The following is a 55,201-nucleotide window of genomic DNA, read 5'->3' on the forward strand; positions in this document are numbered from 1 at the left end:
GGGAGTGAACCTTGTGTTCCAGTGGCAGGTCGGGGCGTGCCAACAGGTTTTGGTGGACGCGGATTGCGCGCTCGATTTCACCCCTGCGACGAAACAGGTTACCGAGCGCAAAATGAAGATCAATGGTTTCCGGATCCAGTTTGACGATCTCGATGAATGCATCAATGGCTTTGTCCGGCTGCTCGTTCAACAGAAAGTTGAGCCCCTTGAAATAGCCGCGTGGAAGGCTGCGTGATTCCGAGACGAGCTGCTTGATATCGACACGTGCAGCGATCCAGCCAAGCGCGAAAAAGAAGGGAATGGCCAGGAGCCACCAGGTTTCAAATTCCATGTGGTTTTGTTGTTGTACGCGTTACTTGTTCACGACGCCATCCGGCTGCGGCGGCTGGACACGGGCCAGCTGTTGTTCTGCATGCTCATGCTCCATCGTCGCGATCGTTTTCTTGTGCTTGGTGAGATCCCGCCGATGCCGAAAGACGGTAGGAATCATCGCCAGAACACCCAGGGCCGCACCGGCAGAAAAAAACGCGAGCAGGAGCAGGACCAGCGGCCCGCGAACTTCATAATTAAAAAAGAAGCGTAGTGAAACTTCCTGGGTATTCTTTAGCGCAAAACCAAAGAAGATAACGAAAAGAATCGCAGCAACGATTCTAAAAATTATTTTCATGTCGCGACTTCTTTCTTTTGGACGTTTTTCCGTCTTGTCATATCGGCGGTGACAGTCCGAAATTGTACGTGAAAAAAAACGGCACCCGAGGATGCCGTTTTAATTTCCCACAAATAACTTTTAGTCTTCCTTGATCGGCTGCCCAACCATGGCGTCAACTCGCTCGCGCAATTCCTTGCCGGGTTTGAAGTGAGGCACCCTCTTTTCGGGCACCATCACCTTGTCACCGGACTTTGGATTGCGACCGATACGCGGCGGACGGCTGTTCAATGCAAAGCTGCCGAAACCGCGGATCTCGATGCGCTGGCCATTGGACAATGCGTCCGCCATCGCATCAAGGATGGTTTTGACCGCGAAATCCGCATCCTTTGCTACCAGTTGCGGATAACGCTCGGCCAAGCGGGCAATCAGCTCCGACTTCGTCATTTACAGGCTCAACCTTATTGCTTGTTGTCGAGTTTGGCCTTCAACAGTGCGCCGAGGCTGGTGGTCCCGGAGGCTGCTGCAGCGTCAGCGGACATCTTCTGCATGGCTTCCTGCGTTTCGACATTGTCTTTTGCCTTGATCGACAACTGGATGCTGCGCGCCTTGCGGTCGATGTTGATGATCATGGCTTCGATCTTGTCGCCCACCTTCAGGTGCGTGCCGGCATCTTCCACGCGATCGCGGGAGATTTCGGAAGCACGCAGGTACCCTTCGACATCGTCGGACAACTGGATTACAGCGCCCTTCGGCTCGACGGACTTGACGGTACCGGAAACCACTGCACCCTTATCATTGAGAGCGCTGTAGTTGTTGAACGGATCACCTTCCAGTTGCTTGACGCCCAGCGAAACACGCTCGCGCTCGACGTCGATTGCCAGAACAACGGCTTCCAGCTCGTCGCCCTTCTTAAACTTGCGGACGGCTTCTTCGCCAGCCTCAGTCCACGACAGGTCGGACAGGTGCACCAGGCCGTCGATGTTGCCCGGCAGACCAATGAACACGCCGAAGTCGGTGATCGACTTGATCGCGCCCTTCACCTTGTCGCCCTTCTTGTGGTTCACGGCGAAATCGTCCCAAGGATTCGGCTTGCACTGCTTCATGCCGAGGGAGATACGGCGACGATCTTCGTCGATTTCCAGAACCATGACTTCGACTTCGTCGCCAAGCTGGACAACCTTGTTCGGAGCGACGTTCTTGTTGGTCCAGTCCATTTCGGACACGTGCACCAGGCCTTCGATGCCTTGTTCGACTTCAACGAACGCGCCGTAGTCGGTCAGGTTGGTGACCTTGCCGAACAGGCGGGTGCCTTGCGGATAACGACGGGACAAACCGGTCCACGGATCATCGCCCAGTTGCTTGACGCCCAAGGAAACGCGGTTCTTCTCTTGATCGTACTTGAGGACCTTCGCGGTGATTTCCTGGCCGACGGACAGCACTTCCGACGGGTGGCGAACACGACGCCATGCGAGGTCGGTAATGTGCAGCAGGCCGTCGATGCCGCCGAGGTCAACGAACGCACCGTAGTCGGTGATGTTCTTGACGATACCGGTGACGACGGTGCCTTCCTTCAGGGTTTCCATCAGCTTCGCGCGCTCTTCGCCCATCGACGCTTCGATGACGGCGCGGCGCGACAGCACGACGTTGTTGCGCTTGCGATCCAGCTTGATGACCTTGAATTCCAGGGTCTTGCCTTCGTACGGCGTGGTGTCCTTGACCGGACGGGTGTCGACCAGCGAACCCGGGAGGAATGCACGAATGCCGTTGGTCAGAACGGTCAGGCCGCCCTTGACCTTGCCGTTGACGGTACCGGTCACGAGTTCGCCGGACTCCATCGCCTTTTCCAGCGAGAGCCACGAGGCGAGGCGCTTGGCCTTGTCGCGCGACAGGATGGTGTCACCAAAGCCGTTCTCGAGCGATTCGATTGCGACGGTAACAAAATCACCTACATTGACTTCGAGTTCGCCATTGTCGTTCTTGAACTCTTCGATAGGAATGAAGGCTTCGGACTTCAGGCCGGCGTTGACGATCACGAAGTTATGATCGAGACGAACGACTTCAGCCGAAATCACTTCACCAGAACGCATGTCTTGACGCGACAGCGACTCCTCGAAGAGAGCGGCAAAACTTTCCATACCAGAAGCAGGGGATGTAGAAACTGTAGACATAGATTTAATGAGTTGGCCACATCAGTCGCGATCCGGGATCCGACGAATATGGGTTAGGTTTATCAACACCCGACTTGGCCTTGCGCCAGACCGGGCACCAATCGCACTACAACAAGACGGCGCAAAATTACGCCAGCTTTTTTACCGCCGCATACCACTGAAGCACCTGCGCTATCGCCTCGTCGGCAGTCATATTTGAGGTATCCAGCAGATATGCATCTTCTGCAGGTTTCAGGGGCGCCACTGCACGATTTGAATCACGCGCGTCCCGCTCCCTCAAATCCTTCAGAAGGTCGTTCATACTAGCAGAAAAACCCTTGCCAATCAATTGCTTATAGCGTCTTTCTGCGCGCACCTCGACACTTGCTGTAAGAAACACTTTTAGCGTTGCGTGAGGGAAAATCACCGTTCCCATATCGCGTCCGTCAGCGACCAAGCCCGGTGTCGTCCGAAATCCAAGCTGCAGGCCAAACAATGCGTGGCGTACCATCGGCAGTGCCGCAATGCGGGATGCCGTGTTCCCCACCTCTTCCGAACGGATTGCCAAAGTCACGTTTTCGTTTGCCAGCCAGATCTGATCGCCAACGAATTTGGCGGGCAGTTTTTCCGCGGTCTTCGACAGGGCGTGCTCATCCGTCAGCGGCACTTCATGCCGAAGTGCAGACAACGCCGTCAGCCGGTACAGGGCACCTGAATCCAGATAATGAAACCCAAGATGCTCAGCAACGCGCTGGGCGACAGTGCCCTTGCCGGAGGCAGTGGGACCATCGATAGTGATAACGGGAATGGCGTGTGGTTGCATTGTTTATGCTGAAATAAGGCGGCCCCAAGGATATGCCGGAGGATCCACCGGACAGATGAAAGTCAGAACAAATTGTTTTGTGCGATTCTTACGAACGCGTCGAAATAGTCCGGAAAAGTCTTGGCAACGCACTTGGGATCATTGATGCGTATCGCATTCCCGCGCCGCGCCGCGCCATCAAGGGATGCAAGCGAGAAACACATTGCCATTCGATGATCGTCATAGGTGTCAATCGTTGCCGATCGGATCTGCTCTGGCGGCGTGACCCGAAGAAAGTCGGCGCCCTCCTCCACATCGGCACCCAGTTTGCGCAGCTCGGTCGCCATGGCCGCAATACGGTCCGTCTCTTTTACGCGCCAACTACCGATATTGCGCAGGGTGCTGGGACCGTTCGCATACAACGCCGCCACGGCAATGGTCATCGCTGCATCTGGAATATGGTTGAAGTCCATATCGACCGCACTGAGTACGCCGTTCGATTTGGCCTCGATCCAGTTATCGCCCATCGTAATGCTGGCGCCCATTTGCTCCAGCGCTTCAACAAATCGCACATCCCCCTGGATACTGTCGCGGCCAACACCCTCGACACGAACAGGCCCGCCGGCGATCGCCCCGGCAGCGAGGAAATACGATGCAGAAGATGCGTCTCCTTCTACGTGGATTGAACCGGGAGAGACATACTTTTGACCTGCAGGGACTGTAAAAGACTGCCAGCCGTTACGCTCCACATGCACGCCAAAGCGGCGCATCAGGTTCAGCGTAATCTCGATATATGGCTTGGAAATAAGCTCGCCGATGACATCAATCGTCACTGCGTATTCGTTTGCCATCAGGGGTGCAGCCATCAGCAGCGATGTCAGAAACTGGCTCGAGACGTTCCCTTTGACTTGCAGGCGCTGCGCATGAATGTGCCCTCGCCGGATATGCAACGGCGGATAACCGGCCACGCCGGTGTACTCGATTTGCGTGCCAATCGCGTTCAGCGCATCGACCAGGTCACCGATCGGTCGCTCATGCATGCGCGACACGCCATGCAAGGTGTAATCGCCGCCAATCACTGCAAGCGCAGCGGTAAGCGGACGAATCGCCGTGCCTGCATTACCCATGAACAGATCCGCCTGATGCACCGGCAAGTCGCCATTCACACCATGAACGATGTACTCCTGAGTCTCGCCGATCTGCTCCCACTTGCCCCCCAGTTTCTGGAGGGCCATCAACATCACATGCGTATCGTCGGATGCAAGCAGGTCAAAAATCCGGGTGGCGCCCTGTGCCAATGCTGCTAGCAGCAACGTTCTGTTCGAGATGCTCTTGGAGCCCGGCAAACGCACTGTTCCTTGTGCATGCAGTGCCGGACGCAAGTCAATATGGTGAGGATAGTGCTTCATTAATCACCGCCTTGTTTGTTCTGTTGTTCCGCAGCTTCGATGGTACGGATCCAGTTTTGCCGCGCGCGCTGCGCATTGCTGTAGACCGCCTCGAGGCCGCGTCCGTTTCCGGCAGCGAGCAGGCTACGCAACTCTGCAAGACGCTCCATATATCCATCCAGCTCGCCAAGCAAGGCTTTCTGGTTCGCGAGGGAAATATCGCGCCACATTTCGGGCGATGAGCCGGCAATACGTGTGAAATCCCGGAAGCCACTTGCGGCATATTGGAATAACAGATCGGCGTGCGGCTTCCTTGCAACGTCATCCACCAGCGCATAGGCAAGCAAGTGCGGCAGGTGGCTGACAGCGGCGAATACGCGGTCATGATCTTCCGCCGTCAAGCGATGAATGATCGCACCACACTGTTCCCATGCGTGTGCCACAGTCGCCACATCACTTTCTGCGTTTTCCCTTAAAGGAGTCAGCACGACTTTCTTGCCGATATAAAGATCGACGAGTGCAGCCTCCGGCCCGTTCTGCTCACGCCCCGCGATGGGATGCCCCGGTACGAACTGCGCAACCTTTCCGCCCAGCGCCTGGCGCGCCGCAGCGACCACATCACTCTTGGTGCTGCCGGCATCGGTAACGATTGTGCCCGGCTTCAGATATGGCTCTATGGAAGCGAGTATTGGTCCCGTCTGCGCAACCGGTGCCGCGACCAAGATCATGTCGGCTCCGGCGACTGCGTCTTCCATCGATGCGGGGATTGCATCAATGATTCCCAATTCCCGGGCACGCGCAAGCGACGTGGCACTCCGTCCTACTCCAAGCACCTGATGCACGGCGCCCGCTTTCTTCAGCCCCAAGGCGAAGGATCCGCCAATCAAGCCAACACCGAAGATTGTGACTTTCTTCATCACGAATAGGCGCCCAGAAAGAGAATTGGTCAGGGAAGCACGGCTTTCAATGCCGCGATGAATACAGCATTCTCCTCTGGCAGCCCAATGGAGATGCGCAACCATTGCGGCAGACCGTAATTGCCAACCGGGCGGACGATCACGCCGCGTTTCAGCAGCGCCAGATTGATACGCGAACCGGCGGCATCCTCATCGCCGACTTTGACGAGAACAAAATTGCCGTACGAGGGCACGTACTCCAGCCCCATTTCCTCGAACGCACCAGTCAATTGTCGATATCCTTCGGCATTCAACGTCGCACTTTTTTCCAAAAATTTTGTGTCATTTAACGCAGCAACTGCAGCCGCTTGCGCCATGGAATTGACGTTGAAGGGTTGGCGAATCCGATTCAGCAAATCTGTAATCGCCGGCTGGGCAATACCGAAACCGATGCGCAACCCGGCCAATCCGTACGCTTTCGACAAGGTGCGCGACACCAGCAGATTCGGATATTGCCGGACCCAGGCGATGGAATCGTACTGGAGCTCTGGCGCCAAGTACTCGTTGTAAGCCTCATCCAGGACAACCACAACATGCTCTGGCACCGCCTTCAGGAAAGCTTCGATCTCGGCGGCGGGAATAAATGTACCGGTCGGATTATTGGGGTTGGCAATGAAAATGAGCTTGGTATCTGTATCAATCGCCTTCGCCATTGCGGGCAGGTCGTGGCCGTAATCTTTCGATGCCACCACAATCGCGCGTCCGCCCACTGCCTGCGTGGCAAGTGCGTAGACCGCGAAAGAGAACTGTGAATAGACGACCGATTGTCCTGGTTGCACGAACGCATGAGCGGCAAGTTCCAGAATGTCATTGCTGCCATTGCCCAACGTAATCCAGTCCTGCGGCACGTCATACTTCGCCGTAATCGTTTGCTTCAATTCGAAGCCATTCGAATCCGGATAACGTCCCAAATCGGAAAGCGCCTTCAGCATGGCTTCACGCGCGGATGCCGGCATGCCCAAAGGGTTCTCGTTTGAGGCCAGCTTGACGATCCTGGCTTCATCCAGACCAAACTCCCTTGCAACCTCTGCAATCGGTTTTCCTCCTTGATAAGGAGCTATTGCGCGAACGTAATCGGGTCCGAATTGAATTGGCATATTAAATTCCAAAATTGTCTTGTCAGATCAGTGCTACGGATTTTCACCACTTTTATTCAAGGAGCGACATACACAGATGCGCCGACTTCGCGCATCGGGCGCTGTGTGATTACAGGGTAAAAGGATACGAGCCGAGCAACTTGAAGAATGGGGCATCGTGCTTCAACTCCGCCAATGCCTTGGCCACTTTCTCTTCCTGAGCGTGCCCCTCGACATCGACGTAGAAATAGTACTCCCACGTGCCGATGCGTGCCGGTCGCGATTCGAAGCGCGTCATGGATACACCATGCTTTGCAAGTGGCGCGAGCATGTTGTAGACCGCACCCGCCTTGTTCGGCACGGCGAGCACCAGCGAAGTCTGGTCCTTGCCACTTGGTGCCGGCTGCATACGCCCAATGATGGCAAAGCGCGTGCGGTTATGCGGATCATCCTGTATGTGTGCCTTCACCACACCGAGGTTGTATCGCTGCCCGGCAATCTCGCCCGCAATGGCGGCTGCGGTCGGATCATCGCTTGCAATCCGCGCCGCCTCGCCATTCGACGCCACCGCTTGGCGCTCGATGTTCGGATAATTCTGGTTGAGCCATACCTGGCATTGCGCAAGTGCCTGGGAGTGCGCGCAGATACGCGTCACTCCGTCCATGGTGCCGAATTTCGTCATCAGGCTATGATGGACAGGAATCGACAACTCACCGCTAATGGAGAGCGTGGTTTGAAGGAGCAGGTCCAGCGTCCGGTTGATCGCCCCCTCCGAGGAGTTTTCGATGGGCACGACGCCGAAGTCGGCCGTACCTGCCTCTGCTGCACGGAACACTTCATCAATCGAAGCACAGGGTACGCCTTCGACAGCATGTCCGAATTGCTGGTATACCGCCTGTTCGCTGAAGGTGCCGGCCGGGCCAAGATACGCCACATTGACGCGCCGCTCCAGGGCACGGCAGGAAGACATGATCTCGCGGAAAATCGTCTGCACATCACCACTGTCGAGGGGCCCGGGATTGCGCTGCCCGACGCCGCGCAAGACTTGCGCTTCCCGTTCCGGACGAAACACCGGCGCATTCGTTTCGGCCTTGATATGACCTACCTCCTGCGCGAGGCGGGCACGCCGATTCAGCAATTCGAGGATCTGCGCATCGATCGCGTCGATCTGCTCACGCAGCGGTTTAAGTTTGTCGTCCGTCGTCATGTCTACGTTGTCGTTTCCGGCTTCCCCGGTTCCACTGGGCCCTGAATGGAAGCCGGCTGCCCGAATATGTCAATGGCGACGATAAGGTTTCGCCGCCAGAGCCGGCAATGATTAGCCGTGCTTTTTCTCGAAATCTTTCATGTAACCAACCAGCGCCTGCACACCTTCAATCGGCATGGCGTTGTAGATGGAAGCACGCATGCCGCCTACGGACTTGTGGCCTTTAAGCTGCAGCAGGCCGTGCTCTTTCGCGCCGGCCAGGAAAGCATCGTTCAATTCTTCGTCACGCAAGAAGAAGGGAATATTCATCCGGGAGCGGCAATCCTTGGCAACCTTGTTCAAATAGAATTCGGTCGAATCCAGGCAATCGTACAGAAGCGCTGCTTTTGCGATATTGCGCTGCTCCATTGCGGCAACGCCGCCTTGCCTCTTCAACCACTGGAATACGAGGCCGGCGATGTAGATTGCGTAAGTCGGTGGCGTGTTGTACATCGAATGGTTCTCGGCGACCAGCTTCCAGTCAAATGCCGACGGACAGATCGACAATGCGTGGCCGATCAAGTCGTCGCGCACAATGACCAAGGTCAAGCCCGCCGGGCCGATGTTCTTTTGTGCGCCGCCAAAAATCACGCCGTACTTCGATACATCGATGACGCGCGAAAGGATGTTCGACGACATGTCTGCGACCAGCGGCACATCACCAACGTCCGGCGTAAAGTTGAATTCGACACCATCGATGGTCTCATTCGTACAAACGTGCACGTAGGCCGCGTCATTCGACAGTTTCCAGCTGTCGCGTGCCGGAATAGAGGTGAATTTCTGCGCTTCCGACGACGCAGCAACATTCACGTTGCAATACTTCTTCGCTTCCTTGATCGACTTGCTTGACCACGAACCGGTATTGATGAAATCCACCACCGCAGGCTGTGGCTTCATGCCGACCAAATTCAGAGGAACAATCGCGTTTTCGCCGATTCCGCCGCCTTGCAGGAACAGGATGCGGTAGTTCGACGGAACACCAAGAAGCTCGCGCAGGTCGCGCTCGGCAGCTTCATAGATCGAGATGAATTCCTTCCCGCGATGGCTCATCTCCATCACCGACATGCCGCTTCCATGCCAGTCGAGCATCTCGTCAGCGGCTTGCCGCAGCACTTCCTGCGGCAACACCGCGGGTCCCGCGGAAAAGTTATACACTCGCGTCATGCCTCCTCCGTGCCGCCGTTATTTTCCGCCGCAACGTCGTCCTCTACGTCGGACTCGACGATGCGCTGCAAGCCGCTCAACTTGGTGCCGTCTTCCACTGCGATCAAGGTCACGCCCTGTGTTGCGCGGCCCATTTCACGAATCTCTGCCACTCGGGTACGGATCAGGACGCCGCCCGTTGTGATCAGCATGATTTCGTCGGTCGGCTCGACCAGCGTCGCCGCGACAACCTTGCCGTTACGTTCACTGGTCTGGATCGCAATCATTCCCTTGGTGCCGCGGCCGTGGCGCGTGTACTCGGTAATCGGCGTGCGTTTGCCAAAACCGTTCTCGGTGGCCGTCAGAACCGACTGCTGCTCGTTCTCGGCAACCAGCAGCGCGATCACTTGCTGTCCCTCTTCCAGATTCATGCCGCGTACGCCGCGCGCAGTACGACCCATCGGCCGCACATCGTTCTCGTCAAAGCGCACCGCCTTGCCGCCATCAGAGAACAACATGACGTCATGTTTGCCGTCGGTAAGCGCCGCGCCGATCAGGAAATCACCATCGTCCAGGTCGACCGCGATAATGCCGGCCTTACGCGGATTGCTGAATTCAGTCAGCGGCGTCTTCTTCACCGTCCCCAGGCTGGTCGCCATAAACACATAGTGATCTTCAGGGAAGCTGCGGTTCTCACCCGAGAGCGGCAATACCACGGTGATCTTCTCGCCGTCCTGCAGCGGGAACATGTTGACGATCGGCTTGCCGCGCGAATTGCGCGAGCCCTGCGGCACTTCCCACACCTTCAGCCAGTACAGGCGTCCACGGTTGGAGAAGCAAAGGATGTAGTCATGTGTATTGGCGATGAACAGCTGATCGATCCAGTCATCTTCCTTGGTCGCCATCGCCTGCTTGCCGCGTCCACCGCGCTTCTGGGCGCGATATTCGGAAACCGGTTGGGACTTCATGTAGCCGGAGTGGGACAGGGTCACTACCATGTCCTGCGGCGCTATGAGGTCTTCGGTTTCGAGATCCGTTGCATTCAACTCGATGGTCGAGCGACGCGTATCTTTTGCGCCATCGCCATATTCGTTCTTCGCAGCAGTCAGCTCGTCGCTGATGATCGAAGTCACACGCTCCGGCTTGGCCAGAATGTCGAGCAGATCGGCGATCTGCGCCATGACTTCCTTGTACTCATTGACGATCTTGTCCTGCTCCAGGCCGGTCAGTCGTTGCAGGCGCATCTGCAGGATTTCCTGCGCCTGGTCGTCGGAAAGCTTGTACAGGCCGTCCGACTGGATGCCGTAATGCTTGGGCAGGTTCTCGGGACGGAACGCGTCGGCGCCACCGGAGTTTTCGCCCGCGGCGCGCACGAGCATTTCGCGAACAAGGGAGGAATCCCATGCACGCGCCATCAACTCGGACTTCGCGATCGGTGGTGTCGGCGCCGCCTTGATAATTGCGATGAAGTCGTCGATATTGGCCAGAGCGACCGCGAGGCCTTCCAGCACATGGCCGCGTTCGCGCGCCTTGCGCAGTTCGTAGACTGTACGACGTGTGACAACTTCACGGCGGTGCGACAGGAAGCATTCCAGCATCTGCTTCAGGTTCAGCAGCTTCGGCTGGCCGTCGACCAGCGCGACCATGTTCATGCCGAACGTATCCTGCAACTGCGTCTGCTTGTACAGGTTATTGAGCACCACTTCCGGCACTTCACCGCGCTTGAGCTCGATGACGACGCGCATGCCCGACTTGTCGGACTCGTCGCGGATATCGGAAATGCCTTCCAGTTTCTTGTCTCGCACCAGTTCGGCGATACGCTCAAGCAGCGATTTCTTGTTGACCTGGTACGGCAGCTCGTCGACGATGATGGCAGTACGGTTGTCCTTGCCGAACTCTTCGAAGTGCGTCTTTGCGCGCATGACCACACGTCCGCGGCCAGTGCGATAGCCGTCGCGCACACCGGACACGCCGTAGATGATGCCGGCGGTCGGAAAGTCGGGCGCAGGAATGATCTCGATCAGTTCATCAACCGAGCACTCAGGGGTGCGAAGGACATGCAGCGCGCCATTGATGACTTCGGAGATGTTATGCGGCGGGATGTTGGTCGCCATGCCGACGGCAATGCCCGAAGAGCCGTTGATCAGCAGGTTCGGGATACGCGTCGGCAGGACGGACGGCTCTTTCTCCTTACCGTCGTAGTTCGGAACGAAGTCGACCGTTTCCTTTTCAATGTCGGCCAGCAGTTCACTCGAAATCTTGTCCAGACGGCACTCGGTGTAACGCATCGCCGCCGCGTTGTCACCGTCCACGGAACCAAAGTTGCCCTGCCCGTCGACCAAGGTATAGCGGAGCGAGAAATCCTGCGCCATCCGCACCAGGGTGTCGTAAATAGCCTGGTCGCCGTGCGGGTGGTATTTACCCATGACCTCACCGACCACGCGAGCGCATTTCACGTAGGGCCGATTCCAGACGTTGTTCGTCTCATGCATCGCAAAAAGAACACGGCGATGCACCGGCTTAAGACCATCGCGCACATCAGGAAGCGCGCGTCCGACGATCACGCTCATGGCGTAATCGAGGTAACTCTTGCGCATCTCCTCCTCGAGGGAAATCGGTATAGTCTCTTTGGCGAATTGATCCATTGGGATGTGGGCTTGATTAGACAAATTGGGCTGAATATCGACGCTCTACCTGCATGTCATCTCAGGCGGCGAAACGTTGGATTTTAGCATGGCGCCAATGAGTTCCGACCGCAGCCGGCCTTCACGCCCGCGTGAGAGCAGCCGGGAGCGCGAGTTTCGTGAAAATGTGTTTAAATGAGATGCTCTTTGCACAACACCTGCCCGTCCCCAATCTCCGTAAGTGAAAATAACTATGCTTAAAAACTTCGCCTTCGGTTGCGCCCTTGGCATCGTTGCTTCAAGCGCCTTGGCACAAACGCTCACGGATATCCAAGCAAACACCACGAAAAGTGCCTACTTGCAGGATGGGCGAGGGGTCATTTCCCGCACCCCATTCGGGTTGTGCTGGCGAACTGGTTACTGGACACCCGCTGATGCCATTCCTGGTTGCGACGGCGATCTTGCCCCTCCGGTGGCGAAAGCCACCGCTCCAGCGATTGTTCCCCCGACGACGCAACCTGAGCCCGCCCCGGCTCCAGTTGCAATACCCCCCAAGCGCTGCGACTTTACAGTCACTCTAAGCAGCGATCAGACGTTCAGCTTCAATCGCGCCGTATTGAACAATGCTGCAAAGAACCGCATCGACGATGAGGTGTTGAGCAAACTGGGCAATTGCGGAAAAATTGAACTGGTACTTGTGACCGGGCATACCGATCGCCTCGGCTCGCAGCAGTACAACCAGAAACTATCCGAAAAACGAGCCGATGCTGTAGCCGCATACCTCAAGAACAAGGGAGTTTCTGCCGAGGTCGATACTTTGGGTGCGGGAAAAACCCAGTCGATCAAGGCATGCAGCGAGACGCTTCCGCGCAAGCAGCTTATCGAATGCCTATCTCCAAACCGTCGCGTCGTCATTGAAGTACGCGGACTTGCCAAGTAAGTAGAAAAAAGTAAAACAAAGCGAGGAATGTCAAAAAGTTGATATTCCTCAAACCGATCTACTTTTTTGCATAAAACGTTGCAATAAAAACATCGGAAAAACTGCCGTTTCCTTGATATAACAACAGTTGCAGCATATGCATGCTATGGCAAAATCAAATGAACTTAAAGATCATTGCAGGTGAACAACCACGCAAAATGATGATCTAATAAGACGCAGTGTTGTAATAATTGAAACAGTTTCATTTGTTGCGCAGTTAATCTGCGGATATTTCAATCAAGAGGAAAAATATGAATAACTTAGCAAAACTCGTCTTCGCTGCGTCCGCAGTTGTTTCCGTCTCTGCGTCCGCACAACAGGACATCCAGGCAAAAACTCCTAATAGCGCATACGTGCAAGACAGTCGAGGCGTGATCGTCCGCGACCCGTTCGGCCTGTGCTGGAGAACCGGCTACTGGACCCCGGCTGATGCGGTCCCCGGCTGCGACGGTGAAATCGTGAAGCCAGCTGCGGCTGCGGCCCCAGCACCCGCTCCCGCTCCCGCCCCCGCTCCTGCCCCCGCGCCTGCGCCGGCACCCGCGCCTGCACCAGTTTCGGAAAAAGTGACCTTCTCCGCCGATACCTTCTTCGATTTCGACAAAGCAGTTCTGAAACCTGACGGCAAAGCAAAGCTGGATGATCTGACTTCCAAGCTTCAAGGCATGAACCTGGAAGTGGTTATTGCAGTCGGCCATGCCGATGCAGTCGGCTCCGACACGTACAACCAGAAGCTCTCCGTTCGCCGGGCCGAAGCTGTGAAAGCTTACCTTGTCTCGAAGGGCGTCGAAGCGAATCGCGTCTACACTGAAGGCAAGGGCGAAAAGCAACCTGTCGCAGACAACAAGACTTCTTCCGGTCGCGCCAAGAACCGCCGTGTGGAAATTGAAGTCGTCGGTACTCGTACCCGATAATCAGTCTCTCGAGGAAACCCCGCTACGGCGGGGTTTTTTTATGTCCGCGATATTCATTGCAGCGGGTATTATTCGCCCAAACAAGCCGCATTCCCGCTATTATTCGCACTATGAACGCCGATCCTTTAGAACTTCAAAAATTCAGCGAACTGGCTCACCGTTGGTGGGACCCAACCTCCGAGTTTCGCCCTCTACATGAAATAAACCCGCTGCGGCTCGAATGGATTAACGCCCGCGCCCCACTGACAGGCAAGACTGTGGTGGACATTGGATGCGGTGGCGGCATCCTTGCCGAATCCATGGCCAAGAAAGGTGCGAAGGTTACTGGCATCGACCTGTCGGAGAAGGCGCTGAAGGTGGCCGATCTGCACAGTCTCGAATCCGGTGTGCAAGTACGCTATGAACTGATTTCAGCGGAACAGCTCGCAGCGCGTGAACCGGCAAGTTACGATGTGGTCACTTGCATGGAGATGCTTGAGCATGTTCCCGATCCGGCGGCTATCGTGCAGGCTTGCGCGACGCTGGTGAAACCGGGTGGCCACGTATTTTTTTCGACCATTAATCGCAACCCGAAGGCTTATCTTTTTGCAGTGATCGGCGCGGAGTACATGCTGCGCATGCTTCCAAAGGGAACGCATGACTACGCAAAGTTCATCACTCCGGCGGAGCTTGCGCAGTCCATCCGAAATGCGGGATTGACACTCGATACGCTGAAAGGCATGAGCTACAACCCGCTGATCAAGGTGTACTCGCTTAACCAGGATACGGACGTCAACTACTTGGTCGCGTGCACCAAGCCAGTATAAATGCGTCATGATCGAGTAACGGCCGACACCGCAATGTCCAGCCCTCGACGACATTCAACCAAGCAGCGAATATGGCTTTGACTCCCCCGCATGCCGTTCTTTTTGACCTCGACGGCACACTCGCCGATACTGCACCGGACCTTGCAGCAGCGATCAACAGTATTCGCGTTGCGCGAGGCCTGGCACCAACCCCGTACGAACTGCTTCGGCCGGTCGCCTCTGCCGGAGCACGCGGCCTGATCGGCGCTGCATTTGGCCTGAAACCCGAAGATGCCGGTTATGATGAACTGCGGATAACGTTCCTGGACAATTATGAAGCCGCGATCGCTGTCGGGACGGTGCTCTTCGAAGGCATTGAGTCCATGCTCACCTCGCTGGAGGAGCGCGAGATCCGGTGGGGCATCGTGACGAACAAGCCGGCGCGCTTTACCGACCAGCTCGTTCCCCGGATCGGCCTCGGAAAAGCGCAGTGCGTCATCTCCGGCGATACGACCGCACATGCGAAACCACACCCCGCGCCACTGCTTGAAGCTGCCAGCCGCCTTTCTCTGCGTCCTCAGGACTGTTGGTATGTGGGTGACGACCTGCGAGATATCCAGGCCGGACATGCTGCCGAAATGGCGACTATCGCCGCTGCCTGGGGATACTGCGGCCACGTGGAACCGTCCGGCTGGGGCGCACACGCCTTGATCGCAGCGCCACTTGACCTGCTCAAATTAATCGACGAGAGCGACTTGAACCCGTCCGCAGCCCCCCCATCTAATGCAGTACAATAGACACTCTTCTGTTTTGGGGACGACCTGGTTTCGACAGGGGTTGCGAAGCAGAGCAGGGCATACCGAGGGCTGGTCACCTCGTTAATCCAACCGGAAATGCTTAAATGCAAACGATGAAACTTACGCTCTCGCAGCGTAATCCACTAGGAACTTAATAACTTCTTAGCTCCACACCGTCTCTTCCCTGGGGCGGGCTGGCAACAGCAGTGGAGTCATGCACAGGGAATCGCGTTGTGCCGGGTCACTTGGCATGGCGTTAAACAATAGGTGACTCGCCTTGGCGAAGCGCGTGCGTCCGCGTCGGCAGGGTTAAATCAATCGGCTGCACTAAGTATGTAGAACTGCCTGTAGAGGATTCCTGGACGCGGGTTCGATTCCCGCCGTCTCCACCAATATTCCGGCCGAATGCAATTGAATGGCCGGCGAAAGCGCGGCATCTGCTCTCGCCCACCATTCCCTCGACGGGCCTATCCCGGTTTTATCCCGCTTGCGAATGCTTGCAAGTGCGCGGAACGAGGAAACACTTCGCATTGCGTCTCACTGGGCATCGTGTTTTTTTGCCCTGATTGATTCCAGCGTCGCCTTGGCTTCGTCATGCCATGGACCGCCTAATGCAACGGCGCGCTCCGCAGCTTGTATCGCAGGCTCCACCTGCCCCAGTTCAGCCAATACGGTCGCAAGATTATTGAATGCCGGAGCACTATTCGGATCCAACGCCGTCGCCCGGCGAAATGCGACGACGGCCGCATCACGGTCACCTTGGGCGTATGCTGCATTCCCGTAGCCAAGCAGCAAGGGCAGGCTATCAGGCCAGCGCCGCAGAGCGGTGCGGTAGGCGGTACGCGCATGCACGGGCTTGGCGGATTTCTCGAATGCGACCAATGCTTTGGTTGCAGTGGCCTGGTCGACTGTGACCGGCAAGCGACCTACCGGGACAGTGACCATCGCCCAATAACCGCCGCGCGACCACGTATGCTCGAACGTCGAAAGTGCCATCACTTCCCGTTCCGTGGTGCCTGAACGCAAAACAATCTCCGCCCGGTCGAGGTCGTATCCAACCGCCACGGCGTAGTGCCAGAGGGGGGCCAACGGAATACTGAGGTTCTGTAGCACGATTACCGGTGTCCCGTCGGCTATCTCCGCCAATAATGCGTCCAGACGCGGCGCGATCGTCATGCTCAGCGCACCATTGCGTCGGCCAGATGCGAGCATCTCCGGTTGCAAACTGCCTTCGCGGGCGGGGACATATACCTGCGGCACCAGTACGTCAGGCTGAATGGGGATGCCTGCAGCCGTGAGTGACATTGCCAATGCCGCTGGGCCGCATTGATAGCGCTCCTGCGGGAAAAACGGTACCGACGTCAGCTCAACGTGCCTAGGCAGTGTGTCTGGCGCTGAAATCAACAGCGAACGCGTCTGCGTCGCGCACCCACCCAGCAGGACAAGCAACAGGATGGCGATTCCGCGGGCGAGCTGGCTCGCACCCGGAAAACGCCACGTACCTCTCTGCATTTACCTGATCGACCGCGTGAACGGGAAGACTTTCGTCAGGCCGAGGATGTCGGTCACGAGCAGCACAAAGAACACAAGTAGCAGTGCGCCAAGAACATCGCCACCGGCCGGGAGGGTGTCGATCTGTTCTGCCAGCATTGCCGCTTCTTCGTCGGTCATTACAGCGACACGGGCCTGTGCATCCGCCTTGCTCACTCCAAACTGCTCCAGTTGAGCGACGACATCAGGCCGCTCAAGTGCCGCTGCAATTCGTGCCTGGTTCTGCTTTACGTTTTCTGCAGCAACGATTTGCTCCGTGCCGATCATCGCCGCCTGCACCGTCTGGGTGAAACCGGCGAAAGAAAACGCGGCAACCAAGGTGCAAACGAATAAGCGTTTTATTGTATTCATCATGAATGCTCTCCAGAAGATTGTGCGTTTTGACTGAGAGGTGGAAGAGTTGCCTTACTGAATAGTGGCTTGGCTGCGTTATGGCCAAGGCATCGGATTCATATCGATATACTGCTTCGGTTCATCGTTACCAGGAGAAGCCGGGCCCCCGTCACCGCCCTCACCGAGTTTTGGTCCCAGAATCAGCCCGATCTCCTTGCGTGATTCACTGAAGTCCGATTGCAGCAGGGGAAATTCCGGCTTCGGCCAATTCTCTATCGCCCATTTCGTCAGTTCCTCGAACTTCCGGACCAATTCGTCCGCGTATTTATCGTATTCAGCTTTGGTAGCCATGAGTGTTCTCCGTTCGCTTCACGCCTGGGATCAGGCGATACTAATCAGGCGATATTAACGTCCCGCTCTTTCCGGGTCGGGCCTGACGTCTTCCGGCTTGCGAACCTCATCGGGTTGAGGCTCGGCCGGCAAGCCGATGTCGTCCGTCCCCAAGGGATTGTCTCTCGTGCGTACCGCCGTTGGATCTGCCTTCTCTGTTCCTTTAGGTGGTTCTTGCTTGGTACCCATGGTCGCCTCCAATCAAAAAAATTAGACGGATCGACAATTCTTTGGTTCGAATGAAGCTGCTTAGCATACCTGTACGACAGAAATAAAATGTACGAAGTGACAACATGTTACATCCTGGTTCCAGTGGGAATTGCAGCCACATGCCGTGCGTGCCAGAAGCGCCAGAACTATCCGCAGGCCACGCCATCATATGAAAATTCCACCCTTCTACACGGCACACTGTTTGTCCCGCTGATGCGGCAGAGGAGACCCATATGGCACAGCAACCCAAGCACTGGATGAGTGAATCCGATATTGGCAGCGGCGAGAAAACGCCCGGCCAGGAAGATGTCGAGCAAGACGAGCTTGCGCTCGGCGCTTCAGAGCGCAACGCACATGCTCAGAACGCGCAGAACGCCCTCCATGACAACGGATCGTCTTCGGCTGGGCGCCTGCTGCAAAATGGCGATCACCTCGCGCGCATCCATACGCGCAAGATGCCCGACGATACGTACGAGGCGCAGGTATATGTTCGCCTTGCACGCGAGCCAGAAACCGCTGAGACATACATTCCGGCAGGAACATTTCCATCCGAAGAACAGGCTTGGGCGGCTGCCGAGGAAAGGGCAAAGAGAGCCTTCCGGGAAAACGAGTTTTAACCGCTCGCCCGGAACGAGTCGTTGATGATGCGTAAGCCGGAACGTGTGCTACCGGCACTCGATGACGCGCCACCTTTCAGACATCGAGGATGAACGCGCGTCCGGTGCAATGCACGGCAATACACTAGAATTACCCTCTCCCAACTTTCCGTCTCCAGGCTTCTTCAGGCATGCCGGCTTGTTCCTTGTCCCGTGCCGAAAAGCTGCTCGCCCTTGAGGGTATCAATGGCCGTTTCCATCAAGTTGTTCTTTAGACGCCGCCACATGGCAATCGTCGCCATGTGTGCATCAATGATTGCCCTTGGCATCCTCACTGCCTGTCAGGCCGACAAAAGCGTTCGTGAAGCAACGGCCAAGGCGATTCTCTTGCCTGGTCAAGGCATTACTGTCTTTGCGGCGGGCGATATCGCAAATTGCCGCAAGCTGCGGCCGGAGGACAGCAATGCAGCAAAAACCGCCACATTGGTGGCAAACGGATTGGCGAAGGATCCGGAGGCGGTAGTACTCACCTTGGGCGACCATACGTATCCGGTCGGACTGCTGAGCGAATTCACCGATTGCTACGATCCGACATGGGGACAATTCAAGGCGCGCACTTACCCGTCGCCCGGGAACCATGAGTACTACACGCCGCATGCAATTGGGTATTTCAGGTATTTCGGCAATGCCGCCAGTACAGAGCGCCCCGGATACTACAGCTTCAACCTAGGCAAATGGCATATCGTTTCCCTGAACAGCTACTTAAAACCGGAGCAGCACGCGGCTCAACTGGAATGGCTGAAGGCCGATCTCGCCCGGAACCAGACGCGCTGCGCGCTCGCGTTCTGGCACCACCCACGCTACAGCTCCGGCGGGCACGGCAACAACCCGCAGATCGACGATGCATGGCAAATACTTTATGCGGCGGGTGTGGAACTGCTGCTCAGTGCGCATGACCATAACTATGAGCGGTTCGCACCGCAGGACGGAAGTGGTCAACATGACGAGAAACGCGGCATCCGGCAATTTGTCGTCGGCACCGGCGGCGCGTCGCTGACACCATTGCGGTTCAGGAAACCACATAGCGAGGTCAGCGATAACTCGACTTATGGCGTACTGAAGCTCGTCCTGAAGGACATTGGCTATGAATGGGAATTCCTGCCGGTCAAAAAGGATGGCTTCAGGGACAGCGGTGCCGCGCTTTGCCATTGATCGGCTCGTGGCAATCATCGCTTGTCTAACGCTGGCCCAACGCTTGCTGAAGGCATGATTCATCGCATACGGGTGATACGATCGGTATGCCATCGTGGCATCGTGTTTTGCCGCTGTTGCGCATACTGTCGCATTTCGAGGAGATCAGAAGCACATGAATGCCAAGACAACAGATACGCTGCGCCTTTTCTTCGCCTTGTGGCCCGACGATACAACCCGGACCGCAATCCAGCAGCTGCAAGCACCGCTGCAAGGGCGGGTCATCCCTTACAGCAACCTCCATCTCACTCTTGCATTCCTCGGCCAGCAGCCGGCAGCATTGGTCGGCATGGCCAAAGACATCCTGACTCATCTCTCATCAACATCAATCTCGTTGACACTGGACCGGATGGGCTACTTTTCTCGCAACCGGATTGCGTGGGTTGGCACGCACCAGGCACCGGAGGAACTTATTGCGCTTCACAAGGAACTGGCCGATACAATGCGCGAGCGGGAGATCGCCTTCGATAGCCAGCCGTCCTTCAAGCCGCATATCACGCTTGCGCGGGACGCCGCTCCGCCGCCAGACTTGAGCTTCGAACCCATCGTCTGGCGCGCCACTCATGTTGCGCTAGTGCACTCGGTAACAAACGCAGAGGGCGCACGCTACGATGTGATCGCCTCACGTTCGCTTGATGAGGCATGCTGGACGCCGGATGAACGCGGAAATGAAGGGGAAGCTGCACAGTAAGCTGCTATGCAGGCAAGGTTGAGAGTTATTGCGGGAAGCGATTAGCCGCGGCGGCCAGCTTTTGCAGGACGCGTGCAGCCGCAACCAATCCGAAATTCGCTGTCACCACCATTGACGAGCCAAAGCCTGCGCAATTCAAACCCGTCATGCCAGCGGCATCTGTATCGACTGCACAAGCCTCACCGACCTCCGGGAAGCGCAAAGGCTCCGTCGAGAATACGGCTTCGATGCCGAACTTGTTTTTCGTGCCACGAGGAAAACCATGGTGCGCGCGCAGCCGCTTGCGGACCTTTGCAAGCAATGGTTCTTGTTCCGTGCGAGACAGGTCACGGATTTCGATTTTCGTCGGGTCGATCTGTCCACCGGCACCGCCAATCGTAACCAGTGGAATTTCCTTTTCACGGCAATAGGCGATCAACGCAGTCTTGGCCTTGACGTTGTCGATGGCGTCGATAATGTAATCGAAACGACCGCCACCAATCATCTCCTCAAGATTGTCAGGCGTGATGAAATCCTCAACTTCGGTGACACGGCAATATGGATTGATCTGTGCAATACGCTCTGCCAGCGCGGTGACCTTGGCTTTGCCGAGTGTGTTGCTTAATGCCTGGATCTGGCGATTGATATTCGACTCTGCAACATTATCAAGATCGATCATCGTGATGTTGCCAATCGCGCTTCTTGCCAATGCTTCCACTACCCACGAACCCACGCCACCAACACCGATGACGCAGACCTGTGCTGTACGAAACCGCTCAAGTGCTGCCGGGCCATACAAGCGTGCGATGCCGCCGAAACGACGGTCAAAGTCGATATCGTTATCAGAAATTTCAGGGAGCGAAGCGAGAGAAATAATTGCGTTCATCCCGCTATTTTAACGGAGGGCAATACGCTATATTTCCCGTTGGAATGTTTTTTCTTGATGAGCGGCCACTGTGCCGACCGTAGTCTTTCGTGTTCCCCTCCACACTGCTGTTGCAGCTGATCCTGGTGTCGCTGACCGCGCATATCGCACTTGCGGGATCGCGTGTTACCACTTCGCTATATGCGATTTCGCTGCATGCGTCAGAATTGACTATCGGGATCCTGATTTCCTTGTTTGCACTGTTTCCCATGCTGTTTGCCGTTACAGCAGGAAAGGTGATTGACCGCATCGGTATCGCGCGCCCCATGCTTGCAGGTGGTGTGGCAATGGCCATCGGCTGTGCATTGCCGGGGTACGTAAGCGGCCTGCCAATTCTCTATTTCGCCACGCTGCTGATCGGGACGGGATTCATGGTGATCCAGGTAGCAGCGCAGCATAGCGTAGGCGCGATGAGCAGCACGGAAAGACGGGCGGCAAACTTCAACTGGCTCGCCTTGGGCTTTTCGATCTCGGGTTTCTGCGGCCCGGTACTTGCCGGCCTGATCATCGATCGTGCACAGCACAGTAACGCTTATCTGGCCTTTGGCGGTTTTGCGCTGGCAGCATTGCTGCTGATCGGCTTTGGGCGATTGCGGCACATCCATCCCGGCACGCATGAAGAAAACCTGCATGCGAAAAGCGCGCTTGATCTGCTGCGACACGCGGACATGCGGCGCATCTACGTCGTCGGCACTCTGCTCTCCTCGGCATGGGATCTGTTCACCTTTGTGTTGCCGATCCAGGGTGCTCACCTCGGCTTCTCGGCATCCACCATTGGTTTTATCCTTGGATGCTTTTCTGCCGCGACATTCGGTGTACGCCTGATCATGCCATGGATCTCTCGGCGCATGACGGAATGGCAGATCCTTACTGCCGCGCTGATGCTGGCTGCCGTCTGCTATCTGTTGTTCCCGCTGATGCAGCGCCCAAGTTCCATCGTCGTCATCGCCGCAATGCTCGGTGTTGCCGTTGGATCAAGCCAGCCCAACGTGCTCGCACTGCTGCACCATACAGCTCCCGCAGGTCGTGCAGGCGAGGCGGTCGGCGTGCGCGTCACCATTGGGAATGCATGCCAGGTTTTTCTGCCCTTGGCATTCGGCGGCGCCGGCATGGCTCTCGGACTGCCGGCCGTGTTCTGGGGAATGGCGGTGATGATCGGAGCAGGCGTGCCCTTCGTCCGGCGGAAACCCGGTGATCGGTAAGTATCACCGCCAGCTCTACTGCTACACGCGAAACGTGCTGCGAAAATTGATATAAAACAAGGCATCGCCGCTGTCGCGTCTTATTTTTAAATAATATCGGACATGTTTGCGTGTAAATTTGTGTCGCCGCTTGTTTAGCGTAAAAATGATGCTTGCCATGCATTGCCGATCAAGGAACGCACATCTGGCAACACCACCACACAATACACAGGGAAGAATATGTCGATAGCGGATTTACGAACAGAATACAGCCGTGCCAGCCTGTCGGAAGAGGATGTCCATCCGGATCCGATCGAGCAGTTTTCGAAATGGTTCGGTGAAGCCATTTCGGCCCAGGTGCCGGAAGCAAATGCCATGACCGTTGCCACCGTCAACGCACAAGGGCGTCCGTCGTCGCGCATTCTCCTGATCAAGGAATTCGACCAGCGTGGTTTTACATTCTTCACCAACTACCAGAGCCGCAAGGGGCAGGAATTGCTCGACAATCCCCATGCTGCGTTGCTGTTCTTCTGGATCGAACTGGAGCGCCAGGTCCGTATTGAAGGCCGCGTCGAACGCATCTCCGCGGCCGAAAACGACAGCTACTTCCAGAGCCGCCCCTTGATGAGCCGCCTGGGTGCCATCGCTTCTGCGCAAAGCCAACCGGTGGCAAGCCGCGAAGCGCTCGAGACAAAGTTTGCGCAAGTCGAAAAGCAGTATGGCGACCATCCGACACGCCCGGACCACTGGGGCGGTTTCAGGCTGGTGCCGGATTACCTGGAATTCTGGCAAGGCCGCCCATCGCGTCTGCACGACCGCATCGCCTATACGCAGCAGCCCGACGGTAGCTGGCAGCGGCAACGACTGCAGCCGTAACGCGCGTTTCTTTTGCAGTCACCAGCTCTGCTTTCGGAACGCTTCCCGCGTGTCCGAAAGCCAGCTCATGCCTCGCTCGATGGTTCCGTTAAATCTTTTTTCGGAGGTGCATCGTGTTTTGGGAAAAGAAGCTCGTTAGCTGGGTTGATAGCATTCGCGACCAGACTGCACTGCCACTGCGGCTTGAGTTATGGAATGGTCAACAGGTCGATTTCGACCGCCATGCACCGAAGGTAACGATAAGGGTGCCCAAAGCAACAGCACTCGGTTACCTGCTGCGACCGTCTCTGTTCAACCTAGGCAAAGCGTATGTGGAAGGCGAAATCGAGGTCGAGGGACGCGCGCATGAAATCATCTCTGTCGGCAATGCACTCGCAAGACATTCGCTCAAACCCGAAGGCAAATTTGCCCGCATTGTACGCAACACGCATCACTCCAAGAAGAAAGACGAAGAAGCCATTCGCTACCACTACGATGTCTCCAACGACTTCTATCGCCTGTGGCTGGACGAGAACATGGTCTACTCCTGCGCCTACTTCGAACAGGGTACGGAAAGCCTGGACGAGGCGCAGCTCAAAAAGATCGATCACATCCTGACCAAGATCCGGCTGCGCCCGGGACAGACGCTGCTGGATATCGGGTGCGGCTGGGGCGCGCTGGTGTTGCGGGCGGCGCAGAAGTTTGGCGCACAATGCGTCGGCACCACCTTGTCGCAAAATCAGCTTGAGCTGGCGAGGGAGCGTATCGCGCGCGCGGGCCTGACTGAACGTGTCGAGATACGGCTGGAAGATTACCGTGATACCAAAGGCCGATTCGATCGGATCACCAGCGTAGGCATGTTCGAGCACGTAGGCGCCAGGCATCTGCCGGATTATTTTGCCAGAATCCGTTCCCTGCTCGCAGACGACGGCATGGTAATGAACCACGGCATCACAACGACAGATTTCAATAACGGTGAAACTGCCTACGGTGGCGGCGAATTCATCGACCAGTATGTCTTTCCGCATGGTGAGCTGCAGCATGTCGGCAGCGTGCTGCGCGCCATGCAGGAAGGCGGACTGGAAGTCTTCGACGTCGAGAACCTGCGCCGTCATTACGCAAGGACGTGCAGCATCTGGGCGGAAAATTTCGAGGAACATGCCGAACAGATCAGGGCACTGGTGGATGACCGCCGCTTCCGTATCTGGCGGGTATACCTCGCCGGTTGCGCCTACGCCTTCGCACAGGACTGGATCTCCCTGTATCAGGTAGTGTGCACAAAGGCAGGCTGCGCTCCATCGGAGCTGCCATGGTCACGCCGCTATATGTACCTGCACTGACAGAAAGTCAGTCAAAAATTCAGTCACTTGATCGCAGGCAAAAGCGCCGGACGTAGACGAAGCAGGCATGCCGGGGAGGCAATCAGTCCAGCACGATCCTTGCCGCATATTCCCGCAGCTTGTTCATGCCGGGCTCCTTGCGCGGCCATGTAAGGCCGACGCCATCGTTTTCGTATCGAGGTAACACGTGCAAATGCAAGTGCGGCACCGTTTGCCAACCGGCCGGCCGGTTCGCTTGCAGGATCGTCATGCCATCCGGATTGAAGGCCTTCTGCACCGCTTTCGCGATCTTCGCCGCGGCACGCATCATGGCAGCAGCCGATTCTTCATCCGCATCCATCAGCGTTTCATATGGCTGCTTCGTCGCGACAAGAACGTGTCCCGGATTGACCTGGCCGGCATCCATGAAGGCAAACACCAGCTCGTCCTCATACACTTTGACACTCGGGATCTCGCCTCGCAGGATCCTGGAAAAAACGGAGGTCATGCAGCTCCCTCGCTTTCCGGCTTGACCTTGTCCGAAAAGACTTTCCGGAATTTCGCCAGCTTCGGCGCGACGACGAAGGCGCAGTAGCCCTGCAGCGGATGCTGGCGGAAATAGTTCTGGTGATAGTCCTCTGCCTTGTAAAACGTTTGCGCCGGGCTGAGTTCGGTCACGATGGGCGCATCCCAGACATTGGCCATGCATGCGATGACATGCCGTGCCGTCTCCTGCTGCTCGGGCGACTGAAAGTAGATGGCGGAACGGTACTGCGTGCCGACGTCATTGCCTTGCCGGTTCAGCGTCGTCGGGTCGTGGATGGTGAAAAAGATTTCAAGGATTTCGCGATAGCTGACGACGTCCGGGTCAAACTCGATACGGACCACTTCTGCGTGACCGGTTGTACCGTCACACACCTGCTCATAAGTCGGGTGTGGCACATGCCCGCCGGTATAGCCGGACTCCACCTGCTGCACGCCCTTCAGTTCCTGATAGACCGCTTCCAGACACCAGAAGCATCCTCCGCCGAGTGTTGCTGTTTCGGTAGCCATGACTCGCTCCATTCCGTTATGACATGACTTTAACGCAAACAAATAGGGCTGCCTATGCGATTTACTTAAAGTGACTCAACTTTCACACATTGTTTTTGCATCAACTTTTATCCTCCAATCAAGGCCATCAAATGCCTGCGATAAGCGGATCGCTGCATTCCCGTACGGGACGCCCACTGCCCTGCCCGGCCGTCATGCAAACCTCTTTTTCGGCATAATGACAAAAATTCTCTGGATCTTCGATGTCTACACCGTCTTCTAGCGCGGACCCGCCGCAGTTCGATACGCGCCATTTTCGCAACGCGTTGTCCCAATTTGCCACCGGCGTGACTGTCATTACCACACGCCTGCCTGATGGCAGCTTTCTTGGCCTGACTGCCAGCTCCTTCAATTCCGTCTCGCTCGACCCGCCACTGGTGTTGTGGAGCCTGTCACAGAGTGCGAGCAGCCTGCCGGTATTTACCGGCAATTCCCACTATGTGATCAATGTCCTGGCCGGCGACCAGGCCGCGCTCGCCGAGCGCTTTGCCATGCGCATCGAAAACCGGTTCGAGGGCGTCGATTTCGATCTGTCGTACACCGGCCTGCCCATACTGAAGGGCGCGGCTGCATGGTTCGAATGCCATAATCGCAGTCGCTATCCCGAAGGAGACCATGTCATCTTTGTCGGCGAGGTGGAGCGCTGCGATGTGGCGCCGCAGCCGGCACTGGTTTTTCATGGCGGGAGATTCGTCTCGACGGCGCCGCGTTAAACATTGCCTGCCGAAAGGGACCTTCGCACCAACCGGGGCTTCCTGCCCCAGCATAACGACAAAGGGATTCAGGATGACCACGAAAAAACCGACCGCGCAATTCCAATGGGACGACCCGCTGCTGCTGGACCAGCAACTGACCAATGAAGAACGCATGGTGCGCGATGCCGCCAAGGCGTATTGCCAGGACAAGCTGGACCCGCGCGTGCTGGAAGCCTTCCGCCACGAAAAAACCGACCCCGCGATCTTCCGTGAAATGGGCGAACTCGGCCTGTTGGGCCCGACCATCCCCGAACAGTACGGCGGCCCCGGCCTGAACTACGTCAGCTACGGCCTGATCGCGCGCGAAGTCGAACGGGTCGACTCCGGCTACCGCTCGATGATGAGCGTGCAAAGCTCGCTGGTGATGGTGCCGATCTATGAATTCGGCAATGAACAGACGAAACAGAAATACCTGCCGAAGCTCGCTACCGGCGAATGGATCGGCTGCTTCGGCCTGACTGAGCCGAACCATGGTTCCGATCCGGGCTCGATGGTCACCCGCGCCAAGAAAGTGCCCGGCGGCTACAGTCTGACCGGCAGCAAGATGTGGATCTCCAATTCCCCGATTGCCGACGTGTTCGTCGTGTGGGCCAAGGATGACGAAGGGGCGATCCGCGGCTTCGTGCTGGAGAGAGGCTGGAAAGGACTCTCCGCACCGGCGATCCACGGCAAGGTCGGCCTGCGCGCATCGATTACCGGCGAGATCGTGATGGATGACGTGTTTTGCCCGGAAGAAAACGCGTTCCCGGGAGTGCGTGGCTTGAAAGGCCCGTTCACCTGCCTGAATTCCGCGCGGTACGGCATTGCATGGGGCGCCTTGGGTGCGGCGGAAGACTGCTGGTTCCGTGCGCGCCAGTATGTGCTCGACCGCAAGCAGTTCGGCAAGCCGCTGGCGGCGAACCAGCTGATCCAGAAGAAGCTGGCCGATATGCAAACCGAAATCACGCTCGGCCTGCAGGGCTGTTTACGGCTGGGACGAATGAAAGATGAGGGAACTGCCGCAGTCGAAATCACGTCAATGCTGAAGCGCAACTCCTGTGGCAAGGCGCTCGAAGTCGCACGCCTCGCCCGTGACATGCTGGGCGGGAACGGCATCTCCGATGAATTTGGCGTGATCCGTCACATGGTGAACCTGGAAGTGGTGAATACCTACGAAGGCACGCATGACATCCATGCACTGATCCTCGGGCGTGCCCAGACCGGCATCCAAGCCTTTCAATAGCGATACCGTTGCGTCTTGTATGAACCCTGCGGCGAGGCTCGGCCGCGGGGCGATCAAGCCTGATTCAATGTACTGACAAGAATGCTTCTTAACGATATCAGCCATCTGGCCAATCTGATTGGTGCAGTGGCCGCCACCCTCACCACCATTGCCTTCATCCCCCAGGCTTTGCTTACCTGGAAAACACGCCGCGCTGAGGGCGTCTCACTCGGCATGTACAGCCTGTTTACTACTGGCGTCGCCTTGTGGCTGCTGTATGGGCTGCTGATCGGTGCATGGCCGGTCATCATTGCCAACGTATTCACACTGGCGCTGGCGTTGTTCATCATTACGATGAAACTGCGCTTCGGATAGCACACACTCTTCGCGCAATCCTCGGCGCAGCTTCCCGCGGTCAGAGCCACCCTCGTTTGCCCATTTCAGTCGCCACCAGATCTGCGAGCAACTTATAGCCGTACGGTGTCGGATGCACGCCATCGGCATACTGGAAGTTGTCGTTCGCTCCCGCAACCGGCGTTGACTTGGTGCACACCAGTGACGAGCCGAGCGGGTTTTTCGCGGGCGTCAAGTCGCATGCCGGAGCTGTAACATTGCTCAGCCCATAGCGAGATGGATTGGCATTCTGGTCGCGGCTTACCGTATACGCATCGACAAGCAGTACATCCTCCGCACCGTCAAGACCCTGCTGCAGCTGCGTGTTAAACGTTGTCACCATACTGGTAATCAAGGCCTGCGATCCGGTGTCGCTCGCAAATGCAGGTGTCTTGGCGATATCCGGCAGGTTGACCACAGCGACGTATCGCGCGCCTTTCCCGACGATCTGATTCTTCACATAGCCCGCCAGCTCAGCTCCGGCCGTCGCCATCGCCGTCACCGCCGCTGTCGCCGCCGCTGCCTCGTCGCCGCCCGCAGCGACGGTCGCACTCACCGTATTTGCCTGAATGAAGACATCGTTACCACCCGCCATGACAAACACAATTTCATTACCACTGAATCGGCCGCCTTTTGATGTCAGATGATTTTGGATCTGAGTCGCAACAGGTACTGTCAATTGACCAAGTACCGCATTGGCACCGCCAAGCGCCTTGTTACCCGGGCCCACCGGGTTCGTGACGCGGGCGCCACCCTGCGCATACGCTGTGCAGTTCGTGTGATTCGTGATCGGGACGAAAAATCCTTGCGCCGGGTCACCCTCGAGACCGGTTTGCGCCGCACAAGGGGCACTCAGGTTCAATCGCGTCGCCATGAGCTCGATCCATATCCTGGCGTCCGGTGCATTGATCGTATATTTGCCGCCGCCAAGCGCCTTGACCGTACCGGCTGCGTAAGTGCCGACATCGCTCAGGCTGTCCCCAAAGGACACGAGTGCGTTGAATTGCGGCGGGTTGTTGAATTGCGGGACATTGTTACTACTGCCTCCTCCGCATGCAACCAATACTGCGCTCGTAGTCAGTATTGCAGCCAGATGAAATCGGCGCATGTTCTCTCCTCTCATTGGTTTTTATATGTGCTTCGAACAGACGACCTGGAAGCGCTTGTTCGACTCGCCGTCGTCATTGGACAACATACTTGCATGCATGACGACGGCTTGAATGAGGATCAAACGATGAGAAGATTTTCTGAAGGCAATGCAGTGCACTATGACTTGGACAGGCGGTATGCGCACCCAAGGAAGCCGCTGAAGCCGAGAGTGTTACTGCAGATAGTGATAGTGATCAGCGCGCACGCAAAGGGCTCGTGAACGATACTCGACCAGGACAACGATAGCTGGCCGGTCTCAGGCCAGAAGCCGGTCCAGCACACCCCGGGAATCGTGCGCTGCGCGTCGCAGACGGTCGTTCACGCCCTGCCACTGTGCATTATCGGCCGGTGGCGCCTCGACGACGATAATGTCCGCCTTGGCGGCATCCATGGCGCGTAGCGCTGCATACAACTCATGTGCATAGCCAGTCGGGTCTGGCGGCAAACCAAGCTGTGTAATGGCCGAAGGCGATCCACCGCTGACCCGGCTGATCAGGGCAAACCGTCTGCCTCGGGATGAGAGGCGCGCAAGCGTGCTGCCCAGTTCCGCCGCACTGACCAGGGCGACCGGCGTGCTCGGCGCATAGTGGGCGTCAAGCGTGCCGGAAGCGCGGGGTGCGGCCGCATCCGGCATGCGCGGCTCAATGCCGATCACATCGGCAATACGCGCGGCGCTGATATGCCCGGGCCGCAGCAATACCGGACCGTGAGTCGTCATGCGCGACAGATCCAGGATTGTCGATTCGATGCCGACTTCGCTTTGGCCGCCATCGAGTATGCAACTGACCATGCTTCCGGGACCCGTCCCGAACTCGTCTCGCACATGCTGGGCCGTCGTCGGGCTGACATGACCGAATTTGTTGGCCGACGGAGCAGCGACGCCGCCTTTTCCTGCCTTGAATGCGTGCAGCAGTGCCTGTGCCACCGGATGTGACGGGCAGCGCAAGCCGATGGAATCCTGGCCGCCCGATACCGCGTCGGGAACGTGGGCAGCACGTTTGAGAATAAGTGTCAGCGGCCCCGGCCAGAACGCATTGATCAGCATGCGTGCCTGTTCCGGAATGTCTTCTGCCCAGCAGGAGATGTCCGCACCGGGCGCGAGATGCACGATGACCGGATGGTTTGACGGACGGCCCTTGGCGGCGTAGATCTTTGCCACCGCCTGCGGGTTTTCTGCATCGGCGCCGAGCCCGTAGACCGTCTCGGTCGGAAAAGCGACCAACTCCCCCTGTTCCAGTTTTTGTGCGGCAGCCTGAATGGCATGCAAATCCAATGTCAAATCAGGCATGACGCGGCATCCGTCAAAGGGTAATTAAGGATCAATTAAAGGGCGATTCGGGGCGATCAAGTGGCGATGCCAAGAATGCCGCAAGCGGCACGCAAGCTGGCCTGCGCCTGCTCGAGGGACGGTGCGACAAATGTCACATGGCCCATCTTGCGGCCGGGACGTGCATCGTCTTTGCCGTACAGGTGCAGATTCGCTCCCGGCAGCGCAAGGACTCTGTCCCAGGCGGGTTCACGCGGCTGGTCGCTGCCATTCTCAAACCATACATCGCCCAGGATGTTGAGCATGACAGCCGGTGAATGCTGGTGCACCTCGCCCAACGGCATGCGCGCCATTGCGCGTGCCTGCTGTGCAAACTGGCTGGTGACACAGGCATCGATCGTGTAGTGGCCGCTGTTGTGCGGGCGCGGCGCCATCTCATTAACGACCAGAGAACCGTCCTGCAGCACGAAAAACTCGATGCACAACACGCCGACATAGCCCATCTGGGCAATGATGGAAAGCGCGGCGGCCTGCGCCTTGGCGGCGGACTCCGGGCATACGTTCGGGCCCGGGACGGTGGTCGTGAACAGAATGCCGTCACGATGCACGTTCTCGGCAATCGGATACACGACGGACTGCCCGTCTGCACCGCGTGCGGTCAGCACCGAGATTTCGTATGCCAGCGGCAGCATTTTCTCGAGCACGCAAGTGACATTCTTCATGTCTGCAAGTGCCGCGCGAACGTCATCTCGACTCCTCACCCGAACCTGCCCCTTGCCGTCATAACCGAGACGGGCAGTTTTCAGGATGCCCGGAAAGAGCTCATCCGGGATGGTGTCGATGTCGCTCGCCGAGGCGATGATCTTATACGGTGCTGGCAGCACGCCGGAACTTGGCGCGCACTCCGTGAAGAAACGTTTTTCCTCGATACGATCCTGTGCGATGGAAACGCACGAGGCTTCCGGTGCGACAAAGGTTCGCTCGGCCAGGAACGCAAGGCTCTCTGCCGGCACGTTTTCGAACTCGGTGGTCACGGCGACGCACTGGTCTGCCAGTTCCTTCAGTGCCGCTTCATCCTTGTAGTCGGCACAGATCAGGTGATCCGCTGCATGCCCGGCGGGACAATCGCGTGCTGGCTCGAGCACCGCCACCTTGTAACCCATCTTTTGCGCCGCATGCACGAACATGCGCCCGAGCTGGCCGCCCCCCATCACGCCCAGCCAGGTCGCCGGAGAAGCGGAAGGAAGAAAAGGATGATTCTTGTCGCTCATGCTGGCAATGTCATTGCAAGGGCTGCCTGGTTCTGCTTGACGCGGAATTCCTGCAGGCGCGCAGCCAGTTGATCGTCTGTTGTTGCGAGGATCGCAATCGCAGTTAATGCAGCATTCGCTGCGCCCGCCTCGCCGATCGCAAAAGTCGAAACCGGAATCCCTTTGGGCATCTGTACGATCGACAGCAACGAGTCTTCGCCACGCAGGTATTTCGACGGCACGGGCACGCCAAGCACCGGTACGATGGTTTTCGCCGCCACCATGCCCGGCAGGTGCGCTGCGCCGCCTGCGCCGGCAATGATCGCGCGCAGGCCGCGGTCGCATGCGGACTCTGCATAGGCGAACATCTGGTCGGGCATGCGATGTGCCGAAATGACGCGCGCCTCATGCGGAATGCCGAAATCCTTCAGCATCGCCACCGCATGCTGCATCACGTCCCAGTCCGAAGACGATCCCATGATCACGCCGACCAGCGGCTTTTCTGCGTTGCCTGCGCTCATGTCAGTCCTTCAGCGTTTCGCCAGTCAGGCGCTGCAGCGCCTCGCGGTATTTTGCACCGGTCTTCTCGATCACATCAGCAGGAAGCGCTGGTGCGGGTGCAGTCTTGTTCCAGTCCTTTAGCGTTTCGAGGTAGTCGCGCACAAACTGCTTGTCGAACGACGGCGGCGACATTCCCGGCGCATAGGAATCTGCAGGCCAGAATCGTGAGGAATCGGCAGTCAGCACTTCGTCCATCAGGTGCAGCGTGCCGTTCTCGTCCAGACCAAATTCGAACTTCGTGTCCGCAATGATGATGCCGCGCGTCGCAGCATAGTCCGCAGAGGCCTGGTAGAGCTTGATGCTGACGTCGCGCATCTTGGCAGCGAGTTCCTTGCCGATGCGGTTTTCCATTTCGGCAAAGCTGATGTTCTCGTCATGCTCGCCAATGTCTGCCTTCGCCGCCGGCGTGAAAATCGGCGTTTCCAGCTTGTCAGCCTGGCGCAGGCCTTTCGGCAATGCGATGCCGCAAATGGCGCCCGTTGCCTGATAGTCCTTCCATCCGGAACCGATGATGTAACCGCGCACGACTGCCTCTACCAGGATGGGCTTGAGACGCTTGGCGACGACCGCGCGGCCGCGCACTTGGTCAGCCTCGTCCGCCTGCACCACAGTTTCTGGATCAATACCAGTCAGGTGGTTCGGGACGATATCGCCCAGCTTCGCAAACCAGAAATTGGACATCTGGTTCAGCACCTTGCCCTTGCCGGGAATTGGTTCGTTCATCACGACGTCGAAAGCAGACAGGCGGTCCGTTGTAACGATCAGGATCTTGTCGTCGCCGACGGCGTAATTGTCACGAACCTTGCCGCGACCAAGCAGCGGAAGGGATTTGATGTTGGACTGGTAAAGGCTGTTCATGGGGCTTTCCAAAAAAGCTAAACCGGCGGGTGTGGTGCACGCCGCCGGTCGGTTTGTTTCCGAAGCTAAATTTTACTGCACGATCTGGGCCAGTTCACCCTTCTTGTATTTCTCCGCCATTTTTTCCAGCGTGATCGGCTTGATCTTGGCCGCCTGGCCTTCGCAGCCGAACGCGAGATAGCGCGACTTGCAAATCTGCTTGGCAGCTACGCGGGCAGGCTTCAGGTAGTCGCGCGGGTCGAACTTGGACGGATTCTCGAACATGTAGCGGCGGATCGCAGCCGTCATTGCCAAGCGGATGTCGGTGTCGATGTTGATCTTGCGCACGCCGTGCTTGATGCCTTCCTGGATTTCCTCGACCGGCACGCCGTAGGTTTCCTTCATGTCGCCGCCGAACTGGCGAATCTCCGCCAGCAGTTCCTGCGGAACGGAAGAGGAACCGTGCATCACCAGATGCGTATTCGGAATGCGCGCATGGATTTCCTTGATGCGCTGGATCGCGAGGATGTCACCGGTCGGCTTGCGCGAGAACTTGTAGGCGCCGTGCGAGGTGCCGATAGCGATTGCCAGTGCGTCGCATTGGGTCTGCTTGACGAAGTCGGCGGCCTGGTTGACGTCAGTGAGCAATTGCTCACGGGTCATCGTCCCTTCTGCCCCGTGACCGTCTTCTTTGTCGCCCTTCATGGTTTCCAGCGAGCCGAGCACGCCCAGTTCCGCTTCGACCGTCACACCGATCGAGTGCGAGAACTTCACCACTTCGCGCGAGACGTCGACGTTGTATTCGTAGCTGGCAACCGATTTGCCATCTTCCATCAGCGAGCCGTCCATCATCACCGACGTGAAGCCGGACTTGATGGCTGCCATGCAGACTGCGGGCGACTGGCCGTGGTCCTGGTGCATGACGACCGGAATGTGCGGATAGGCTTCCACAGCAGCTTCGATCAAGTGGCGCAGGAAAGCTTCGCCGGCGTACTTGCGGGCGCCTGCGGAGGCTTGCATGATCACCGGCGCGCCGACTTCATCGGCAGCCTGCATGATGGCCGTGACTTGCTCCAGGTTGTTGACGTTGAATGCGGGCAGACCGTAGCCGTTTTCGGCAGCGTGGTCGAGCAGTTGGCGCATGGATACGAGAGGCATATCAATTCTCCAAAACAATGAAATTAGTATTCGCCGATCTTCATGATCTTCAGGGCATTCGTTCCACCGACTTGGCCCATGGGCTCACCCCAAGTGACGACAATCATGTCACCTTTCTGCACCACGCCTTTGGCGAGAAGCAAATCCTGGGCAGCTTTCAGCACGGCTTCGCGGTCGACGGAATGCGCCAGCTCAAAGGTCGTCACATTGCGGTACAGCGCAGCCTTGCGTTGCGTTTGCAAGCTCGGGGTAATGGCATAGATCGGGATGTCGATGCTATGGCGGCTCATCCACAGCGCGGTTGAACCGGACTCGGTCAGCGCAGCGATCGCCTTCACACGCAGATGATGCGCGGTGAAGAGCGCTCCATAGGCAATGGATTGGTCAATCCGGGTAAACGTCGCATTCAGGAAATCGGCATCCAGTTTAACCACGTCGGACTTCTCTGCCTCCATGCAGATTGCCGCCATTGCTTCGACAGTTTCCACCGGATACTTGCCGGAAGCGGTCTCGGCGGAGGTCATCACCGCATCGGTGCCGTCCAGTACGGCATTGGCCACGTCGGACACTTCGGCACGTGTCGGGACCGCATTGAAGATCATCGATTCCATCATCTGCGTCGCAGTGATCGTCACCTTGTTCGACGCGCGCGCCATCTTGATCATGCGCTTTTGCAGCGCCGGCACGGCGGCATTGCCGACTTCAACAGCGAGGTCGCCGCGGGCGACCATGATGCCGTCGGATACATCGAGGATTTCCTGCAACGCGGGGATCGCTTCGGCGCGCTCGATCTTTGCAATCATCAGCGGCTTGTGCCTAGTCGTTTCGCCGGCGATATTTGCCAGTTGGCGCGCCATCACCATGTCAGTCGCGCTCTTGGGAAATGACACGGCAATGTAGTCGGCCTGGAAGCTCATCGCGGTCTTGATGTCCTCCATGTCCTTGGCCGTCAGCGCCGGAGCGGAGAGACCGCCACCCAGGCGGTTGATGCCCTTGTTGTTTGACAGCTCGCCGCCGATCTTGACCGTCGTATGGATTGCACTGCCGACGACGCTGTCCACCACCAGCACGATGAGACCGTCGTTGAGCAACAGCACGTCGTTCGGCTTAAGGTCGCGCGGCAATTCCTTGTAGTCGAGACCGACTTGCGCCTGGTTGCCAAGTTCGCAGTTGGCGTCGAGTATGAACTTGCTGCCATTCTCGAGGAAGATTTTCCCGCTCTCGAATTTTCCGATACGGATCTTCGGCCCTTGCAGGTCAGCCATGATGGCGACTTCGCGCCCACACTCAGCCGCTGCCTTGCGCACCATCGCTGCGCGGTCGATATGATCCTGCGCCTTCCCGTGCGAAAAGTTCAATCGAACGACGTTTACACCGGCGCAGATCATCTTGTTGAGAATCTCCGGCTCGCTCGATGCGGGGCCGATGGTGGCAACGATTTTTGTAGCTCTGATCATGTGAGAACCTTAACGGAGCGGCACATCGTGGCGCGAACGGGCGCGCCACGCCACAACTCGACTTATTTTGCGCGCTGCTGGAGGATGTCGACAGCGGGCAGTGTTTTGCCTTCCAGGAACTCCAGGAATGCCCCACCGCCAGTCGAGATATAGCCGACCTTGTCAGCAATGTTGTACTTCGCAATTGCGGCGAGCGTGTCGCCACCGCCAGCAATCGAGAAGCCTTTGGAGTTTGCGATCGCCATCGCGAGCGTCTTGGTACCCTCGCCGAACTGGTCGAACTCGAATACGCCCACCGGGCCATTCCAGACGATGGTGCCGGCGCCCGCAATCTGCTGTGCAAGCTGCGCTGCCGTCTTCGGGCCGATGTCGAGAATCATGTCGTCGTCTGCAACGTCCTTCACATCCTTGACCGTCGCCGCCGCAGTGGCGGCAAACTCTTTCGCGCAAACGACATCAACCGGGATCGGCACGGATGCGCCACGCTTGGCCATCATGTCGATGATCGCCTTGGCTTCGCTGACAAGGTCAGCCTCTGCGAGCGACTTGCCGATCTTGAGGCCGGAGGCGAGCATGAAGGTATTGGCAATGCCGCCGCCGACGATCAGGTTGTCCACCTTCTCGGCAAGCGTCTTCAGGATGGTGAGTTTGGTAGAGACCTTGGAGCCCGCAACGATTGCTGCGAGCGGGCGTGCAGGCTGGCCCAGTGCCTTGCCCAGCGCGTCGAGCTCAGCCGCCAGCAGCGGGCCGGCGCAAGCGATCGGGGCGAATTTCGCGATGCCATGCGTCGTTGCTTCTGCACGGTGCGCTGTACCGAAGGCATCGTTGACATACACGTCGCACAGCTTGGCCATCTTCTGCGCAAGCTCGTCGCTGTTCTTCTTTTCGCCCTTGTTGACGCGGCAGTTTTCCAGCAGCACGACCTGACCAGGAGCAACATTGACGCCATCCACCCAGTTCTGCTTCAGCTCCACTGGCTTGCCGAGCAACTCCGACAGGCGCTTCGCGATCGGTGCGAGCGAATCTTCCGGCTTGAATTCCCCTTCGGTCGGACGGCCAAGATGCGACGTCACCATCACGGCAGCGCCAGCCTTCAGCGCCTGCTCAATGGCAGGTACGGAAGCACGGATGCGGGTATCTTCGGTGATGTTGCCTGCATCATCCTGCGGCACGTTGAGATCGGCACGGATGAAAACGCGTTTGCCCTGGAGTTGGTTGCTTGCGATGAGGTCGCTCAATCGGTTGAATTGCATGGCTGCCAGACAAGAATTGAAAGAATGGAAAAACGCTTATTCTACCGCAGGCCAACTCGTCCAAGAACGGTTTTCATATGATGGCGCGCAGCAAACCGTACATTGCCATTCCGGCCACAATAGTCCCCAAGAGGTGCCGCGTGACAAGAAAGAATGCTGCTGCGCCGACACCAGCAATCAGCTTGGGATTGGCCCATGTCAAATGCAGTGCGCCGTCAGACAGCAAGAGATCCGGCGCGACAATGGCAGCCATCGCCGCTGCCGGCGCATAACGCAGTGCATGCTGGAGCTTGGGCGGCAACTTGACCGCATGGCCGAGAAAGAAGAACGAGCTTCGTGTCAGAATCGTGGCCAAGGTCAAAAGGACGATTGTCAGCCAGAGATCGGTCGCACTCATGCGCTGTCCTTTTTCCTGTCGAGATAGGTATCCACAATCATCGCCACCGCCATACCGCTCACGACAGCAACCAGCAACCCCAGCCGATACGGCAACGGTGCAGCCGCGATCGCCACCACACTGGCAACGACAACACCGACGAGTGCGGCCGCATTGATAATCAGCGGAATCGTGATTGCCAAGAGTGCAAGCGTGCCCGCAAAGCCGATCCCCCAGCTCTCAGGAATCTGGCTTGCCAGCAGGATCCCGGCAACCGAGCCGGCCTGCCATACGCACCAGTTGAGGTAACCGATCCCCTTGAAATAGGAGACCTTTCCCTTTGTCTGATGAATTGTCTCCGCCGGGAAACGCTGAGGGAAAAGCGCCATGGTGATATCGGCATTGAAGTATCCATGCCAGACGCGCCGGTACCATGGCAGGTGGCCGAAATGCGGTCCGATTGCAGCAGCGAAAATCACGAATCGCAGGTTCACGACCATCGCCGTGACGAACACGACCCAGATCGGCACATTGGCAGCGATCAGTGGAAGCGAGGCAAGCTGCGCAGAACCGGCAAAAACCAGGAACGTCATCCCGAGGGCTTGCCATATCGTGAGCCCGGACTTCACCATCGCCATGCCGGTTACCATTGCCCACGCGAAGATACCCGGCATCGTCGGAGCGCATGCCTTGACGCCTTCCAGGAAGGCCCGTTTTTCGAGGTCGATCAGATCAGGGGAAATTGAACTGCTTTGTGAAATGCTCATGAGTCCACGACGTAAAACCGAGGCTTTTATGCCCCTTCATATTTGATTGACAACAAACGGGAAGCGGCAGGGAAAAGCTCTCGTACAGCGTCGCGCACAGCTCGTTGAAATGGCATGCCAAAGGCGAATGCGACATTCTACAGATGAATTTTCGAGCACGTTGGAATCCGCTAGAATCCAACCTTTGCAACAACTTTTGGAGACTCGAACATGTCCATGGCCGACCGCGACGGAAAGATCTGGAAGGATGGCGAACTGATTGACTGGCGTGATGCGACCGTGCACGTGCTGACCCACACGCTGCATTACGGCATGGGCGTCTTCGAGGGTGTGCGCGCCTACAAGACCGACAAGGGCACGGCGATTTTCCGACTCAAGGAGCACACGCAGCGCCTGTTCAACTCCGCGAAGATTTTCCAGATGAAGATCCCGTTCGACATGGAGACCATCATCGAAGCGCAGCGCCAGGTCGTGCGCGAGAACAAGCTCGAGTCCTGCTACTTGCGTCCGCTGGTCTGGATTGGCTCGGAGAAGCTGGGCATATCCGCCAAAGGAAACACGATTCACGTCGCGGTCGCCGCATGGCCGTGGGGCGCCTACCTCGGCGAGGATGGCCTGAACAAGGGAATCCGCGTCAAGACTTCTTCGTTTACTCGCCACCATGTCAATGTGTCGCTCGTGCGCGCGAAAGCCTGCGGTTACTACATCAACTCCATTCTTGCGAACCAGGAAGCGCTTTCTGACGGCTACGATGAAGCGCTGCTGCTGGATACCGACGGCTACGTGTCGGAAGGCTCCGGCGAAAATGTGTTCATCATCAAGAACGGCAAGATCTACACGCCGGATCTCGCTTCATGCCTGGACGGCATCACGCGCGATGCGGTCCTGACGATGGCCCGCGACCTCGGCATTGAAGTCATTGAAAAGCGCATCACGCGCGATGAGATGTACTGCTGCGACGAAGCCTTCTTCACCGGCACCGCCGCAGAAATCACGCCGATCCGTGAACTGGACAATCGTCAGATCGGCGAAGGCAAACGCGGCCCGATCACGGAAAAGCTGCAGTCGCTGTTCTTCGATGTGGTCGCCGGCAAGGCTCCACAGTATGAGCACTGGCTCACCCTGGTTTAACTCCTCCTGGAAAATCCCATGACACAAGCAAAAGCAAGCATGAGTTACGTCGAACTGGACGGCGACGACCTTCCCGCCTATTGTCCCAATCCGGCCATGCCGATCTGGTCGTCCCACCCGCGCGTATTTATCCCGGTCGATCATCACGAGGATGGAAAGTGCCCGTATTGCGGCACGGTATATCGGCTCAAGCCGGGTGCAGTGGTGAAGGGGCATTAAGTAAATAAGCAAAGACGATCAAGGTAGCGCTGCATAGTGCTGCAAATACAAGCGGGCCGGCGTATCGATACGCCGGCCCGCTTTGCTTATCCCGTCGCTCGTCCCGTCTTCAGTCCGTGGCCAGTCCTTCTTGCAGCACGCATCACCGGCCGGTTATCGCATTGACATCGTCATTAGCGCCCTTACTCTATACTGTTCACGTTCATCGAATGCAGATCCCGCAGCGGATCACATGAATTATTCCAATTGGAAAGAAGAGCCCATACCCATGCCGACGCTAAACAACATCCCGGAAACCCCGGAAGAAACAGAGGCCGCATTCTATGAGGCAATCAGCCGTGCCGATGTCGATGCCGTGATGGCCCTGTGGGCAGAAGATGACGATATCGTATGCATCCATCCGGGTGCGCCGCGGCTTGTGGGGCATTCCTCGATTCGTGCCGCATGGGAATCGATCTTCGAAAAAGGCGGCGTGCATATCCGCCCCGTCCAGCTGCACGTCACGCAAAACATGATGACCTCGATTCACAACATCATTGAAGAGGTCCATCGCACCGCATCGCGCCAGCAAGATATCCACATTCTCGCCACGAACGTCTACATGAAGACGCCCCGTGGCTGGCGCATCGTGACGCATCATGCCTCTGTCGTGCCTGGTGAAGCGCCCGCGGACATCAGCGTATCGGCCCTCTTGCATTGAACCGGCATCGATGAAGTACACGGCCCCCTCCTGGCTGCCCGGTGGGCATCTGCAAACGATCTACCCTGCCACATGCATCGCCAGGCCGAAGGTCGCCTATCGGCGCGAGCGATGGCAGACGCCGGACGGCGATTTCATCGACATTGATTTCGTCGACGGGACTCCGGGGCAGCCGTTTGTCGTCCTCTTCCACGGCCTGGAGGGCTCATCCGACAGCCATTACGCACGCTCACTCATGTCCAGGGTCAGCGCAATGGGCTGGTCGGGTGCAGTTCCACATTTTCGCGGCTGCTCGGGAGAACTCAACCACGCGCCGCGCTTTTATCATTCCGGCGATGCAGTGGAAGTGGATTGGGTAGTCCGACGCCTCCATGCCGAGCGCCGCACATCTGGCGGAAAATTCTACGTCTGCGGTGTCTCCCTCGGTGGCAACGCCTTGTTGCGCTGGCTCGGCGAGTCGCAGCATCAGGCCGATATCGTCGATGCCGCCTGCGCCATTTCTGCACCGCTCGACCTCGCCAGTGGAGGTGCGGCACTGTCGCGCGGGCTGAACATGGTGTACACCCGCATATTTCTGCAAACACTCAAGCCGAAGTGCCTGCAAAAGCTGAAACAGTTTCCGCAATTGTTTGACCGCGAAACCATGCTGCGTGCGCGAAACCTTTACGAGTTCGACAATATCGTCACTGCGCCCTTGCATGGTTTTCGCGATACGGATGACTATTGGCATCGCGCCAGTGCAAAGCATGTGCTATCGGATATCACCGTACCTACGCTCGTGCTCAACGCAAAGAACGATCCGTTCTTACCCGCGCAGCATTTGCCGCTAACGGCCTCGGCACGCGTCACACTGGAGTATCCTGAACAAGGTGGCCACGTCGGCTTTGCCGTAGGCGGCCTGCCGGGACGTATCGACTGGCTGCCTCAACGCATGCTGCATTTCCTGCAGGCCGCGAGTTGAAGGATCGGAACACATGGACATGCAAAATGGATGAGATCGTCAAACAGGCCATGGCGAAATGGCCAAATGTCCCGCACTGCTATGGCTGGCTTGCGCTGGATGCCCGCGGCAACTGGCGCATGTGCGACGAACGTACTCAGGCACTGAAGCTCGCCGGGGACAAAATCACCAATCCGGCACTTGTTGGTTTCATCAATCGCAATTACCTGCATGACGCCCAAGGCCGCTGGTACTTTCAGAACGGCCCCCAGCGGGTGTATGTCAATCTGGAAGCGACACCCTACATCGCCCGGACCGATGCGACAGGCAGCTTCATCCTCCACACCGGTGAAGCCCTTTCGTCATTTGATTCCGCATGGCTCACGGAGACTGGCCAGTTGCTGGTGCAGCGCGGTGAGGTTGTCGCGCTGATGGACGACCGGGATATGGCGCAATGTCTTCCGCGGCTCTGCATTTCTGGAAAACCTGCCAGCGAAGATCAACTCCTGGCATGGCTTGAGCAGCCGGATCGTGTCCCGGACCTTGCCTTCGATTACGCCGGCAAACTTCTTCCTGTTCGCCCGATCCGGCGCGACGCCGCAGCGAGCCAATTTGGATTCATGACGGCACCTCAGCCCGACGCGACCTGAATCGCTCAGGCCGCCCTGTTGGGAACGACCGGGAAATGGCCGATGGCAATCGACGTGATTGTACGGTGGGGACGCTGGAGAGACAGCAACGCTGCAGCGGCATTGGCTTGGATGCCATCAGGGTTCCTGACGACCTTCCTTCAACTCCTCGAGCCAGCGCGCCTTGAACTCACGTTCACGCGCATCGATGACTGCCTGATCGTAAAACGAAGCGTCCGACGCCCGGCGTGCAATCCCCAACTGGTCGATTGCCGCCGGCAGGCTTCCCTTCAGTGCGTAGGATTCGGCGAGCGCAAGGTGCTGCAAAGCCTGCTTTCCCTGCGCCGCATAGGCCTTGGCCAGCATGTCCTGCAACTTTGGCTCTTGGCGATACAACTGCACTTGGTCCCGCAGATAGGCCACCGCATCGTCATAACGCCCCGCCGCCATCAACGCATCTGCGTACTGGCGAGCGATACCTCGGGACAGCGGAAATCTGGCCCGCGCCGACTCTGCCTCTTTCAGCGCTTCTTGCACATCATTTGAAGCAAGTCTGATATCGATCCCGAGACTCGTCAGCACCGGATTATGGACAGGTGCAGACGGTCCTTGTGCCGCCGCATACGCATCCCGCAGCAACTCCTGCGCCTTTGCGTGCGCCCCCTGCCTGAAGGCGATAAAGGCCTGACCATATTTCGCCCCAGCCACCTGGGCACGATTCTTCTGATGCAGTTGCGCCTCGAATGCAGAGTTTGCGCTTCGCAATCCCTGTGGAGATAGGTCCTGCAGTACTCGCACTCGTGCGCGAATCAAATGGAAGTCGAGACTGTCGGCACGCTGCCGGTAACGCTGGTCTCGCGTCCTTGCTTCGATGTCCGCGATCCGCTCCGTCGTCAGCGGATGCGAGCGCAGATAGACTGGCGCGGAATCTGTGTACGCACGCGTCGCCGTCTGCATCCGCCCGAAGAAGGCAATCATCCCTGCCGTTTCGAAACCTGCCTCCTTCATGATCTGCAACCCGATACGATCGGCTTCACGTTCGGCATCGCGGCTGAAATTCAACTGTCGCTGCAGAGCCATCCCCTGCCCGCCAAGCAGCAGCGCCGCCGACGCATCCGGACTCGACCGCGCAGCAAGCGCGGCGAGAACTGCGCCGGCCAGTGGAATCAGCGAATCCTGCCGTTGCTTGCCCAGCATCCGCGCAATATGCCGCTGCGCGACGTGCCCGATTTCATGCGAGAGAACGGAAGCCAGCTCGGACTCATTCTGCGCCGCAAGGATCAACGCAGAATGCACACCGATAAATCCACCAGGCAACGCAAACGCATTCAGTATCGGGTCGCGCACAGCGAAGAAGAAGTAGTCATAGTCGGCTTCGCCACGTGTTTCCGGGCGAACGGAGAGTAGACTGACGCCGAAATTGTTCAGGTATTCAGTAACAGGCGCATCGTCCAGATAATCCCGGTCGCGCCGGATGCTATGCATGATCTGCTCACCCAAGCGGCGCTCCATGAGCGGCGAAAGGGCTTCGCGCTCGGTGTCGCCCAGGCTGGGGAGGTTTTGAGCCCCGGACACCGAGGGTTGAACGGAAAATGAAATTGCTGACGCAATAGCAACGACCACAATACGGGCACGGCGCATTATCGAAAGTGGAATGAGCTGAATGGATTTGGATTTCACGGTGCTATGATACCCCTCCACTGACAATCACTACGAAACCATTGCAGGCAAAGACCATGGCAAGCGAAAACGAAAAAGAGATGAGCGCCCCTCCTAATGACAGCTTGACGCATTTCGACGCAACGGGGCAAGCGCACATGGTTGACGTGGGCGCAAAGAGCGATACGCGCCGTATTGCAGTGGCGACAGGAGCGATTCGGATGAAAAAAGAGACACTGGACATTATTCAGTCCGGCACGGCGAAAAAGGGGGATGTCCTCGGGATTGCGAGAATCGCGGCGATCATGGGGGCGAAAAGAACGAGTGATCTGATTCCGCTTTGTCATCCGCTGGCAATCACGCGCGTGACAGCCGAATTTGAGGTCGACACGGCGCAGTTGCAAGTCATTTGCACGTCGCAAGTTGAAACTTACGGCAAGACCGGGGTGGAGATGGAGGCACTAACCGCCGTACAGATCGGGCTGCTTACTATTTATGATATGTGCAAAGCAGTGGATCGAAGTATGGTAATCGAGAGTGTTAGGGTAACGGAAAAGCGCGGCGGGAAGTCTGGAGATTGGCAATTTCAGAACGGCACGAAGTAGAGCTGCAGTCAGACGTTCTGCGTGGTGAGGGTCTATTAAAAAGTCCCGGTGCACGACTTTCGGAAATTGCTCGCCGAACCGAATGGCGAACTGGTTGTTTGGCCGCCAGCGTCTAGGTGATAGACGGCATATGGTAGGCGGCACCTTCCAGTTTTTCTAGATATTACGGACCTGCATGTGCCCCTTGTGATAAGGCTCCGCCTTTTTCCCTTAAAAAGAGTCCAATGGAACAAAACCTACCACCTCGAGGGTTTGCGCATCAAGCAACACCGTCCAGAAGAACTTACGGCTGACAAGCGGCATACTCAACAGATTGTCTATGGAGCGACCGGTTTTTTTGAGCGCTTCGTCAATTGTCTTGGCATGATCCGGAAAGCGGGCGATTAATTCCGTTCCAGGTTTAGCTGACCTACGTACCCGGCTGGCCGCCTCCGGATAGGGCTGCCAAAGATCAGGCCGCGTGCCCAAATCCACCCCCTGCAACGCCGCTATAGTTGCCTCAGCACTCTCTGCCGCGCTGGTAAAAGGACGCACCGCCAACAATCCGTGTCCGAACATGGGCAACGTTGTCAATCCGACGGGGGCTTTGTGCAACAATTCTTCAGACACGTCCACTGCGTGTACTACCCGGAAGCGATCCAGTTCAAACACTAGGTACACCGGACGTGCAACAAAAACCGTCCAAAGGCCATAACACAATGCAGCCAACTGCAGCAGAACGACTATCGATAAGTCGCGGCGCAATTCTTTCAACGGCTTGGTCTTGTTAAATATGGCAAAGGTTATGAGCGGCCCCAATATCACATCGACCACGACCAGCAACTTGAACAACTCGCGCCCGCCGGACACCTCGCTGTAAGGGTACGGGTACCAGACTGCAAATACCAAAGTCGCCGCCGAAATCCCTATCAGCAAACTTGCTAACAGGTGAATGGCCGCAGCATTGAAACGTTGTTTCCAATGAATCATGTTTATCACGATGCGTATCCTGTCGTGCCCTCAATTATTGCGGAACGGAACGGAACAATGAACATCAGGAATCCCCCTCGCCGCCATCGTATCGCCTTCAGAAATAGAAATGACCGCCGCAGCGGTCATTTCTATCAGCAAGATCAGACTAAATTAGCTGGTCGACTTGCAAGAACCCGGCAGGAATTTCGACGGCAACGGGTTGGTAGCAGCAGGACCGCACTTCCATTCGGTGATTGTCTTCTGACCGTCTGTGGTGCCGACCAGTGCGGTTGCGCCGACGTATGGCACCAAGGAGATGGCATTATGAGTTGCATCAATTTCGCTTGACCCCAAGTTGGCTTCGTTAGCGACGATGGTAATTACACCATTTTCATCGGAGGAGCCGGATGTCACCATCTTGGTTGCCGTTACGCTGCAAACTTCGGGCAGAATATCGGAAACGTCAGCACCCGTCGCATTTGAGACAGCATCAGTAATCCCGGTACGACATGTCGACGCCGCCAGTACGACTTCTGAAACGCGCGCACGCACCGTGTAATCCTGATAAGCCGGCAGAGCAACAGCTGCCAGAATACCGATAATCGCTACGACGATCATCAGTTCGATCAGGGTAAAACCTTGTTGGACTTTTTTCATGACTTTCATTTGCTTCTCCCTTTTTTGGAAATTTGGCAGCCTCCTGCCACGGTTCCTAATGAGCAATGACCGTGCCAGCCGGAAACCTGCGTATTAATGTGGGTTGCGAAACTTGGGAGTGATAGTTTTTGTCGACTCCATGACGCTTTTTGTCACTTCACGTTCGCCACGTTCTGGAGAGCTCGCTAGAACCACCCTAAATTGTCAGTTCTGTCCCAAGGTTGGACTTGGATCCCCGATTGTCACTATATTGATGTATCAGCGCGACGCAGCCCAAAACTGCTTCATCTTAGATTTCCTGTGCGCTCAATTTTTAAAAGCAATATTGTGTGCCGTCTCGTGCTTCCGGTAGCTTTTATATGTTTGCAAACAAAATTCTCGCTCGCCGCACTGTTGTCGAAGCTCGAAGAAACCGCGCCTCGCCGTCCGCCTCCCCGTAAAAAGTCAGAGGAGTGAATGCGTGACCGGGAGTGCACGTCGCCCTGCGCTCGTAGCAATCACCTCTCGGTCGAATCACGTAAGGGCAGCCGTACATAGCGCACGGTATAACGGCCCAACGCGACAAGATCACCATCTTGGAGAAAGTGTTTTTTGACCGGCTGCCCATTGACTTGCGTGCCATTCGTACTGTCCATATCTTCCAGGATCATTTCACCCTGCACGAACGTAATAGCCGCATGCTCACCGCTTATGGCCGGATCCTCGATCACCAGTTTGTTATAAGGTGCCCGTCCGATGGAAATGGTGCCCTCTTCGACGAGAAACTCATGTACGACACCTTCGGGGCTTGCGATGGCAAGGCGTGCAATTGCCTGCTGCGAGATCGGCTTCATTTTAAGAAATCCAGCTCCAGACGCGTCCCAGGAAACACGGCTGTTCTTGCTGCGATGATTGCAGGTTGATGAGAACGACTGATATGTTGTCATATCCTCCATTGTAATTTGCCTGCTTAACAAGGGACTCACATCGGGATTTCAAGGTGCCGGCTTGGCGGGACAGGATTTCTTCGATTTCCTCGGACATCAGCATGTCTGAAAGACCGTCCGAACACAGGAGATATACGTCATCCGGTTGTGCATCATAGTCATGAACTTCAACATCCATTTCGGCGTCAACACCGACGGCGCGCGTAACGAGGTTCTTGTTTTGTGCGAATCGAACCCATTTAGGTTCAATGAGGCCCGCATCAATCTGCTCCTGAAGCAAAGAATGATCCCTTGTGAGCTGTACTAACTTTCCAGCGCGATAGCGATATGCGCGTGAGTCGCCAACATGTGCGATCGTGATTCTGCCGTCGCGAATCACAGCGGCAACGATTGTTGTTCCCATGCCAGCGTATTTCGGTTGGGTGTCAGCGGCCTCCAAGACCGCCCCATTTGCAGCATGAATTGCTTCATCGAGCAGTTGTGCGATTGCTTGTACAGGACGCGAATCCGCGACCGCCGCGCGCGACCCTGCAAGCCTCCGCTCCAGTATTGATATAACGGCATCGACGGCAATGCGACTCGCAACCTCGCCCGCGCTGTACCCGCCCATACCGTCGGCAAGAATGGCGAGTCCATACTCCGGGCAGATTGCGACACAATCTTCGTTTTGAAGACGCACTCGCCCGGTATCTGTCTTCGCGGAGAATTCGAGGTTGACATCGTTGGTCATACACGAATTATACGTGTGCGCGCGTAGCTGGGCTGTATTGCTCAAGGGAGCTGCCAACGTCACCATTCGGCATGTCATTCATTAGCAATAGCTCCGCCGTACAAACCCGCGGAGCAGGAAAGACAGGGAGCCGAAGCTCCCTCAGACTGCTGACGAATCCCGTCTTTTTCGGAAGGTGGGGTTTTTTATTGTTCGCAGAAGCGATCAGGCGAGGGCGAGTTGCGCAGTCGGCGCGACAGTCGGTTTTTTGCCGAATTGCGTGCAACGCCAGTGCAGAGCCTGTGGTGCGGTCCACAGGTGCATAAATAGCGCAAACAATGACCGCAAAGCCTGCTCCAGCAGGCGCGCCATCTTCTTCATGTTCTGACACACTGCCACCAGCAGCGCTTGCGCGCGCACTTTCGCCAGCCCCCCACCCGGAAGCGGGCGTAGCGATGACCATGCAACTCCTTGGCATCGGCAAAGCTGCGTTCGACCGTTTCCTTGCGCCGCTTGTACAGCGCACGGCCCTTGTCGCTGAGCCGGTTGGTGGTGCAATAGGCGAGAAACTCGCCATTCGGGCACACGTAGCCATCGCGCTCGCGATCGTAGACATACTCGCGCTTGTAAGAATACCCGTCACGTTGATTCGGCCGACGATAGCCGATCACGCCGAAGATGCCGCGCTCGACCAGGCCCTTGCAGATGTGCGGCGTGAAATAGCCGGCATCCAGTCCCGTGACGGCCACCTCGAAGCCGAAACGCGCGCGCATGCGATCGAGTCGGCTCAGGTAGGGTTGGCTGTCGTGCACGTTGGCCGGTGTGACATGCGTATCGGTGATGATCGCGTGCACGCCGTCGACGGTGCGGTGATCCAGGTAAAAGAATCCGGTCGGCTTGCCGTCGCGCACCATGTAGCCGGCATCCGAGTCCACCGGGTTGACCTTGATGCCCTTGCTCGGCGGATCCTCGTCATCGGGCGGCAACGGCTTCTTGCCGTGTTCGGCGCGGTCGGCGCCGATGGAGGCATTGAGTTCGGCCAGGTACTCGGCCGGCTTCTGCTGCACCTGGTGCACATCGAAGCGATTCTTGTTGGCCGATGTCTTCAGGTGGGTGCTGTCGCTGTAGAAAACCCGGCCGCCGACTAAGCCGTGTTCGATCGTCTGCTCGACGATGGCATCGAAGATGAACTGCTCGATGTCGGTGCCGGCGAAGCGGCGCCGGCGGTTCTGCGACAGCGTGGACGCGTCGGGCACCTTGTCGGTCAGGCGCAGGCCCAGGAACCAGCGGTAGGCGACTTTGACGGTGATTTCGCGCACCAGTTGCCGTTCCGAGCGAATACCGAACAGGTAGCCGATGAACAGCATCTTGAACAGCATGACCGGATCCAGGGCCGGGAGGCCGTTGTCGGCACAGTACAGATGGGCTGTTTGTTCGCGGATGAAATCGAAGCGGATGTGACGGTCGATCAGGCGAAGAAGATGGTCCTTCGGAACCAGTTCTTCCAGCGTGACCATCTCCAGTTCGCGCTGGGCGGGCGTGGGCGTCTTGAGCATGCGCCATTAAAACAAAAACCCTCGCACTCGGCGAGGGTTTGTCAGCAGTCTGAGGGAGCCGAAGCTCCCTGTCTTTTCCTGCATCCTACTGCGCAGGATTGTTACAGCACCGACTTCAGCAAGCGCCCCATCTCGGACGGGTTCTTGGTAACCTTGATGCCGCAGGCTTCCATGATTTCCAGCTTGGCTTGCGCGGTGTCAGCGCCACCGGAGATTAGCGCGCCAGCATGGCCCATGCGCTTGCCCGGAGGAGCGGTGACGCCGGCGATGAAGCCGATCACCGGTTTCTTCATGTTGTCCTTGATCCAGTGAGCTGCGTTGGCTTCGTCCGGACCGCCGATTTCGCCGATCATGATGACTGCATCGGTGTCAGGATCGTCGTTGAACATCTTCATCACGTCGATGTGCTTCAGGCCGTTAATGGGGTCGCCACCGATACCCACTGCAGACGACTGGCCCAGACCGAGCGCGGTAAGTTGCGCAACAGCTTCGTAGGTCAGTGTGCCGGAGCGGGACACGACGCCGATGCGGCCTTTCTTGTGGATGTGGCCCGGCATGATGCCGATCTTGATTTCTTCAGGCGTAATCAGACCAGGGCAGTTCGGTCCAAGCAGCAAGGTCTTGCTGCCAGCCTTCTTCATCTTGTCCTTGACCATCAGCATGTCGCGGACCGGGATGCCTTCGGTGATGCAGATGGCGAGATCGAGCTCGGCTTCGACCGCTTCCCAGATCGCGTCAGCTGCGCCTGCCGGCGGAACGTAGATGACGGAAACGGTAGCGCCAGTCTTTTCCTTGGCTTCCTTGACGTTGGCAAAAATCGGAATGCCTTCGAAATCTTCGCCGGCCTTCTTCGGGTTCACGCCGGCGACGAAGCAGTTCTTGCCGTTGGCATAGTCACGGCAGCCGCGGGTGTGGAACTGGCCGGTCTTGCCGGTGATGCCTTGGGTGATGACTTTGGTGTCTTTGTTGATCAGAATCGACATGTTTCTTCCCTCAATTATTGTCCGTTGGCCGCAGCAACGACCTTCTGGGCTGCTTCTTCCATCGTGTCGGCGGAGATGATCGGCAGGCCGGATTCGGCCAGCATCTTCTTGCCGAGATCTTCGTTGGTGCCCTTCATGCGGACGACTAGCGGCACGCCAAGGGATACCGCCTTGGAGGCTGCGATCACGCCTTCAGCAATAACGTCGCAACGCATGATGCCGCCGAAGATGTTGACCAGGATGGCTTTCAGGCCAGGGTTCTTCAGCATGAGCTTGAATGCTTCGGTCACTTTCTCGGTAGTGGCGCCGCCACCAACGTCGAGGAAGTTGGCCGGCTCGCCGCCGAACAGCTTGATGGTGTCCATGGTCGCCATGGCCAGGCCGGCGCCATTCACCAGGCAGCCGATATTGCCGTCGAGGGAGATGTAGGCGAGGTCAAACTTGGATGCTTCGACTTCCGCCGGATCTTCTTCGTCGAGGTCGCGCATCGCGACGATTTCCGGGTGACGGAACAAGGCGTTGGCATCGAAATTGAACTTGGCGTCGAGGGCAATTACCTTGCCGTCGCCGGTCAGGATCAGCGGGTTGATTTCGGCCAGCGAAGCGTCGGTTTCCCAGTATGCCTTGTACAAGCCTTGCAGTTGCTTGCGCGCGTCGGCGATGGAGCCTGCGGGAACGCCAATCTTGGAAGCGATCGAATCGGCATCGGCGTCGGTCAGGCCGGTTGCCGGATCGATGATGACCTTGTGAATGAGCTCAGGGTGCTTTTCAGCGACTTCTTCAATGTCCATGCCGCCTTCGCTGGATGCCATCAACACCACGCGCTGGCTGAGACGGTCGGTGACCATCGACACATACAATTCTTTCTTGATGTCAGCGCCTTCTTCGATCAGGAGGCGACGCACCTTTTGTCCTTCCGGACCGGTCTGATGCGTGACGAGCTGCATGCCCATGATGGCATTTGCATAGTCCTTGACTTGGTCGAGCGATTTGGCGACCTTCACGCCACCGCCCTTGCCGCGACCACCCGCGTGGATCTGAGCCTTGACGACCCAGACCGGGCCTCCAAGAGTCTCGGCCGCCTTGACCGCTTCTTCAACGGAAAAGCACGGGATACCGCGCGGAACCGTCACTCCGAACTTACGGAGGATTTCTTTGCCCTGATACTCATGGATTTTCATGCGAGCTTCCCTTCAGACGCTTATTGGAAAAAACAAACTTGGTTGAAACTAACTGGATTCGGAGACTTCCTGAGGCTTAACCGCCCAGCGCGGATAATATTGCGCGACCGCTTCGCCATCGGTACGCAGGGCGTGACAGCGATCGAGTTGAAATGGTTTGTGACTTTGCTCATCCGTACTCGCGCCATCGCGAGTATCAATTACGTCACCGGCAAACGCCTGAATGACGGCCGTTGGGAGAACTTGGGCGAGCTCGGTCAAATGGGTGCAGCCCCGGATTCCCGACAATCGCTGGCGGACGCCCTCGCGGAAACCCTGCAGCAAATTGAGGCCGATCAGCTTCGTATAGGCGGGACCGATGGTGTCGCAGAAGCCAGGATACGGAACAGCGTCGGAAACAGCTTCCGCACTGACGATGCTCATCTTGGTATCAATGGTCAGCCGCAGCCAGAGATCGTGCAGTGGAGCTCCGGCCGGTCTGGTGCCGGAAGCGAGCGTGGTATCACGGGTTTTGATATCTGATATACGCGCGTCGATGTCCCACAAGCCATCGTCGCGCGCGAACGCTTCGACCTGGATTGCGCGCGTGTGCTTTAACGCACGGCGGGATGTCGGCGGTGATAAGGGCATAAGAACCGATGCCGGTGAGGCGGCCAGAAATAAGCCGCATTTGCGTGTCGCTGTCGCAGCTTCTACGACAACAGCCGCTCCTGCGGCGCTGCAAAAAACCTTGGAAGTGTAGCACAGGTCTTCTGCCGTTCGCCATGCTGATGTTTTGCTATGGCAACGCCTGGCTGACACACAGATTTGCGCAAATGGAGGGCAATTTCCAAGAGATGAGGAAACATAAACGCGCGGAATAAACGAGCGGATTGCCCCCCGCCACCAATCATGCGGCAACCGAGTACCAGTACTCACTAGTCAGTCGGTTATTTCGTCGGCATTTCTTATTGCCGCCTGTATCGCACTGTGTGAAAAGCCGCGCTGTTGCAAAAATCTCATTTGTTTTCCCCGCTCAGCAGCATCAGCGGGCGCATGGCCGAATTTCCTGCGCCAGACTTCCCGCGCCCGCTGCACTTCATCCTGGGTCAGGCTTGCCTTGATATCGCTGAGAGCTTCTCCATCGATGCCATGGGTCTGCAATTCAGACAAGATACGGTTGTTGCCAAACCGGGCGGCACGGCGATGCACCAGCGATTCAGAGAAACGGGATTGGGATAACAGCTTGGCGGATTCGAGCGCGTCGAGCAGAGCGTCGATATCATCGCCTTCCTGCGCATAACGGGAAAGCTTCCGGCTGAGCTCCAGCCGGCTATGCTCTCGTGCGGACAAATACTTCAGAGCCCGCGCCTTTAGACTCATTTGCAGCTTTGCCATGGTGTTCCAGCAGCGCGGGCTCCCTCACGTGAAGTATTCGGGATGTAAATAAAGGTTGATAACGGTCTTATTCGGCTTCGGCGACTGTCGGAGGCAACTCCCGCACACCGAGGGAAGCACGCACCTTGTTTTCAATTTCGCGTGCCAATTCCGGATGCTCTTTCAAGTAATTGCGTGCATTGTCCTTACCTTGGCCGATACGTTCGCCGTTATAGCTGTACCAGGCACCAGACTTTTCGACAATCTTCGCCTCCGAACCCAGGTCGAGAATCTCGCCCTCGCGCGACGTACCTTCTCCGTAGAGGATGTCGAAGTGCGCTTCCTTGAACGGCGGCGCAACCTTGTTCTTCACAACCTTGACCTTGGTTTCATTACCGATCACTTCATCACCGGACTTGATAGAGCCGGTGCGGCGAATATCCAGGCGTACCGATGCATAGAATTTCAGCGCATTGCCGCCAGTCGTCGTCTCCGGGTTGCCGAACATGACGCCGATCTTCATACGGATCTGGTTAATGAAGATCACCAGCGTGTTGGTACGGTTGATGCTGCCCGTCAGCTTGCGCAGCGCCTGGGACATCAGGCGTGCCTGCAGGCCCGGCAGGGAATCACCCATGTCGCCCTCGATTTCTGCACGAGGCGTCAACGCTGCCACCGAGTCGACGACCACGAGGTCGACGCTACCGGAGCGTACCAATGCATCGCAAATCTCAAGGGCCTGTTCACCGGTATCCGGCTGGGAGACCAGCAGGTCTGACAAATTGACACCAAGCTTCTGCGCATAAACGACGTCCAATGCATGCTCCGCATCGATGAATGCGCAGGTGCCGCCGAGCTTTTGCATCTCTGCAATTGCCTGCAGGGTCAGCGTCGTTTTACCGGAAGACTCCGGACCATAGATTTCGACGACGCGGCCGCGCGGCAGTCCACCGACGCCAAGTGCAATATCCAGACCGAGCGAGCCGGTCGACACCACTTGCACCTCCTCGGCGACGGCGCCATCGGCCATGCGCATTACGGAGCCTTTACCAAATTGCTTTTCGATTTGCGCCAACGCCGCAGCAAGTGCCTTGCTCTTTTCCGGGTTCTGCGCGGATTTCTTGTCATCCATAAATAGAATCTCTCGACGGTTAGATGGTTGGTCACTCGCGCAAGCCGATTGGCAAATTATTGCGAGTTGAATTTGACGTTACAATGCATACTGTATAAAAAAACAGTGCCGTATGCAAGCGCAAATTCCACTTCTTGAAAAAGCGCTCACAATGCAGATAAATAGGTGAAGGGCTTCGCCTTGCCGGTAGTAATGAAAAGAAATAGACTACGTAACAATCTGATTGCAGAGTGCCAGAATGCGTATCTTGCTTGCCGAAGACGATAGTGTACTAGCCGATGGACTAACGCGCTCCCTGCGGCAGTCAGGCTACGCAATCGATTGTGTAAAGAATGGGCTGGAAGCCGATTCAGCGCTGTCCACGCAGGATTTTGACTTGCTGATCCTGGACTTGGGCTTGCCGAAAATGGCCGGGCTTGAGGTGCTAAGGCGCCTTCGCGCACGCAACTCCCGCCTGCCGGTCCTGATCCTCACCGCAAGCGATTCAATCGAACAGCGCGTCAAGGGTTTGGACTTGGGGGCAGACGACTATATGCCCAAGCCGTTCGCCCTGTCCGAACTGGAAGCTCGCGTCAGGGCACTGACGCGCCGCGGCGCCGGGGGCGGCCCGACGGTAATCAAGCATGGCCCCCTCTCCTACGACCAGGTTGGCCGCATCGCCTACATGAATGACCAGATGCTGGACCTGTCGGCGCGCGAGCTGGGATTGCTGGAAGTGCTGCTCCAGCGGACCGGCCGCCTCGTATCGAAGGAACAGCTGGTTGACCACCTGTGCGAATGGGGCGAGGAAGTCAGCAACAACGCGATCGAAGTATATGTGCACCGCCTGCGCAAGAAGATCGAAGGTGGCGGCGTACGCATTGCGACGGTCCGTGGCCTCGGCTATTGCCTGGAGAAATATTCCGAGCCGAACGCACAAGGCACGACCAGCACTCCGGCTACGCCTTGACCTGGTTTCATGAGCAACGCCTATCGTCCGGATGCGAGCGCCTCCGCTACTTCCGACACACCTCCGCCATACACTTCAGTCGAGACCCAGCCTGAGGAACGTATCCAGCGCTCGCTGTTCGGCGAAATCCTGGACTGGATGCTGGTGCCACTGCTGCTGCTCTGGCCAATGAGCATCGCCGTCACCTATCTGGTGGCGAAATCAATCGCCAATTATCCTTTCGATCGCGCGCTGGATGACCGTGCAATCGTCGTTGCCCAGCAAGTCAAGGAAGTCAACGGCAAGATCGTGACGCAGCTTCCTGCCCCTGCGCGGGACATCCTGCGTGCAGACGACGTTGACTATGTCTATTTTCAGGTCCGCGGTCCGCATGGCGAATATATTGACGGTGATCGGGATTTGCCTCCTCCGCCAGTTGATGATGACAAGCAAGCAACGAGTTCAGTGCAGTTCCGAAACGAGACGGTGCGCGGAAGCGAGGTCCGGATCGCGTACATGCATGTGGATCTCCGACGCCCCCGCCAAGGGCGTACAACACAGCAGGAGCCACTGCTCGCCGTGGTGCAAGTGGCTGAAACCCTCGACAAGCGCGCCCATCTCGCCAATGAAATCATCAAG

The 55,201-nt window shown here is 57.2% G+C and carries 59 protein-coding genes, 1 other RNA gene and 1 pseudogene (2 of these 61 only partly in view); 22 read left to right on the forward strand and 39 right to left on the reverse strand.

All coding sequences use genetic code 11. The annotated features are described in order from the left end of the window. From lapB to gyrA, 11 genes are all read right to left on the reverse strand, one after another. Positions 1-331, reverse strand: the 5' end (the start) of a protein-coding gene (gene lapB / locus ACYVIA_RS02935; protein WP_460837739.1) for a lipopolysaccharide assembly protein LapB. 845 nt of this gene lie to the left of the window's left edge; the window shows 331 of its 1,176 coding nt (coding positions 1-331); its start codon is at positions 329-331; its stop codon lies beyond the left edge, outside the window. Between the two features lie 21 nt (positions 332-352). After that, entirely contained in the window at positions 353-667 is a 315-nt protein-coding gene (locus tag ACYVIA_RS02940; protein ID WP_460837741.1) for a LapA family protein, read from the reverse strand. A 120-nt stretch (positions 668-787) separates the two neighbouring features. Then, positions 788-1,093, reverse strand: coding sequence for an integration host factor subunit beta (locus ACYVIA_RS02945; RefSeq protein WP_040041521.1), 306 nt, complete (start codon positions 1,091-1,093; stop codon positions 788-790). Positions 1,094-1,107: 14 nt separating this feature from the next. Further along, positions 1,108-2,784 carry a 30S ribosomal protein S1 gene (gene rpsA / locus ACYVIA_RS02950; RefSeq protein ID WP_460837742.1) on the reverse strand — a complete coding sequence of 559 codons (1,677 nt, stop codon included), beginning with the start codon at positions 2,782-2,784 and terminating at the stop codon, positions 1,108-1,110. A gap of 160 nt (positions 2,785-2,944) precedes the next feature. After that, a complete protein-coding gene (gene cmk / locus ACYVIA_RS02955) occupies positions 2,945-3,619 on the reverse strand; it encodes a (d)CMP kinase (protein ID WP_460837744.1) in 675 nt (224 codons plus the stop codon). A 62-nt stretch (positions 3,620-3,681) separates the two neighbouring features. After that, positions 3,682-5,007, reverse strand: a complete 1,326-nt coding sequence (gene aroA / locus ACYVIA_RS02960) for a 3-phosphoshikimate 1-carboxyvinyltransferase (RefSeq protein WP_460837746.1) — start codon at positions 5,005-5,007, stop codon at positions 3,682-3,684. Further along, the gene (locus ACYVIA_RS02965; protein WP_460837748.1) at positions 5,007-5,903 is read right to left on the reverse strand and encodes a prephenate dehydrogenase; all 897 of its coding nucleotides are present in this window, start codon (positions 5,901-5,903) and stop codon (positions 5,007-5,009) included. The genes aroA and ACYVIA_RS02965 overlap by 1 nt, the downstream gene beginning before the upstream one ends. Before the next feature lie 29 nt (positions 5,904-5,932). After that, entirely contained in the window at positions 5,933-7,039 is a 1,107-nt protein-coding gene (hisC, locus tag ACYVIA_RS02970) for a histidinol-phosphate transaminase (protein WP_460837750.1), read from the reverse strand. A gap of 109 nt (positions 7,040-7,148) precedes the next feature. After that, the gene (pheA, locus tag ACYVIA_RS02975; RefSeq protein ID WP_460837752.1) at positions 7,149-8,225 is read right to left on the reverse strand and encodes a prephenate dehydratase; all 1,077 of its coding nucleotides are present in this window, start codon (positions 8,223-8,225) and stop codon (positions 7,149-7,151) included. Positions 8,226-8,336: 111 nt separating this feature from the next. Next, complete coding sequence (gene serC, locus ACYVIA_RS02980) at positions 8,337-9,428, reverse strand: 3-phosphoserine/phosphohydroxythreonine transaminase (protein WP_460837754.1); 1,092 nt, start codon at positions 9,426-9,428, stop codon at positions 8,337-8,339. Continuing rightward, positions 9,425-12,052 carry a DNA gyrase subunit A gene (gene gyrA, locus ACYVIA_RS02985; protein ID WP_460837756.1) on the reverse strand — a complete coding sequence of 876 codons (2,628 nt, stop codon included), beginning with the start codon at positions 12,050-12,052 and terminating at the stop codon, positions 9,425-9,427. Before gyrA ends, serC begins: the two co-directional genes overlap by 4 nt. 232 nt (positions 12,053-12,284) lie before the next feature. Here gyrA and ACYVIA_RS02990 point away from each other — a divergent pair, with 232 nt between their 5' ends. The 5 genes from ACYVIA_RS02990 (at position 12,285) to ssrA (ending at position 15,895) form a co-directional block, all read left to right on the forward strand. Next, a complete protein-coding gene (locus tag ACYVIA_RS02990) occupies positions 12,285-12,971 on the forward strand; it encodes an OmpA family protein (protein ID WP_460837758.1) in 687 nt (228 codons plus the stop codon). Positions 12,972-13,261: 290 nt separating this feature from the next. Further along, positions 13,262-13,921, forward strand: coding sequence for an outer membrane protein OmpA (ompA, locus tag ACYVIA_RS02995; protein ID WP_460837760.1), 660 nt, complete (start codon positions 13,262-13,264; stop codon positions 13,919-13,921). A gap of 110 nt (positions 13,922-14,031) precedes the next feature. Continuing rightward, positions 14,032-14,727, forward strand: a complete 696-nt coding sequence (gene ubiG, locus ACYVIA_RS03000; RefSeq protein ID WP_460837762.1) for a bifunctional 2-polyprenyl-6-hydroxyphenol methylase/3-demethylubiquinol 3-O-methyltransferase UbiG — start codon at positions 14,032-14,034, stop codon at positions 14,725-14,727. 71 nt (positions 14,728-14,798) lie between these two features. Continuing rightward, positions 14,799-15,503 carry an HAD family hydrolase gene (locus tag ACYVIA_RS03005; RefSeq protein WP_460837764.1) on the forward strand — a complete coding sequence of 235 codons (705 nt, stop codon included), beginning with the start codon at positions 14,799-14,801 and terminating at the stop codon, positions 15,501-15,503. A gap of 15 nt (positions 15,504-15,518) precedes the next feature. Next, positions 15,519-15,895: a transfer-messenger RNA gene (gene ssrA / locus ACYVIA_RS03010) on the forward strand. A gap of 145 nt (positions 15,896-16,040) precedes the next feature. On the opposite strand, the gene ACYVIA_RS03015 is transcribed toward ssrA, so the two are convergent. The 4 genes from ACYVIA_RS03015 to ACYVIA_RS03030 form a co-directional block, all read right to left on the reverse strand. Continuing rightward, a complete protein-coding gene (locus tag ACYVIA_RS03015; protein WP_460837766.1) occupies positions 16,041-17,015 on the reverse strand; it encodes a PA2778 family cysteine peptidase in 975 nt (324 codons plus the stop codon). Beyond that, complete coding sequence (locus ACYVIA_RS03020; protein ID WP_460837768.1) at positions 17,016-17,408, reverse strand: PA2779 family protein; 393 nt, start codon at positions 17,406-17,408, stop codon at positions 17,016-17,018. Between the two features lie 75 nt (positions 17,409-17,483). Next, complete coding sequence (locus ACYVIA_RS03025) at positions 17,484-17,738, reverse strand: hypothetical protein (RefSeq protein WP_460837769.1); 255 nt, start codon at positions 17,736-17,738, stop codon at positions 17,484-17,486. A gap of 54 nt (positions 17,739-17,792) precedes the next feature. Then, a complete protein-coding gene (locus tag ACYVIA_RS03030; RefSeq protein ID WP_460837771.1) occupies positions 17,793-17,966 on the reverse strand; it encodes a hypothetical protein in 174 nt (57 codons plus the stop codon). 254 nt (positions 17,967-18,220) lie between these two features. Between ACYVIA_RS03030 and ACYVIA_RS03035 the strand changes: the two genes are divergently transcribed. The 3 genes from ACYVIA_RS03035 (at position 18,221) to thpR (ending at position 20,525) form a co-directional block, all read left to right on the forward strand. Further along, entirely contained in the window at positions 18,221-18,604 is a 384-nt protein-coding gene (locus ACYVIA_RS03035) for a hypothetical protein (RefSeq protein ID WP_460837772.1), read from the forward strand. Between the two features lie 264 nt (positions 18,605-18,868). Then, positions 18,869-19,795: a metallophosphoesterase family protein gene (locus tag ACYVIA_RS03040; RefSeq protein WP_460837774.1), complete on the forward strand. Its 927-nt coding sequence runs from the start codon at positions 18,869-18,871 to the stop codon at positions 19,793-19,795. A 154-nt stretch (positions 19,796-19,949) separates the two neighbouring features. Beyond that, the gene (thpR, locus tag ACYVIA_RS03045; protein WP_460837776.1) at positions 19,950-20,525 is read left to right on the forward strand and encodes an RNA 2',3'-cyclic phosphodiesterase; all 576 of its coding nucleotides are present in this window, start codon (positions 19,950-19,952) and stop codon (positions 20,523-20,525) included. A 25-nt stretch (positions 20,526-20,550) separates the two neighbouring features. Here the strand turns inward: thpR and tcdA are convergent, their stop codons facing one another. Continuing rightward, positions 20,551-21,390 carry a tRNA cyclic N6-threonylcarbamoyladenosine(37) synthase TcdA gene (tcdA, locus tag ACYVIA_RS03050; protein WP_460837777.1) on the reverse strand — a complete coding sequence of 280 codons (840 nt, stop codon included), beginning with the start codon at positions 21,388-21,390 and terminating at the stop codon, positions 20,551-20,553. An 89-nt stretch (positions 21,391-21,479) separates the two neighbouring features. Between tcdA and ACYVIA_RS03055 the strand changes: the two genes are divergently transcribed. The 3 genes from ACYVIA_RS03055 to ACYVIA_RS03065 all read left to right on the forward strand — a co-directional run bounded on the left by ACYVIA_RS03055 (position 21,480) and on the right by ACYVIA_RS03065 (position 24,805). Further along, entirely contained in the window at positions 21,480-22,631 is a 1,152-nt protein-coding gene (locus ACYVIA_RS03055) for an MFS transporter (protein ID WP_460837779.1), read from the forward strand. A 219-nt stretch (positions 22,632-22,850) separates the two neighbouring features. Then, a complete protein-coding gene (gene pdxH, locus ACYVIA_RS03060; RefSeq protein ID WP_460837780.1) occupies positions 22,851-23,486 on the forward strand; it encodes a pyridoxamine 5'-phosphate oxidase in 636 nt (211 codons plus the stop codon). Between the two features lie 113 nt (positions 23,487-23,599). Next, entirely contained in the window at positions 23,600-24,805 is a 1,206-nt protein-coding gene (locus tag ACYVIA_RS03065) for a class I SAM-dependent methyltransferase (RefSeq protein WP_460837782.1), read from the forward strand. An 82-nt stretch (positions 24,806-24,887) separates the two neighbouring features. Here ACYVIA_RS03065 and ACYVIA_RS03070 read toward each other — a convergent pair whose 3' ends face one another. Continuing rightward, on the reverse strand, positions 24,888-25,292 hold the full coding sequence (locus ACYVIA_RS03070) for an HIT family protein (protein ID WP_460837785.1): 405 nt from the start codon (positions 25,290-25,292) through the stop codon (positions 24,888-24,890). After that, positions 25,289-25,837, reverse strand: a complete 549-nt coding sequence (gene msrA / locus ACYVIA_RS03075; RefSeq protein ID WP_460837788.1) for a peptide-methionine (S)-S-oxide reductase MsrA — start codon at positions 25,835-25,837, stop codon at positions 25,289-25,291. Before msrA ends, ACYVIA_RS03070 begins: the two co-directional genes overlap by 4 nt. A gap of 242 nt (positions 25,838-26,079) precedes the next feature. On the opposite strand from msrA, the gene ACYVIA_RS03080 reads away from it, so the two are divergent. From ACYVIA_RS03080 to ACYVIA_RS03090, 3 genes are all read left to right on the forward strand, one after another. After that, positions 26,080-26,589: a flavin reductase family protein gene (locus ACYVIA_RS03080; protein ID WP_460837791.1), complete on the forward strand. Its 510-nt coding sequence runs from the start codon at positions 26,080-26,082 to the stop codon at positions 26,587-26,589. A 73-nt stretch (positions 26,590-26,662) separates the two neighbouring features. Next, a complete protein-coding gene (locus tag ACYVIA_RS03085; RefSeq protein ID WP_460837793.1) occupies positions 26,663-27,853 on the forward strand; it encodes an acyl-CoA dehydrogenase in 1,191 nt (396 codons plus the stop codon). A gap of 81 nt (positions 27,854-27,934) precedes the next feature. After that, positions 27,935-28,207, forward strand: coding sequence for a SemiSWEET transporter (locus tag ACYVIA_RS03090; RefSeq protein WP_460837794.1), 273 nt, complete (start codon positions 27,935-27,937; stop codon positions 28,205-28,207). A 40-nt stretch (positions 28,208-28,247) separates the two neighbouring features. On the opposite strand, the gene ACYVIA_RS03095 is transcribed toward ACYVIA_RS03090, so the two are convergent. From ACYVIA_RS03095 to ACYVIA_RS03140, 10 genes are all read right to left on the reverse strand, one after another. Further along, positions 28,248-29,333, reverse strand: a complete 1,086-nt coding sequence (locus ACYVIA_RS03095; RefSeq protein ID WP_460837796.1) for an SGNH/GDSL hydrolase family protein — start codon at positions 29,331-29,333, stop codon at positions 28,248-28,250. Positions 29,334-29,630: 297 nt separating this feature from the next. Next, positions 29,631-30,662, reverse strand: coding sequence for an L-threonylcarbamoyladenylate synthase (locus ACYVIA_RS03100; RefSeq protein WP_460837798.1), 1,032 nt, complete (start codon positions 30,660-30,662; stop codon positions 29,631-29,633). Between the two features lie 56 nt (positions 30,663-30,718). Next, a complete protein-coding gene (locus tag ACYVIA_RS03105) occupies positions 30,719-31,912 on the reverse strand; it encodes a 5-(carboxyamino)imidazole ribonucleotide synthase (protein WP_460837800.1) in 1,194 nt (397 codons plus the stop codon). Further along, positions 31,909-32,412: a 5-(carboxyamino)imidazole ribonucleotide mutase gene (gene purE, locus ACYVIA_RS03110; RefSeq protein WP_460837802.1), complete on the reverse strand. Its 504-nt coding sequence runs from the start codon at positions 32,410-32,412 to the stop codon at positions 31,909-31,911. The genes ACYVIA_RS03105 and purE overlap by 4 nt, the downstream gene beginning before the upstream one ends. Before the next feature lies 1 nt (position 32,413). Beyond that, on the reverse strand, positions 32,414-33,310 hold the full coding sequence (locus ACYVIA_RS03115) for a phosphoribosylaminoimidazolesuccinocarboxamide synthase (RefSeq protein WP_460837803.1): 897 nt from the start codon (positions 33,308-33,310) through the stop codon (positions 32,414-32,416). A 72-nt stretch (positions 33,311-33,382) separates the two neighbouring features. Further along, positions 33,383-34,447, reverse strand: a complete 1,065-nt coding sequence (gene fba / locus ACYVIA_RS03120; protein WP_460837805.1) for a class II fructose-bisphosphate aldolase — start codon at positions 34,445-34,447, stop codon at positions 33,383-33,385. A gap of 23 nt (positions 34,448-34,470) precedes the next feature. Then, positions 34,471-35,904 carry a pyruvate kinase gene (pyk, locus tag ACYVIA_RS03125; protein ID WP_460837806.1) on the reverse strand — a complete coding sequence of 478 codons (1,434 nt, stop codon included), beginning with the start codon at positions 35,902-35,904 and terminating at the stop codon, positions 34,471-34,473. Positions 35,905-35,966: 62 nt separating this feature from the next. Next, entirely contained in the window at positions 35,967-37,157 is a 1,191-nt protein-coding gene (locus tag ACYVIA_RS03130; RefSeq protein WP_460837808.1) for a phosphoglycerate kinase, read from the reverse strand. A gap of 73 nt (positions 37,158-37,230) precedes the next feature. Next, positions 37,231-37,554, reverse strand: a complete 324-nt coding sequence (locus tag ACYVIA_RS03135) for an AzlD domain-containing protein (RefSeq protein WP_460837810.1) — start codon at positions 37,552-37,554, stop codon at positions 37,231-37,233. Continuing rightward, entirely contained in the window at positions 37,551-38,300 is a 750-nt protein-coding gene (locus ACYVIA_RS03140; RefSeq protein ID WP_460837812.1) for an AzlC family ABC transporter permease, read from the reverse strand. Before ACYVIA_RS03140 ends, ACYVIA_RS03135 begins: the two co-directional genes overlap by 4 nt. 210 nt (positions 38,301-38,510) lie before the next feature. Here ACYVIA_RS03140 and ACYVIA_RS03145 point away from each other — a divergent pair, with 210 nt between their 5' ends. From ACYVIA_RS03145 to ACYVIA_RS03165, 5 genes are all read left to right on the forward strand, one after another. After that, positions 38,511-39,431 carry a branched-chain amino acid transaminase gene (locus tag ACYVIA_RS03145; protein WP_460837816.1) on the forward strand — a complete coding sequence of 307 codons (921 nt, stop codon included), beginning with the start codon at positions 38,511-38,513 and terminating at the stop codon, positions 39,429-39,431. Positions 39,432-39,449: 18 nt separating this feature from the next. Then, the gene (locus ACYVIA_RS03150; RefSeq protein WP_460837818.1) at positions 39,450-39,650 is read left to right on the forward strand and encodes a zinc-finger domain-containing protein; all 201 of its coding nucleotides are present in this window, start codon (positions 39,450-39,452) and stop codon (positions 39,648-39,650) included. A gap of 268 nt (positions 39,651-39,918) precedes the next feature. After that, complete coding sequence (locus ACYVIA_RS03155) at positions 39,919-40,350, forward strand: YybH family protein (RefSeq protein ID WP_460838690.1); 432 nt, start codon at positions 39,919-39,921, stop codon at positions 40,348-40,350. Positions 40,351-40,360: 10 nt separating this feature from the next. Beyond that, positions 40,361-41,311, forward strand: coding sequence for a YheT family hydrolase (locus tag ACYVIA_RS03160; RefSeq protein WP_460837820.1), 951 nt, complete (start codon positions 40,361-40,363; stop codon positions 41,309-41,311). 26 nt (positions 41,312-41,337) lie between these two features. Beyond that, on the forward strand, positions 41,338-41,940 hold the full coding sequence (locus ACYVIA_RS03165; protein WP_460837823.1) for a DUF2946 family protein: 603 nt from the start codon (positions 41,338-41,340) through the stop codon (positions 41,938-41,940). A gap of 117 nt (positions 41,941-42,057) precedes the next feature. Here the strand turns inward: ACYVIA_RS03165 and ACYVIA_RS03170 are convergent, their stop codons facing one another. Continuing rightward, positions 42,058-43,560, reverse strand: a complete 1,503-nt coding sequence (locus ACYVIA_RS03170) for a M48 family metalloprotease (protein ID WP_460838692.1) — start codon at positions 43,558-43,560, stop codon at positions 42,058-42,060. 95 nt (positions 43,561-43,655) lie between these two features. Here ACYVIA_RS03170 and moaC point away from each other — a divergent pair, with 95 nt between their 5' ends. Next, complete coding sequence (gene moaC, locus ACYVIA_RS03175; RefSeq protein WP_460837824.1) at positions 43,656-44,183, forward strand: cyclic pyranopterin monophosphate synthase MoaC; 528 nt, start codon at positions 43,656-43,658, stop codon at positions 44,181-44,183. 210 nt (positions 44,184-44,393) lie between these two features. Here the strand turns inward: moaC and tfpZ are convergent, their stop codons facing one another. The 10 genes and pseudogenes from tfpZ to recA all read right to left on the reverse strand — a co-directional run bounded on the left by tfpZ (position 44,394) and on the right by recA (position 53,634). Beyond that, positions 44,394-45,152, reverse strand: coding sequence for a TfpX/TfpZ family type IV pilin accessory protein (gene tfpZ, locus ACYVIA_RS03180; protein WP_460838693.1), 759 nt, complete (start codon positions 45,150-45,152; stop codon positions 44,394-44,396). Positions 45,153-45,305: 153 nt separating this feature from the next. Next, positions 45,306-45,800 carry a pilin gene (locus tag ACYVIA_RS03185; RefSeq protein WP_460837826.1) on the reverse strand — a complete coding sequence of 165 codons (495 nt, stop codon included), beginning with the start codon at positions 45,798-45,800 and terminating at the stop codon, positions 45,306-45,308. Positions 45,801-46,288: 488 nt separating this feature from the next. After that, positions 46,289-46,624 (reverse strand): FHA domain-containing protein, encoded by a 336-nt coding sequence (locus tag ACYVIA_RS03190; RefSeq protein WP_460837827.1) that lies wholly within the window; start codon positions 46,622-46,624, stop codon positions 46,289-46,291. A gap of 1 nt (position 46,625) precedes the next feature. Beyond that, on the reverse strand, positions 46,626-47,447 hold the full coding sequence (locus tag ACYVIA_RS03195) for a Stp1/IreP family PP2C-type Ser/Thr phosphatase (RefSeq protein WP_460837829.1): 822 nt from the start codon (positions 47,445-47,447) through the stop codon (positions 46,626-46,628). A gap of 204 nt (positions 47,448-47,651) precedes the next feature. Then, positions 47,652-48,982 (reverse strand): annotated as a pseudogene (locus ACYVIA_RS03200) (IS1182 family transposase). A gap of 101 nt (positions 48,983-49,083) precedes the next feature. Beyond that, the gene (gene sucD / locus ACYVIA_RS03205) at positions 49,084-49,965 is read right to left on the reverse strand and encodes a succinate--CoA ligase subunit alpha (protein ID WP_460837831.1); all 882 of its coding nucleotides are present in this window, start codon (positions 49,963-49,965) and stop codon (positions 49,084-49,086) included. A 14-nt stretch (positions 49,966-49,979) separates the two neighbouring features. Next, entirely contained in the window at positions 49,980-51,146 is a 1,167-nt protein-coding gene (gene sucC, locus ACYVIA_RS03210) for an ADP-forming succinate--CoA ligase subunit beta (protein ID WP_460837833.1), read from the reverse strand. Between the two features lie 48 nt (positions 51,147-51,194). After that, positions 51,195-51,776 carry a DUF2889 domain-containing protein gene (locus ACYVIA_RS03215; protein ID WP_460837835.1) on the reverse strand — a complete coding sequence of 194 codons (582 nt, stop codon included), beginning with the start codon at positions 51,774-51,776 and terminating at the stop codon, positions 51,195-51,197. A 291-nt stretch (positions 51,777-52,067) separates the two neighbouring features. Beyond that, positions 52,068-52,523, reverse strand: coding sequence for a recombination regulator RecX (recX, locus tag ACYVIA_RS03220; protein ID WP_460837836.1), 456 nt, complete (start codon positions 52,521-52,523; stop codon positions 52,068-52,070). A 67-nt stretch (positions 52,524-52,590) separates the two neighbouring features. After that, positions 52,591-53,634 (reverse strand): recombinase RecA, encoded by a 1,044-nt coding sequence (gene recA / locus ACYVIA_RS03225; RefSeq protein ID WP_460837837.1) that lies wholly within the window; start codon positions 53,632-53,634, stop codon positions 52,591-52,593. Between the two features lie 238 nt (positions 53,635-53,872). Between recA and ACYVIA_RS03230 the strand changes: the two genes are divergently transcribed. Next, a complete protein-coding gene (locus ACYVIA_RS03230; protein WP_460837839.1) occupies positions 53,873-54,583 on the forward strand; it encodes a response regulator in 711 nt (236 codons plus the stop codon). Positions 54,584-54,592: 9 nt separating this feature from the next. After that, on the forward strand, positions 54,593-55,201 hold the 5' end (the start) of the coding sequence (locus tag ACYVIA_RS03235; RefSeq protein WP_460837841.1) for a sensor histidine kinase N-terminal domain-containing protein. 942 nt of this gene lie beyond the right edge of the window; only the first 609 of its 1,551 coding nucleotides appear in the window; it begins with the start codon at positions 54,593-54,595; its stop codon lies off the right edge, out of view.

The sequence above is a fragment of the Noviherbaspirillum agri genome, assembly GCF_054780595.1.

Bases quoted from the DNA above. Each gene is read 5' to 3' on its own strand.
- ACYVIA_RS02940 (WP_460837741.1), bottom strand. From the start codon at position 667: ATGAAAATAATTTTTAGAATCGTTGCTGCGATTCTTTTCGTTATCTTC.
- ACYVIA_RS02945 (WP_040041521.1), bottom strand. From the start codon at position 1,093: ATGACGAAGTCGGAGCTGATTGCCCGCTTGGCCGAGCGTTATCCGCAA.
- rpsA (WP_460837742.1), bottom strand. From the start codon at position 2,784: ATGGAAAGTTTTGCCGCTCTCTTCGAGGAGTCGCTGTCGCGTCAAGAC.
- cmk (WP_460837744.1), bottom strand. From the start codon at position 3,619: ATGCAACCACACGCCATTCCCGTTATCACTATCGATGGTCCCACTGCC.
- aroA (WP_460837746.1), bottom strand. From the start codon at position 5,007: ATGAAGCACTATCCTCACCATATTGACTTGCGTCCGGCACTGCATGCA.
- ACYVIA_RS02965 (WP_460837748.1), bottom strand. From the start codon at position 5,903: ATGAAGAAAGTCACAATCTTCGGTGTTGGCTTGATTGGCGGATCCTTC.
- hisC (WP_460837750.1), bottom strand. From the start codon at position 7,039: ATGCCAATTCAATTCGGACCCGATTACGTTCGCGCAATAGCTCCTTAT.
- pheA (WP_460837752.1), bottom strand. From the start codon at position 8,225: ATGACGACGGACGACAAACTTAAACCGCTGCGTGAGCAGATCGACGCG.
- serC (WP_460837754.1), bottom strand. From the start codon at position 9,428: ATGACGCGAGTGTATAACTTTTCCGCGGGACCCGCGGTGTTGCCGCAG.
- gyrA (WP_460837756.1), bottom strand. From the start codon at position 12,052: ATGGATCAATTCGCCAAAGAGACTATACCGATTTCCCTCGAGGAGGAG.
- ACYVIA_RS02990 (WP_460837758.1), top strand. From the start codon at position 12,285: ATGCTTAAAAACTTCGCCTTCGGTTGCGCCCTTGGCATCGTTGCTTCA.
- ompA (WP_460837760.1), top strand. From the start codon at position 13,262: ATGAATAACTTAGCAAAACTCGTCTTCGCTGCGTCCGCAGTTGTTTCC.
- ubiG (WP_460837762.1), top strand. From the start codon at position 14,032: ATGAACGCCGATCCTTTAGAACTTCAAAAATTCAGCGAACTGGCTCAC.
- ACYVIA_RS03005 (WP_460837764.1), top strand. From the start codon at position 14,799: ATGGCTTTGACTCCCCCGCATGCCGTTCTTTTTGACCTCGACGGCACA.
- ACYVIA_RS03015 (WP_460837766.1), bottom strand. From the start codon at position 17,015: ATGCAGAGAGGTACGTGGCGTTTTCCGGGTGCGAGCCAGCTCGCCCGC.
- ACYVIA_RS03020 (WP_460837768.1), bottom strand. From the start codon at position 17,408: ATGATGAATACAATAAAACGCTTATTCGTTTGCACCTTGGTTGCCGCG.
- ACYVIA_RS03025 (WP_460837769.1), bottom strand. From the start codon at position 17,738: ATGGCTACCAAAGCTGAATACGATAAATACGCGGACGAATTGGTCCGG.
- ACYVIA_RS03030 (WP_460837771.1), bottom strand. From the start codon at position 17,966: ATGGGTACCAAGCAAGAACCACCTAAAGGAACAGAGAAGGCAGATCCA.
- ACYVIA_RS03035 (WP_460837772.1), top strand. From the start codon at position 18,221: ATGGCACAGCAACCCAAGCACTGGATGAGTGAATCCGATATTGGCAGC.
- ACYVIA_RS03040 (WP_460837774.1), top strand. From the start codon at position 18,869: ATGGCAATCGTCGCCATGTGTGCATCAATGATTGCCCTTGGCATCCTC.
- thpR (WP_460837776.1), top strand. From the start codon at position 19,950: ATGAATGCCAAGACAACAGATACGCTGCGCCTTTTCTTCGCCTTGTGG.
- tcdA (WP_460837777.1), bottom strand. From the start codon at position 21,390: ATGAACGCAATTATTTCTCTCGCTTCGCTCCCTGAAATTTCTGATAAC.
- pdxH (WP_460837780.1), top strand. From the start codon at position 22,851: ATGTCGATAGCGGATTTACGAACAGAATACAGCCGTGCCAGCCTGTCG.
- ACYVIA_RS03070 (WP_460837785.1), bottom strand. From the start codon at position 25,292: ATGACCTCCGTTTTTTCCAGGATCCTGCGAGGCGAGATCCCGAGTGTC.
- msrA (WP_460837788.1), bottom strand. From the start codon at position 25,837: ATGGCTACCGAAACAGCAACACTCGGCGGAGGATGCTTCTGGTGTCTG.
- ACYVIA_RS03080 (WP_460837791.1), top strand. From the start codon at position 26,080: ATGTCTACACCGTCTTCTAGCGCGGACCCGCCGCAGTTCGATACGCGC.
- ACYVIA_RS03085 (WP_460837793.1), top strand. From the start codon at position 26,663: ATGACCACGAAAAAACCGACCGCGCAATTCCAATGGGACGACCCGCTG.
- ACYVIA_RS03090 (WP_460837794.1), top strand. From the start codon at position 27,935: ATGCTTCTTAACGATATCAGCCATCTGGCCAATCTGATTGGTGCAGTG.
- ACYVIA_RS03095 (WP_460837796.1), bottom strand. From the start codon at position 29,333: ATGCGCCGATTTCATCTGGCTGCAATACTGACTACGAGCGCAGTATTG.
- ACYVIA_RS03100 (WP_460837798.1), bottom strand. From the start codon at position 30,662: ATGCCTGATTTGACATTGGATTTGCATGCCATTCAGGCTGCCGCACAA.
- ACYVIA_RS03105 (WP_460837800.1), bottom strand. From the start codon at position 31,912: ATGAGCGACAAGAATCATCCTTTTCTTCCTTCCGCTTCTCCGGCGACC.
- purE (WP_460837802.1), bottom strand. From the start codon at position 32,412: ATGAGCGCAGGCAACGCAGAAAAGCCGCTGGTCGGCGTGATCATGGGA.
- ACYVIA_RS03115 (WP_460837803.1), bottom strand. From the start codon at position 33,310: ATGAACAGCCTTTACCAGTCCAACATCAAATCCCTTCCGCTGCTTGGT.
- fba (WP_460837805.1), bottom strand. From the start codon at position 34,447: ATGCCTCTCGTATCCATGCGCCAACTGCTCGACCACGCTGCCGAAAAC.
- pyk (WP_460837806.1), bottom strand. From the start codon at position 35,904: ATGATCAGAGCTACAAAAATCGTTGCCACCATCGGCCCCGCATCGAGC.
- ACYVIA_RS03130 (WP_460837808.1), bottom strand. From the start codon at position 37,157: ATGCAATTCAACCGATTGAGCGACCTCATCGCAAGCAACCAACTCCAG.
- ACYVIA_RS03135 (WP_460837810.1), bottom strand. From the start codon at position 37,554: ATGAGTGCGACCGATCTCTGGCTGACAATCGTCCTTTTGACCTTGGCC.
- ACYVIA_RS03140 (WP_460837812.1), bottom strand. From the start codon at position 38,300: ATGAGCATTTCACAAAGCAGTTCAATTTCCCCTGATCTGATCGACCTC.
- ACYVIA_RS03145 (WP_460837816.1), top strand. From the start codon at position 38,511: ATGTCCATGGCCGACCGCGACGGAAAGATCTGGAAGGATGGCGAACTG.
- ACYVIA_RS03150 (WP_460837818.1), top strand. From the start codon at position 39,450: ATGACACAAGCAAAAGCAAGCATGAGTTACGTCGAACTGGACGGCGAC.
- ACYVIA_RS03155 (WP_460838690.1), top strand. From the start codon at position 39,919: ATGCCGACGCTAAACAACATCCCGGAAACCCCGGAAGAAACAGAGGCC.
- ACYVIA_RS03160 (WP_460837820.1), top strand. From the start codon at position 40,361: ATGAAGTACACGGCCCCCTCCTGGCTGCCCGGTGGGCATCTGCAAACG.
- ACYVIA_RS03165 (WP_460837823.1), top strand. From the start codon at position 41,338: ATGGATGAGATCGTCAAACAGGCCATGGCGAAATGGCCAAATGTCCCG.
- ACYVIA_RS03170 (WP_460838692.1), bottom strand. From the start codon at position 43,560: ATGCGCCGTGCCCGTATTGTGGTCGTTGCTATTGCGTCAGCAATTTCA.
- moaC (WP_460837824.1), top strand. From the start codon at position 43,656: ATGGCAAGCGAAAACGAAAAAGAGATGAGCGCCCCTCCTAATGACAGC.
- tfpZ (WP_460838693.1), bottom strand. From the start codon at position 45,152: ATGATTCATTGGAAACAACGTTTCAATGCTGCGGCCATTCACCTGTTA.
- ACYVIA_RS03185 (WP_460837826.1), bottom strand. From the start codon at position 45,800: ATGAAAGTCATGAAAAAAGTCCAACAAGGTTTTACCCTGATCGAACTG.
- ACYVIA_RS03190 (WP_460837827.1), bottom strand. From the start codon at position 46,624: ATGAAGCCGATCTCGCAGCAGGCAATTGCACGCCTTGCCATCGCAAGC.
- ACYVIA_RS03195 (WP_460837829.1), bottom strand. From the start codon at position 47,447: ATGACCAACGATGTCAACCTCGAATTCTCCGCGAAGACAGATACCGGG.
- sucD (WP_460837831.1), bottom strand. From the start codon at position 49,965: ATGTCGATTCTGATCAACAAAGACACCAAAGTCATCACCCAAGGCATC.
- sucC (WP_460837833.1), bottom strand. From the start codon at position 51,146: ATGAAAATCCATGAGTATCAGGGCAAAGAAATCCTCCGTAAGTTCGGA.
- ACYVIA_RS03215 (WP_460837835.1), bottom strand. From the start codon at position 51,776: ATGCCCTTATCACCGCCGACATCCCGCCGTGCGTTAAAGCACACGCGC.
- recX (WP_460837836.1), bottom strand. From the start codon at position 52,523: ATGGCAAAGCTGCAAATGAGTCTAAAGGCGCGGGCTCTGAAGTATTTG.
- recA (WP_460837837.1), bottom strand. From the start codon at position 53,634: ATGGATGACAAGAAATCCGCGCAGAACCCGGAAAAGAGCAAGGCACTT.
- ACYVIA_RS03230 (WP_460837839.1), top strand. From the start codon at position 53,873: ATGCGTATCTTGCTTGCCGAAGACGATAGTGTACTAGCCGATGGACTA.